At 56.7% G+C, this 57,049-nt stretch carries 55 protein-coding genes and 4 pseudogenes (2 of these 59 only partly in view); 33 read left to right on the forward strand and 26 right to left on the reverse strand.

Features of this window, described 5'->3' with window-relative positions:
* From aspS to ruvB, 6 genes are all read left to right on the forward strand, one after another.
* Positions 1-812: the final stretch of an aspartate--tRNA ligase gene (aspS, locus tag HA48_RS00900; RefSeq protein ID WP_128599359.1), read on the forward strand. Its footprint begins 970 nt before the window's first position; only the last 812 of its 1,782 coding nucleotides appear in the window; its start codon lies off the left edge, out of view; it ends in the stop codon at positions 810-812.
* Entirely contained in the window at positions 812-1,243 is a 432-nt protein-coding gene (gene nudB, locus HA48_RS00905; RefSeq protein WP_128599360.1) for a dihydroneopterin triphosphate diphosphatase, read from the forward strand. The genes aspS and nudB overlap by 1 nt, the downstream gene beginning before the upstream one ends.
* A 241-nt stretch (positions 1,244-1,484) precedes the next feature.
* Positions 1,485-2,228, forward strand: coding sequence for a YebC/PmpR family DNA-binding transcriptional regulator (locus HA48_RS00910; protein WP_128599361.1), 744 nt, complete (start codon positions 1,485-1,487; stop codon positions 2,226-2,228).
* 37 nt (positions 2,229-2,265) lie between these two features.
* Positions 2,266-2,793 carry a crossover junction endodeoxyribonuclease RuvC gene (gene ruvC, locus HA48_RS00915; RefSeq protein WP_128599362.1) on the forward strand — a complete coding sequence of 176 codons (528 nt, stop codon included), beginning with the start codon at positions 2,266-2,268 and terminating at the stop codon, positions 2,791-2,793.
* 92 nt (positions 2,794-2,885) lie between these two features.
* Positions 2,886-3,500: a Holliday junction branch migration protein RuvA gene (gene ruvA, locus HA48_RS00920; RefSeq protein ID WP_128599363.1), complete on the forward strand. Its 615-nt coding sequence runs from the start codon at positions 2,886-2,888 to the stop codon at positions 3,498-3,500.
* Positions 3,501-3,508: 8 nt separating this feature from the next.
* Positions 3,509-4,513 (forward strand): Holliday junction branch migration DNA helicase RuvB, encoded by a 1,005-nt coding sequence (ruvB, locus tag HA48_RS00925; protein WP_128599364.1) that lies wholly within the window; start codon positions 3,509-3,511, stop codon positions 4,511-4,513.
* A gap of 6 nt (positions 4,514-4,519) precedes the next feature.
* On the opposite strand, the pseudogene znuB reads toward ruvB, so the two are convergent.
* Positions 4,520-5,304 (reverse strand): annotated as a pseudogene (gene znuB / locus HA48_RS00930) (zinc ABC transporter permease subunit ZnuB).
* A pseudogene (gene znuC, locus HA48_RS00935) lies at positions 5,301-6,055 on the reverse strand (zinc ABC transporter ATP-binding protein ZnuC). The pseudogenes znuB and znuC overlap by 4 nt, the downstream one beginning before the upstream one ends.
* A gap of 76 nt (positions 6,056-6,131) precedes the next feature.
* On the opposite strand from znuC, the gene znuA reads away from it, so the two are divergent.
* The 3 genes from znuA (at position 6,132) to lpxM (ending at position 9,547) form a co-directional block, all read left to right on the forward strand.
* Positions 6,132-7,103 carry a zinc ABC transporter substrate-binding protein ZnuA gene (gene znuA / locus HA48_RS00940; protein WP_128599365.1) on the forward strand — a complete coding sequence of 324 codons (972 nt, stop codon included), beginning with the start codon at positions 6,132-6,134 and terminating at the stop codon, positions 7,101-7,103.
* 14 nt (positions 7,104-7,117) lie between these two features.
* Positions 7,118-8,446: a murein DD-endopeptidase MepM gene (gene mepM, locus HA48_RS00945; RefSeq protein ID WP_128599366.1), complete on the forward strand. Its 1,329-nt coding sequence runs from the start codon at positions 7,118-7,120 to the stop codon at positions 8,444-8,446.
* 126 nt (positions 8,447-8,572) lie between these two features.
* On the forward strand, positions 8,573-9,547 hold the full coding sequence (lpxM, locus tag HA48_RS00950) for a lauroyl-Kdo(2)-lipid IV(A) myristoyltransferase (protein WP_128599367.1): 975 nt from the start codon (positions 8,573-8,575) through the stop codon (positions 9,545-9,547).
* A gap of 75 nt (positions 9,548-9,622) precedes the next feature.
* On the opposite strand, the gene HA48_RS00955 is transcribed toward lpxM, so the two are convergent.
* The 3 genes from HA48_RS00955 to HA48_RS00965 all read right to left on the reverse strand — a co-directional run bounded on the left by HA48_RS00955 (position 9,623) and on the right by HA48_RS00965 (position 13,368).
* A complete protein-coding gene (locus HA48_RS00955; protein WP_128599368.1) occupies positions 9,623-10,858 on the reverse strand; it encodes an MFS transporter in 1,236 nt (411 codons plus the stop codon).
* Between the two features lie 90 nt (positions 10,859-10,948).
* Entirely contained in the window at positions 10,949-12,391 is a 1,443-nt protein-coding gene (gene pyk / locus HA48_RS00960; protein WP_128599369.1) for a pyruvate kinase, read from the reverse strand.
* A gap of 107 nt (positions 12,392-12,498) precedes the next feature.
* Positions 12,499-13,368 (reverse strand): MurR/RpiR family transcriptional regulator, encoded by an 870-nt coding sequence (locus tag HA48_RS00965; protein ID WP_128599441.1) that lies wholly within the window; start codon positions 13,366-13,368, stop codon positions 12,499-12,501.
* 374 nt (positions 13,369-13,742) lie between these two features.
* Here HA48_RS00965 and zwf point away from each other — a divergent pair, with 374 nt between their 5' ends.
* From zwf to HA48_RS00980, 3 genes are all read left to right on the forward strand, one after another.
* A complete protein-coding gene (zwf, locus tag HA48_RS00970; RefSeq protein ID WP_128599370.1) occupies positions 13,743-15,218 on the forward strand; it encodes a glucose-6-phosphate dehydrogenase in 1,476 nt (491 codons plus the stop codon).
* A 115-nt stretch (positions 15,219-15,333) separates the two neighbouring features.
* Positions 15,334-15,822, forward strand: a complete 489-nt coding sequence (locus HA48_RS00975; protein ID WP_244182779.1) for a hypothetical protein — start codon at positions 15,334-15,336, stop codon at positions 15,820-15,822.
* 213 nt (positions 15,823-16,035) lie between these two features.
* Positions 16,036-16,680: a bifunctional 4-hydroxy-2-oxoglutarate aldolase/2-dehydro-3-deoxy-phosphogluconate aldolase gene (locus HA48_RS00980; RefSeq protein WP_128599371.1), complete on the forward strand. Its 645-nt coding sequence runs from the start codon at positions 16,036-16,038 to the stop codon at positions 16,678-16,680.
* A gap of 41 nt (positions 16,681-16,721) precedes the next feature.
* Here the strand turns inward: HA48_RS00980 and purT are convergent, their stop codons facing one another.
* Entirely contained in the window at positions 16,722-17,900 is a 1,179-nt protein-coding gene (gene purT, locus HA48_RS00985) for a formate-dependent phosphoribosylglycinamide formyltransferase (RefSeq protein ID WP_128599372.1), read from the reverse strand.
* A gap of 161 nt (positions 17,901-18,061) precedes the next feature.
* Here purT and HA48_RS00990 point away from each other — a divergent pair, with 161 nt between their 5' ends.
* Together HA48_RS00990 and HA48_RS00995 are read left to right on the forward strand one after the other, a co-directional pair.
* Positions 18,062-18,703, forward strand: a complete 642-nt coding sequence (locus HA48_RS00990) for a tellurite resistance TerB family protein (protein ID WP_128599373.1) — start codon at positions 18,062-18,064, stop codon at positions 18,701-18,703.
* Positions 18,704-18,822: 119 nt separating this feature from the next.
* Complete coding sequence (locus HA48_RS00995; protein ID WP_128599374.1) at positions 18,823-20,886, forward strand: prolyl oligopeptidase family serine peptidase; 2,064 nt, start codon at positions 18,823-18,825, stop codon at positions 20,884-20,886.
* On the opposite strand, the gene exoX is transcribed toward HA48_RS00995, so the two are convergent.
* Positions 20,880-21,548, reverse strand: a complete 669-nt coding sequence (gene exoX, locus HA48_RS01000; RefSeq protein ID WP_128599375.1) for an exodeoxyribonuclease X — start codon at positions 21,546-21,548, stop codon at positions 20,880-20,882. The genes HA48_RS00995 and exoX overlap by 7 nt on opposite strands.
* 3 nt (positions 21,549-21,551) lie before the next feature.
* Entirely contained in the window at positions 21,552-21,782 is a 231-nt protein-coding gene (locus HA48_RS01005) for a DNA polymerase III subunit theta (protein ID WP_128599376.1), read from the reverse strand.
* 152 nt (positions 21,783-21,934) lie between these two features.
* Between HA48_RS01005 and copC the strand changes: the two genes are divergently transcribed.
* Genes copC through HA48_RS01020 form a run of 3 tightly spaced genes read left to right on the forward strand, consistent with a single transcriptional unit; the run spans position 21,935 to position 23,568 of the window.
* Positions 21,935-22,312, forward strand: coding sequence for a copper homeostasis periplasmic binding protein CopC (gene copC, locus HA48_RS01010; protein ID WP_128599377.1), 378 nt, complete (start codon positions 21,935-21,937; stop codon positions 22,310-22,312).
* Complete coding sequence (gene copD, locus HA48_RS01015; RefSeq protein WP_128599443.1) at positions 22,312-23,193, forward strand: copper homeostasis membrane protein CopD; 882 nt, start codon at positions 22,312-22,314, stop codon at positions 23,191-23,193. Before copC ends, copD begins: the two co-directional genes overlap by 1 nt.
* Positions 23,194-23,220: 27 nt before the next feature.
* A complete protein-coding gene (locus HA48_RS01020; RefSeq protein ID WP_128599378.1) occupies positions 23,221-23,568 on the forward strand; it encodes a YebY family protein in 348 nt (115 codons plus the stop codon).
* 454 nt (positions 23,569-24,022) lie between these two features.
* Here the strand turns inward: HA48_RS01020 and HA48_RS01025 are convergent, their stop codons facing one another.
* Both HA48_RS01025 and HA48_RS01030 read right to left on the reverse strand, forming a co-directional pair.
* The gene (locus tag HA48_RS01025; RefSeq protein ID WP_128599379.1) at positions 24,023-24,415 is read right to left on the reverse strand and encodes a YgiW/YdeI family stress tolerance OB fold protein; all 393 of its coding nucleotides are present in this window, start codon (positions 24,413-24,415) and stop codon (positions 24,023-24,025) included.
* 80 nt (positions 24,416-24,495) lie between these two features.
* Complete coding sequence (locus tag HA48_RS01030; protein WP_128599380.1) at positions 24,496-24,720, reverse strand: hypothetical protein; 225 nt, start codon at positions 24,718-24,720, stop codon at positions 24,496-24,498.
* 388 nt (positions 24,721-25,108) lie between these two features.
* Here HA48_RS01030 and HA48_RS01035 point away from each other — a divergent pair, with 388 nt between their 5' ends.
* Positions 25,109-25,453, forward strand: coding sequence for a hypothetical protein (locus tag HA48_RS01035; RefSeq protein ID WP_128599381.1), 345 nt, complete (start codon positions 25,109-25,111; stop codon positions 25,451-25,453).
* 70 nt (positions 25,454-25,523) lie between these two features.
* Entirely contained in the window at positions 25,524-25,694 is a 171-nt protein-coding gene (locus HA48_RS22150; protein ID WP_167377131.1) for a hypothetical protein, read from the forward strand.
* A 43-nt stretch (positions 25,695-25,737) separates the two neighbouring features.
* Here HA48_RS22150 and HA48_RS01040 read toward each other — a convergent pair whose 3' ends face one another.
* Together HA48_RS01040 and HA48_RS01045 are read right to left on the reverse strand one after the other, a co-directional pair.
* Positions 25,738-26,016: a hypothetical protein gene (locus HA48_RS01040; RefSeq protein ID WP_128599382.1), complete on the reverse strand. Its 279-nt coding sequence runs from the start codon at positions 26,014-26,016 to the stop codon at positions 25,738-25,740.
* Positions 26,017-26,169: 153 nt separating this feature from the next.
* Complete coding sequence (locus HA48_RS01045) at positions 26,170-26,898, reverse strand: class I SAM-dependent methyltransferase (protein WP_128599383.1); 729 nt, start codon at positions 26,896-26,898, stop codon at positions 26,170-26,172.
* 252 nt (positions 26,899-27,150) lie between these two features.
* On the opposite strand from HA48_RS01045, the gene HA48_RS01050 reads away from it, so the two are divergent.
* Positions 27,151-27,798, forward strand: coding sequence for a metallophosphoesterase (locus HA48_RS01050; protein ID WP_128599384.1), 648 nt, complete (start codon positions 27,151-27,153; stop codon positions 27,796-27,798).
* 6 nt (positions 27,799-27,804) lie between these two features.
* Here the strand turns inward: HA48_RS01050 and rsmF are convergent, their stop codons facing one another.
* The 3 genes from rsmF to yebS all read right to left on the reverse strand — a co-directional run bounded on the left by rsmF (position 27,805) and on the right by yebS (position 33,151).
* A complete protein-coding gene (rsmF, locus tag HA48_RS01055; protein ID WP_128599385.1) occupies positions 27,805-29,229 on the reverse strand; it encodes a 16S rRNA (cytosine(1407)-C(5))-methyltransferase RsmF in 1,425 nt (474 codons plus the stop codon).
* 75 nt (positions 29,230-29,304) lie between these two features.
* On the reverse strand, positions 29,305-31,938 hold the full coding sequence (locus HA48_RS01060; protein ID WP_128599386.1) for a PqiB family protein: 2,634 nt from the start codon (positions 31,936-31,938) through the stop codon (positions 29,305-29,307).
* The gene (gene yebS, locus HA48_RS01065) at positions 31,907-33,151 is read right to left on the reverse strand and encodes a membrane integrity lipid transport subunit YebS (protein ID WP_128599387.1); all 1,245 of its coding nucleotides are present in this window, start codon (positions 33,149-33,151) and stop codon (positions 31,907-31,909) included. The genes HA48_RS01060 and yebS overlap by 32 nt, the downstream gene beginning before the upstream one ends.
* Positions 33,152-33,369: 218 nt before the next feature.
* On the opposite strand from yebS, the gene HA48_RS01070 reads away from it, so the two are divergent.
* From HA48_RS01070 to htpX, 4 genes and pseudogenes are all read left to right on the forward strand, one after another.
* Positions 33,370-33,870 carry a GAF domain-containing protein gene (locus HA48_RS01070; RefSeq protein ID WP_128599388.1) on the forward strand — a complete coding sequence of 167 codons (501 nt, stop codon included), beginning with the start codon at positions 33,370-33,372 and terminating at the stop codon, positions 33,868-33,870.
* Between the two features lie 96 nt (positions 33,871-33,966).
* Positions 33,967-34,648 (forward strand): annotated as a pseudogene (proQ, locus tag HA48_RS01075) (RNA chaperone ProQ).
* Positions 34,649-34,668: 20 nt separating this feature from the next.
* Complete coding sequence (gene prc / locus HA48_RS01080) at positions 34,669-36,708, forward strand: carboxy terminal-processing peptidase (protein WP_128599389.1); 2,040 nt, start codon at positions 34,669-34,671, stop codon at positions 36,706-36,708.
* Between the two features lie 220 nt (positions 36,709-36,928).
* The gene (htpX, locus tag HA48_RS01085; RefSeq protein WP_128599390.1) at positions 36,929-37,810 is read left to right on the forward strand and encodes a protease HtpX; all 882 of its coding nucleotides are present in this window, start codon (positions 36,929-36,931) and stop codon (positions 37,808-37,810) included.
* A 58-nt stretch (positions 37,811-37,868) separates the two neighbouring features.
* Here the strand turns inward: htpX and HA48_RS01090 are convergent, their stop codons facing one another.
* Complete coding sequence (locus tag HA48_RS01090; RefSeq protein WP_128599444.1) at positions 37,869-39,242, reverse strand: MFS transporter; 1,374 nt, start codon at positions 39,240-39,242, stop codon at positions 37,869-37,871.
* Positions 39,243-39,434: 192 nt separating this feature from the next.
* On the opposite strand from HA48_RS01090, the gene kdgR reads away from it, so the two are divergent.
* Positions 39,435-40,229, forward strand: coding sequence for a DNA-binding transcriptional regulator KdgR (gene kdgR / locus HA48_RS01095; RefSeq protein ID WP_128599391.1), 795 nt, complete (start codon positions 39,435-39,437; stop codon positions 40,227-40,229).
* A gap of 39 nt (positions 40,230-40,268) precedes the next feature.
* Here kdgR and HA48_RS01100 read toward each other — a convergent pair whose 3' ends face one another.
* On the reverse strand, positions 40,269-40,505 hold the full coding sequence (locus tag HA48_RS01100) for a YobH family protein (RefSeq protein WP_128599392.1): 237 nt from the start codon (positions 40,503-40,505) through the stop codon (positions 40,269-40,271).
* A 217-nt stretch (positions 40,506-40,722) separates the two neighbouring features.
* Here HA48_RS01100 and HA48_RS01105 point away from each other — a divergent pair, with 217 nt between their 5' ends.
* The 5 genes from HA48_RS01105 (at position 40,723) to rlmA (ending at position 43,867) form a co-directional block, all read left to right on the forward strand.
* Entirely contained in the window at positions 40,723-40,998 is a 276-nt protein-coding gene (locus HA48_RS01105; protein WP_128599393.1) for a YebO family protein, read from the forward strand.
* A 17-nt stretch (positions 40,999-41,015) separates the two neighbouring features.
* Entirely contained in the window at positions 41,016-42,014 is a 999-nt protein-coding gene (locus HA48_RS01110) for an MBL fold metallo-hydrolase (RefSeq protein ID WP_128599394.1), read from the forward strand.
* 540 nt (positions 42,015-42,554) lie between these two features.
* Complete coding sequence (locus HA48_RS22900; protein ID WP_110866451.1) at positions 42,555-42,629, forward strand: DUF2627 domain-containing protein; 75 nt, start codon at positions 42,555-42,557, stop codon at positions 42,627-42,629.
* 82 nt (positions 42,630-42,711) lie between these two features.
* On the forward strand, positions 42,712-42,921 hold the full coding sequence (gene cspE / locus HA48_RS01120; RefSeq protein ID WP_021510024.1) for a transcription antiterminator/RNA stability regulator CspE: 210 nt from the start codon (positions 42,712-42,714) through the stop codon (positions 42,919-42,921).
* A gap of 139 nt (positions 42,922-43,060) precedes the next feature.
* Complete coding sequence (gene rlmA / locus HA48_RS01125) at positions 43,061-43,867, forward strand: 23S rRNA (guanine(745)-N(1))-methyltransferase (RefSeq protein ID WP_128599395.1); 807 nt, start codon at positions 43,061-43,063, stop codon at positions 43,865-43,867.
* On the opposite strand, the gene HA48_RS01130 is transcribed toward rlmA, so the two are convergent.
* The 4 genes from HA48_RS01130 to manX all read right to left on the reverse strand — a co-directional run bounded on the left by HA48_RS01130 (position 43,864) and on the right by manX (position 47,094).
* Positions 43,864-44,322, reverse strand: coding sequence for a DUF986 family protein (locus tag HA48_RS01130; RefSeq protein ID WP_128599396.1), 459 nt, complete (start codon positions 44,320-44,322; stop codon positions 43,864-43,866). The genes rlmA and HA48_RS01130 overlap by 4 nt on opposite strands.
* Positions 44,323-44,413: 91 nt before the next feature.
* Positions 44,414-45,259 carry a PTS mannose transporter subunit IID gene (locus HA48_RS01135; protein WP_128599397.1) on the reverse strand — a complete coding sequence of 282 codons (846 nt, stop codon included), beginning with the start codon at positions 45,257-45,259 and terminating at the stop codon, positions 44,414-44,416.
* A 14-nt stretch (positions 45,260-45,273) separates the two neighbouring features.
* A complete protein-coding gene (locus tag HA48_RS01140) occupies positions 45,274-46,074 on the reverse strand; it encodes a PTS mannose/fructose/sorbose transporter subunit IIC (protein ID WP_128599398.1) in 801 nt (266 codons plus the stop codon).
* A 57-nt stretch (positions 46,075-46,131) separates the two neighbouring features.
* Entirely contained in the window at positions 46,132-47,094 is a 963-nt protein-coding gene (manX, locus tag HA48_RS01145; RefSeq protein WP_128599399.1) for a PTS mannose transporter subunit IIAB, read from the reverse strand.
* A 509-nt stretch (positions 47,095-47,603) separates the two neighbouring features.
* Between manX and HA48_RS01150 the strand changes: the two genes are divergently transcribed.
* Entirely contained in the window at positions 47,604-49,175 is a 1,572-nt protein-coding gene (locus tag HA48_RS01150; protein ID WP_128599400.1) for a TerC family protein, read from the forward strand.
* 57 nt (positions 49,176-49,232) lie between these two features.
* Here the strand turns inward: HA48_RS01150 and HA48_RS01155 are convergent.
* The 4 genes and pseudogenes from HA48_RS01155 to pabB all read right to left on the reverse strand — a co-directional run bounded on the left by HA48_RS01155 (position 49,233) and on the right by pabB (position 54,500).
* A pseudogene (locus tag HA48_RS01155) lies at positions 49,233-50,793 on the reverse strand (EAL domain-containing protein).
* 223 nt (positions 50,794-51,016) lie between these two features.
* On the reverse strand, positions 51,017-52,381 hold the full coding sequence (locus HA48_RS01160) for an L-serine ammonia-lyase (protein ID WP_128599401.1): 1,365 nt from the start codon (positions 52,379-52,381) through the stop codon (positions 51,017-51,019).
* A gap of 189 nt (positions 52,382-52,570) precedes the next feature.
* Positions 52,571-53,140 carry a CoA pyrophosphatase gene (locus HA48_RS01165; RefSeq protein ID WP_128599402.1) on the reverse strand — a complete coding sequence of 190 codons (570 nt, stop codon included), beginning with the start codon at positions 53,138-53,140 and terminating at the stop codon, positions 52,571-52,573.
* A gap of 1 nt (position 53,141) precedes the next feature.
* Complete coding sequence (gene pabB, locus HA48_RS01170) at positions 53,142-54,500, reverse strand: aminodeoxychorismate synthase component 1 (RefSeq protein ID WP_128599403.1); 1,359 nt, start codon at positions 54,498-54,500, stop codon at positions 53,142-53,144.
* 111 nt (positions 54,501-54,611) lie between these two features.
* On the opposite strand from pabB, the gene HA48_RS01175 reads away from it, so the two are divergent.
* Positions 54,612-54,800 (forward strand): YoaH family protein, encoded by a 189-nt coding sequence (locus HA48_RS01175; RefSeq protein ID WP_128599404.1) that lies wholly within the window; start codon positions 54,612-54,614, stop codon positions 54,798-54,800.
* A 13-nt stretch (positions 54,801-54,813) separates the two neighbouring features.
* Here HA48_RS01175 and HA48_RS01180 read toward each other — a convergent pair whose 3' ends face one another.
* Complete coding sequence (locus HA48_RS01180) at positions 54,814-55,158, reverse strand: RidA family protein (protein ID WP_128599405.1); 345 nt, start codon at positions 55,156-55,158, stop codon at positions 54,814-54,816.
* Between the two features lie 125 nt (positions 55,159-55,283).
* Between HA48_RS01180 and yoaA the strand changes: the two genes are divergently transcribed.
* A protein-coding gene (yoaA, locus tag HA48_RS01185; protein ID WP_128599406.1) for a DNA repair helicase YoaA crosses the window boundary here: on the forward strand, positions 55,284-57,049 show its 5' portion. The gene runs 145 nt beyond the window's last position; 1,766 of the gene's 1,911 nt are visible here — the first part of the coding sequence; its start codon is at positions 55,284-55,286; the stop codon falls past the right edge of the window.

Here is a 57,049-nt window from a genome sequence, read left to right on the forward strand (position 1 = left end):
CGGGCGGCGCGGCGCTGACGCGTAAGCAGATTGATGAGTACGCGAAGTTTGTGGAAATTTATGGCGCCAAAGGCCTGGCGTGGATGAAGATCAACGACCGCGCCAGCGGTTTCGAGGGCGTGCAGAGCCCGGTAGCGAAGTTCCTGACGCCAGAGATCGTGGATGCGATCCTGACCCGCACCGCTGCGCAGGATGGCGACCTGATCTTCTTCGGTGCCGATCGCGCTAAAGTCGTGGCCGATGCACTGGGTGCGCTGCGCCTGAAGGTGGGCCGCGATCTGAAAATCACCGACGAGCACGCCTGGGCGCCGCTGTGGGTGATCGACTTCCCGATGTTCGAAGAGGACGAAGAGGGCGGTCTTGCTGCGATGCACCATCCGTTCACCTCGCCGAAAGCGCTGAGCGCAGAGCAGCTGGCGGCCGATCCAACGCAGGCGGTAGCCAACGCTTATGACATGGTGATCAACGGTTACGAAGTGGGCGGTGGATCAGTACGTATTCACAACGGCGCTATGCAGCAGACGGTGTTCAGCATTCTCGGCATCACCGAAGAGGAGCAGCAGGAGAAGTTTGGCTTCCTGCTCGACGCGCTGAAATTTGGTACGCCGCCGCACGCGGGCCTGGCGTTTGGTCTGGATCGCCTGACCATGCTGCTGACCGGTACGGATAATATCCGTGATGTCATTGCGTTCCCGAAAACCACGGCAGCCGCCTGTCTGATGACGGAGGCGCCCAGCTTTGCCAATCCGGCAGCGCTGGCCGATCTGGGCATTCAGATTGCTCCAAAAAAAGATAAGTCAGAGAATAACTAATGGGCTATAAACACCCGGTTTCGGTGCTGGTGGTGATTTTTGCGCGAGATACCGGACGGGTGTTGATGCTGCAACGACGTGACGATGCGAGCTTCTGGCAATCGGTCACGGGCAGCCTGGAGCCGGGCGAAACCCCGGCACAGGCCGCGCAGCGGGAAGTGGCTGAAGAGCTGGCGATCGACATCTCTGGCGAACAGCTGGTGCTGGAAGATTGTCACAGGCAGATCGAGTTTGAAATCTTCGCGCACTATCGCCATCGCTACGCGCCGGGCACCACGCATAACTGCGAACACTGGTTCCGCCTCGCGCTGCCCGCCGAGCGCGAACCGCTGCTCAGCGAGCATCTCGCCGCGCAGTGGCTCGATCCCACTGCCGCTGCGGCGCTGACGAAATCCTGGAGTAACCGCCAGGCCATTGAAGAATTTATCTGAACACCTGCCGCCGCGCATTTTCCGGCGGTTTTATTGTTAAATTACTGACATTCGGTGTGAGTCGGCAGGTTTGCACCGCTAAAATTGAACAGTCAGGCGTTATCGGCGCAGCAAGGTTGTTTACCGCCAGCGCACAGCATCCGGAGCGTACTTTTGTACGTGAGGATTGCGAGCACTGCCGGAGAATAAGATTGCAAGTGAGATAGCCTGCACCCTGTTAAAGATCGGAGAGACAGTTAAGATGGCTGGACACAGTAAATGGGCAAACACCAAACACCGCAAGGCCGCTCAGGATGCGAAACGCGGTAAAATTTTCACCAAAATCATCCGTGAGCTGGTCACAGCGGCGAAACTGGGCGGTGGCGATGCGGGCTCCAACCCGCGCCTGCGCGCAGCGATGGATAAAGCGCTCTCTAACAACATGACGCGCGACACCATGAACCGTGCGATCGCGCGCGGCGTGGGCGGTGAAGATGATTCCAACATGGAAACCATCATCTATGAAGGCTACGGTCCGGGCGGCTCTGCCGTGATGGTCGAGTGCCTGAGTGATAACCGCAACCGCACCGTGGGCGAAGTGCGTCATGCCTTCACCAAAACCGGCGGTAACCTCGGCACCGATGGCTCGGTCTCTTACCTGTTCAGCAAAAAAGGTGTGATCTCTTTTGCGCCGGGCCAGGATGAAGATGCCGTGATGGAAGCCGCGCTGGAAGCGGGCGCAGAAGACGTGGTCAGCTACGATGATGGCGCGATTGATGTGTTCACCGCGTGGGAAGAGCTGGGTAACGTACGCGATGCGCTGGAAGCGGGCGGCCTGAAGGCGGATAGCGCGGAAGTCTCGATGATTCCGTCAACCAAAGCCGAGCTGGACGCTGAAACCGCACCGAAGCTGCTGCGTCTGATCGACATGCTGGAAGATTGTGACGATGTGCAGGAGGTTTACCACAACGGTGAAATTTCTGATGAGGTAGCGGAAACGCTGTAATGGCGTTCCTGACCCACGTTCACACCGGAGGCGCGCTGTGGCAATAATTCTCGGGATCGATCCCGGCTCGCGCGTCACCGGCTACGGCGTTATCCGCCAGGTTGGCCGCCAGCTCAGCTATCTTGGCAGCGGCTGTATCCGTACCAATGTCACCGATCTTCCCTCCCGCCTGAAGTTAATCTACGCCGGCGTCAGCGAAATCATCACGCAGTTTTCGCCAGACTACTTTGCGATTGAGCAGGTCTTTATGGCGAAGAATGCGGACTCCGCTCTTAAGCTGGGCCAGGCGCGCGGTGCGGCAATTGTGGCCGCGGTTAACCTGGATCTGCCAGTGTTTGAATACGCTGCGCGTCAGGTGAAGCAAACGGTGACCGGCACCGGAGGCGCCGAGAAGAGTCAGGTGCAACACATGGTGCGTACCCTGCTCAAACTGCCGGCTAATCCGCAGGCGGATGCCGCCGATGCACTGGCCATTGCTATCACGCATTGCCATCTCAGCCAGAATGCGGCACGCATCAGCGACAGCAAATTGGTCATGACGCGTGGCCGTATGCGATCGGGTTAGCGGAAAACGCTGCGCGTTAACAGGCTGGATATTCATCCAGCCTTTTTTATGTTATATAAACGGGCTAACTAACAGATTAAGGAACTGCTCAGGTGATTGGTCGTTTACGAGGCAACATTCTTGAAAAACAGCCGCCGCTGGTGTTGATTGAAGCGCACGGTGTCGGTTATGAAGTGCACATGCCAATGACCTGCTTTTACGAGCTGCCGGAGATCAACCAGGAAGCGATTATCTTCACCCAGTTTGTGGTGCGTGAAGATGCACAGCTGCTGTTCGGTTTTAACAATAAGCAGGAGCGCGCGCTGTTTCGCGAGCTGATTAAAGTCAACGGCGTGGGACCAAAACTGGCGCTGGCGATCCTGTCCGGCATGTCGGCACAGCAGTTTGTCACGGCGGTGGAGCGAGAAGAGATCGCTTCGCTGATCAAGTTGCCGGGCGTCGGTAAGAAGACCGCTGAGCGCTTAGTGGTCGAGATGAAAGACCGCTTTAAAGGGATGCACGGCGACCTGTTTGGCGGCGACTCTGCCTTTACCCTCACCGCACCATCCTCGGCCCCGAATACCAATGACGCCGAGGCAGAAGCGGTTGCGGCGCTGGTGGCGCTGGGGTATAAACCGCAGGAAGCCAGCCGTATGGTCAGCAAGGTTGGTAAACCTGATGCGGATTGTGAAACCCTGATCCGCGAAGCCCTGCGCGCAGCTATTTGAGGTCATCCATGATTGAAGCCGATCGCCTGGTGTCGGGCAGTTCTGTCAATGAAGAAGAGAGCCTGGACCGCGCCATCCGTCCTAAACTGTTGACGGAGTATGTGGGTCAGCCGCAGGTGCGCGAACAGATGGAGATCTTCATCCAGGCCGCCAAACTGCGCGGCGATGCGCTTGACCATCTGCTGATTTTTGGTCCGCCGGGGCTGGGCAAAACCACGCTGGCTAACATTGTCGCCAACGAAATGGGCGTGAACCTGCGCACCACTTCCGGGCCGGTGCTGGAAAAAGCCGGTGACCTGGCGGCGATGCTGACCAACCTTGAACCGCACGACGTGTTGTTTATCGACGAAATTCACCGCCTCTCCCCGGTGGTTGAAGAGGTGCTCTATCCGGCGATGGAGGACTACCAGCTGGATATCATGATTGGCGAAGGCCCGGCTGCGCGCTCAATCAAGCTTGACCTGCCGCCTTTTACCCTGATTGGTGCCACCACGCGGGCCGGCTCCCTGACGTCGCCGTTACGTGATCGCTTCGGCATTGTGCAGCGTCTGGAGTTCTATAACGTACCGGATCTGCAGCATATTGTGAGCCGCAGCGCGGCCTGCTTAGGCCTGACGCTGAGTCATGAAGGGGCGCTTGAAGTGGCGCGCCGTGCACGCGGTACGCCGCGTATTGCTAACCGCTTACTGCGCCGCGTGCGCGACTTCGCCGAGGTGCGCGCCAATGGCGATATGAGCGGTGAAGTGGCGGCCAGCGCGCTGGATATGCTTAACGTTGATAATCAGGGCTTCGACTATATGGACCGGAAACTGCTGCTGGCTATTATCGATAAGTTCATGGGCGGCCCGGTCGGCCTTGATAACCTCGCAGCAGCCATTGGTGAAGAGCGGGAAACCATTGAAGATGTGATTGAACCCTTCCTGATTCAGCAGGGATTCATTCAGCGCACGCCGCGCGGCCGTATGGCCACGCAGCACGCTTATAAACACTTCGACATCGTGCGCGAAGAGTAACCGGCGTTACGCCGCCGGTTTTTTTGCCATGCTGATGATAAACAGTACGGCAGCGCACAGCACCACCGAAGGGCCGGCGGGTGTATCGTAGCTGGCGGAAAATGTCAGGCCGCCGGTGACGGCGATAATACCGATCAGTACGGCGAAGCCGGCCATTTGCTCCGGCGAACGCGAAAAGCGACGGGCGGTAGCGGCGGGAATGATCAGCAGCGATGTGATGATCAGTGCACCCACAAACTTCATGGCGACACCGATAGTCAGCGCAGTGACCAGCATCAGCATCAGCCGGGTGCGCTGAATATTTACGCCATCCACCTGCGCCAGCTCAGGCTGATGGTCATCGACAGCAGCGAGCGCCACTGCCACGCCATCACGGCCAGAACAATCACTACACCTGCGCCCATCAGCCACAAATCGTCCGGCGTAATAGCCAGCAGATCGCCAAACAGATAAGCCATCAGATCCACACGTACGCCCTGCATCAGGCTGACAACCACCAAACCCAGCGACAGCGCACTGTGCGCCATAATGCCAAGCAGCGTATCGATTGCCAGATGCGGACGCCGCTCCAGCCATACCAGACCCAGTGCCAGCAACACGGTAACCAGAATCACGGCGTACCAGGGGTTCACATTCAACAACAGTCCAAAGGCCACACCCAGCAGGGAAGCGTGGGCGAGGGTGTCACCAAAGTAGGACATGCGGCGCCAGACCACGAACGAGCCCAGCGGACCGGCTGCCAGCGCCAGCAACACGCCGCCCAGCCAGCCGGGTAATAACAGTTCAATCATGACGGGCCGTTTCCTTTGCGCAGAACAATGCGTCCCTGTAAATCGTGACGATGATTATGATGATGACGGTAGATCGCCAGCTGTTGGGCCTCACGCGGGCCGAACATCGCGATAAATTCCGGGTGCTGCGAAACCGCTTCCGGCGTGCCGGAGCAGCAGATGTGATGATTCAGGCAGAGCACTTCGTCGGTTTTGGCCATGACCAGATGCAGGTCATGAGAGACCATCAGCACCCCACAGTTCAGCTCACGGCGCAGCTGATCGATTAAATCGTAAAGCGCTACCTGGCCATTCACGTCTACGCCCTGCGTGGGCTCATCCAGCACCAGCAGCTGCGGTCGGTTGAGCAGGGCGCGCGCCAGCAGTACGCGCTGGGTTTCCCCCCTGAGAGCTTTTGCAGCGGCGCCTGCAGCAGATGGCCGGCCTGCACGCGCTTCAGCGCCGGCAGGATATCGTCGCGCTGACTGCCGCGTGACAGGCGCATAAAGCGCTCCACGGTGATCGGCAGAGTAGGGTCGATATGCAGCTTTTGCGGCACATAGCCGATGCGCAACCCCGTCGCGCGCCGGACGGTACCGCTGGTTGGTGCCAGTAGCCCAAGCACGGTACGCACCAGCGTCGATTTGCCGGCACCATTGGGGCCAAGCAGCGTAAGAATTTTGCCGGGCTCAAGCGACAAACTTACGCCTGACAGCACGGGACGCTGTGAAAACTTCACAGAAATGTTTTCGAGTGTGACAAGTGACGTCATGATATTTACGGTTGCATTGAATTTCGAATGTTATAATATCACATTCCATCACCTGGTCACGATGGAATGACGCATTATGTTACACAATAAAAAGCGCCTTACTTTTACCCTTTCTGCGGTCGCTCTGGCCGCCATGAGCGCGTCACCCGCGCACTCCGCCGTTGTTGCTTCAATTAAGCCTCTCGGATTTATCGCAGCCGCCATCGCCGATGGCATTACGCCAGTTGAAGTATTGCTGCCGGACGGCGCCTCCGAACACGATTATGCCCTACGTCCGTCTGATGTAAAACGTATTAAAAACGCAGACTTAGTCGTCTGGACCGGCCCTGAGATGGAAGCCTTCCTGACGAAGTCGGCGGCGGAGTTGCCCGCCAGTAAGAACCTTGAGATCGCCGGGTTGCCAGAGGTGAAACCGCTGCTGATTCGCGGGGGTGAAGAGGAGGATGAACATGAGCACGATCACGATCATCACGCGGGATCAGAAAAATCTGAGGAACAAGACACGTCTCATACGCACCACCATCACGGCGAGTTTAATATGCACCTGTGGATGTCACCGGAGATTGCGAAACAATCTGCGGTTGCAATCCACGGAAAATTATTGGAACTTATGCCGCAAAGCAAAGCCAAACTTGACGCCAATCTGCAGCAGTTTGAGGCAGAATTAGCGGACGCAGATAAACACATTGGCGCGCAACTTGCGCCGGTGCGAAATAAGGGTTATTTCGTTTTTCACGACGCTTACAGCTACTTTGAAAAACATTACGGTTTGTCACCATTGGGGCATTTTACCGTCAACCCTGAAATCCAGCCGGGCGCCCAACGTTTACATCAAATACGAACACAGTTGGTTGAGCAGAAAGCCGTATGCGTTTTCGCTGAACCACAATTCAGGCCGGCCGTCATCGATGCCGTGTCCCGCGGAACCAGCGTGCGTAAAGGCACCCTTGATCCGCTTGGCATGGGAATCAGCTTAACCAAAGACAGCTACGTGAAATTCCTCTCACAGTTGTCGAGCCAGTATGCGAGCTGCCTGAATGGAGCATAGAGGAATAGGTAAAAGTGCAGCAGATAGCCCGCTCTGTCGCCCTCGCATTTAATAATTTGCCGCGCCCCCACCGCGTTATGCTGGGATCATTAACCGTTATTACGTTGGCCGTCGCTGTCTGGCGGCCATACGTTTATCATCCGCGTGACGTTGCGCCCATCGTGAAAGACATCACGCTGGACAAAAACGAACTGCGCACCCTGCTGCCGGAAGCCAGTGAGCCGATCGATCAGACCACGGCGGAACCGGAAGACGATATCCCGGCAGACGACATCGATAACGATGTGCCGGATACCCCGAACAAGCACGATTACACCGTCTCTTCAGGCGATACTCTGAGTAGCGCGCTGAACCAGTACGGTATCGATCTGAGCGATATCAATGCGCTGGTCAGCAGCGATAAAGATCTGCGCAATCTGCGCGTCGGTCAGCAGCTGAACTGGACGCTGGACGCAGATGGCGGCCTGCAGGATTTCACCTGGGAGATTGATCGTCGTGAAACCCGCACCTATGCGCGTCAGCCCACCGGCAATTTCAGGATGCAGCAGGAGATGCAGAAGGGTGAGTGGCAGAACAGCGTACTGAAAGGCGAAGTGCGCGGCAGTTTTGCCGCCAGCGCGCAGCGTGCCGGATTAACCAGCAGCGAAACCAATAGCGTTATCAAAGCGATGCAGTGGCAGATGGATTTCCGTAAGCTGCGCGCCGGTGACGAGTTCAGCGTACTGATGTCTCGCGAGATGCTGGATGGCAAAAGCGCGCAAAGTCAGCTGCTGGGCGTGCGTTTACATACTGGCGGCAAAGATTACTATGCGTTCCGCGCGGAGGATGGCAAATTCTACGATCGTAACGGCTCCGGCCTGGCGCGCGGCTTTATGCGCTTCCCGACGGTCAAACAGTATCGCGTATCCTCAAACTTCAATCCGCGCCGTCTTAACCCGGTGACCGGACGCATCGCGCCACATAAAGGGGTGGATTTCGCGCTGCCGATTGGCACGCCGGTGCTGGCGGTAGGCGATGGCGAAGTGGTAATGGCGAAAAATGGCGGCGCGGCCGGCAACTATGTGGCGATTCGTCACGGCCGTCAGTACATGACGCGCTACATGCACCTGAGCAAAGCGCTGGTGAAGCCCGGGCAGAAAGTGAAGCGTGGCGACCGTATTGCGCTCTCCGGTAACACCGGGCGCTCCACCGGTCCGCACCTGCATTATGAAGTGTGGATCAACAATCAGGCGGTCAACCCGCTGACGGCGAAGCTGCCACGCATGGAAGGGCTGACCGGTAAAGACCGCAGTACTTACCTGGCGCAGGTGAAGGCTTATCTGCCACAGCTGTCGCTGAAGTAAGCCTTTTTCAGCGACAATAGCGAGAAACCGACGGATTCTTCGTCGGTTTTTTGCTATCTGACGCATGAAGATTGCAAAATTACCTGCCGTCACTATTATTGAGCCGTCATTGTCAGAGGCGAGTGCATGGAAACCCGAAAGAAAAATAACACTGAATTTATTCCCGTTTTTCAACGTTCATTTTTAAAGCCGAAATACTGGGGTAGCTGGCTGGCGGTGGGTGCGCTGGCCGGTATGGCACTGCTGCCTGCCAAAGTGCGCGATCCTGTTCTGGGTGGATTGGGCAAATTTGCCGGCAAGCTGGCGAAAAGTGCGCGCCGTCGTGCGTTGATCAATCTCTACTATTGCCTGCCGGAGCTGAGTGAAGCGCAGCGCGAAGAGATTGCTGACCGTATGTTTGCCACAGCTCCGCAGGCCATGGTCATGATGGCCGAACTGGGCATGCGTAACCCCGAGCGGGTACGTCAGCGCGTAGAGTGGCACGGCCGGGAGATCATCACCGACCTGCAAAACAATAAAGAGAACGTGATCTTCCTTGTGCCGCATGGCTGGGGCGTTGATATTCCCGCCATGCTGCTGGCGTCAGAAGGGCAGATGATGGCGGCGATGTTCCATAACCAGAGCGATCCGCTCATGGATTATCTGTGGAATACCGTGCGTCGTCGCTTTGGTGGCCGCATGCACGCGCGTAACGATGGCATCAAACCCTTCATCGCCTCCGTGCGTCAGGGCTATTATGGCTACTATCTGCCGGATCAGGATCACGGTGCTGAACACAGCGAATTTGTTGATTTCTTTGCTACCTACAAAGCCACCTTGCCGGCTGTGGGTCGCTTAATGAAGGTGTGCCGGGCGCGCGTTGTACCGCTGTTCCCGGTCTATAACAGTAAGACGCACCGGCTGGAGATCTACGTGCGTCCGCCAATGGATGATCTGCTGGACGCTGATGACAAAACGCTGGCGCGCCGCATGAATGAAGAGGTTGAGGTGTTTGTGCGTCCACATCCGGAACAGTACACCTGGATTCTTAAGCTGCTGAAAACGCGTAAAGAGGGAGATATTGAACCTTACGCGCGTGACGATCTCTATCCCCGCAAATAACGCGCCGGGCATTTCAGCCAAAGCCTGCCCGCGGTAGCGGCGCTGAGCACTGCGCCGCTACCGTTTTTCAACGTGTTACTCCACCGTCTGGATATGGGCGCGACGCTTGCGCTCACGCAGGAAGAGCGTTACCAGTCCAAACCACAGCACGCCCGCAACAAAGTTGATGCCGCTAAACCAGGGTGTACCGCCGCTGAAATAGCCGCTCTTTGCCAGTTCGATGCCCGCGGCCAGCGTCAGAATGCTGATCATGCCCAGCATCGCCGCGATACTGCCTTTGCCCTCGCTGCTGGAGTAGAGCGTCAGGCGGTATAACCCGGCATTCACCATCCCGGCACCAAACGCGTACAGGCTGAGGCCAGCGGTCAGCAGCAGATAGGTGTGGCTATCGAGCAGATTAGCCACCAGGGCAGTGCTCAGACCAAGCAGAATCGGCCAGGCAGCGAATTTTACCGGCTGTTCAATCGGTACGCGCCCCGCCAGTTTTCCCAGCGTAACGTTGCCCGCAATCATCGCGAGAAATACCGGCAGCTGCAGCAGGGCGTACTGCATGCGCGAAAGCCCCTCATCGTGCATCAGAATTACCGGCGAGAGCGCAACCCAGGTGAGGATCGGGATAAAGACCAGGCCAATGGCGAATGAACCGTACATCACCTGCTTATCACGCGCCAGTCGCCCGTAGCCGCGCGCCAGGTTAGGCAGAGCGATGGAGTGACTGCGATCGCCGGCGGTTTCCGGCATGATGCGGTACAGCACTACAAACGCCACCAGGCTGCAAATGGCGAACAGCCAGAACATGCTGCGCCACTCCGCCACGGTAAGCCAGGCTGCGCCCGCCAGCGGGCCGGCCAGCGGTGCAAGCAGCGCAACGTTAGCCATCAGCGCCATCATGCGCACGGCCAGCGCTTCATCAAACGCCTCCTGCACCGCGGCATAGCTGACGGCGCCGATAAAGCACAGGCTGATGCCCTGAATAAAGCGCAGGGTAATGAACTGCTCGATGTTGCTGACCCAGGTGGTCAATATACAGGCGGCGGCAAAGAAGAGTATGCCGAAGAGCAGCACCGGGCGGCGGCCATATTTGTCCGAGAGCGGCCCCAGCAGCCACTGCAGCACCACGCCGCCCATCAGATACGCGGTCAGGGACGTTGAGACCCACTCCGGCCCGACGCTGAACTCTTCGGTCACCAGCAGCATGCCGGGTTGAATCATGTCGTGAGCGATGTAGGTGGCAAATTCAAACAGCACCAGCGCGAGCGGAAACAGCAAAACGCGGCCGGTGAGGTGAGTAATCGGTTGATAGCGGGCCATCTGGCCTCCTTGTCAGAGCAAAATAAAACGCGACTGCCAGGCAGTCGCGTTTGTCCATGTTGTTACAGCCGCTAAGGTCGTGCGTGACGTTTAATCTACGCGCAGGACGCGGCTGGTATTGGTGGTGCCGGTCGTGGCCATCACGTCGCCCTGGGTGACAATCACCAGGTCGCCGGAGACGAGGAAGCCTTTGTCGCGCAGCAGGTTAACGGCATCGTGCGCTGCGGCAACACCATCGTTGTTACTGTCAAAATAGACCGGCGTTACACCACGGTAGAGCGCGGTCAGGTTCAGCGTACGCTCGTGACGTGACATCGCGAAGATCGGTAACCCGGAGGTAATGCGCGAAGTCATCAGCGCAGTACGGCCTGACTCCGTCATGGTGATGATGGCGGAAACACCCTGCAGGTGGTTAGCCGCATACATCGCTGACATCGCAATTGCCTCTTCGATGTTATCGAACTGCACATCCAGACGGTGTTTGGAGACGTTAACGCTCGGGATTTTTTCCGCGCCAAGGCACACTTTCGCCATAGCGGAGACGGTTTCAGCCGGATACTGGCCCGCCGCAGTCTCGGCGGAGAGCATAACCGCATCGGTGCCATCCAGTACGGCGTTCGCCACATCCATCACTTCCGCGCGGGTTGGCATCGGATTGGTGATCATCGACTCCATCATCTGCGTTGCCGTGATGATGGTGCGGTTCAGCTGACGCGCACGACGGATCAACGCTTTCTGAATACCTACCAGCTCCGGATCGCCAATCTCAACGCCGAGATCGCCACGCGCCACCATCACCACATCGGAGGCGAGGATGATATCATCCATCGCTTCCTGCGTCGCAACGGCTTCAGCACGCTCAACTTTGGCGACCAGTTTGGCATCACAGCCGGCATCGCGCGCCAGACGACGTGCATAGTTCATGTCTTCGCCATTGCGCGGGAAGGAGACGGCCAGGTAATCAACGCCAATTTTCGCAGCGGTGATGATATCGAGCTTATCTTTTTCCGTCAGTGCTTCAGCAGAGAGTCCGCCGCCCAGCTTGTTGATGCCTTTATTATTAGAGAGCGGGCCGCCGACGGTCACTTCGGTAAACACTTTTACACCCTGAACTTCCAGCACTTTCAGCTGTACGCGACCATCATCGAGCAGCAGGATATCGCCAGGCACCACATCTTCCGGCAGGCCTTTGTAGTCGATGCCCACTTTCTCTTTGTCGCCTTCGCCTTTGCTCAGGTCGGCATCAAGCAGGAAGCGATCGCCAACGTTCAGGAAAACTTTACCCTCTTTGAAGGTAGAAACACGAATCTTGGGTCCCTGCAGATCGCCCAGAATCGCTACGTGACGACCTAATTTTGCGGCAATCTGGCGCACTTTATCGGCACGCATCTGGTGATCTTCCGGCGTGCCGTGAGAGAAGTTGAGTCGCACAACGTTAGCACCTGCCGCGATGATTTTTTCGAGGTTATTGTCGCGATCGGTAGCGGGACCGAGGGTGGTAACGATCTTGGTTCTTCTGAGACGTCTTGACATGAAGGACTCCGTTGACAAAGTATCGTGTCGATCACAAAGGACACGGTGTGGTCACTTATTCTATATGATCGAAGGGTTGTGATTCGACTCACATTGTAAATGTGATGTTAATTATTTTGCCGGGCATCGTTTCCCCGTACCGGCTTCTCCAGGCGCGAATCTTTAAGCGCTTCTTTAACCCGTTTTAGATTTTCACGGAAAGCCGTGCCCCGCTCAAGTGTAAAGCCGGTTGCCAGGACATCCACTACAGTAAGCTGCGCAAGGCGGGAAACCATCGGCAGATAGATGTCGGTGTCTTCCGGCACATCCAGCGTGAGCGCCAGCGTGGCTTCAGCGGCCAGCGGCGAATCCGGAGAGGTGATAGCAATCACGGTGGAAGCGTTTACACGCGCCAGGCGAGCCAGTTCTACCATATTTTTGGTGCGGCCAGTATGTGATATGAGGACAAAGACGTCATTTGGTCCACTATTTATGCAACTCATGCGCTGGATCACAATATCCTCTGACCAGATGACCGGCAGATTAAAACGCAGGAATTTATTGGTGGCATCGTGCGCCACAACCGCCGAAGCGCCCAGGCCGAAGAAGGCGATCTTCTGCGCCTGTGAGAGCGCCTGAACCGCGCGGTTTATCACCTGCATATCCAGCTGCTGACGCACGCGGTTCAGGCCAGCCAGCGCGGAGTCAAAAATCTTCAGGCTGTAGCTCTCAACGCTGTCATTTTCTTCCACGTCGCGGCTCACCCAGCTGGGGCCTTTTGCCAGACTCTGTGCCAGCTGCAGTTTGAAATCCGGAAAGCCGCGCGTGCCCATGCGGTGACAGAAACGATTAACCGTGGGTTCGCTCACGTCTGCGGCGCGTGCCAGCGTAGCAATACTGGAGTGCATGGCCTGCTGTGGCGCGGCGAGGATCTGTTCCGCCACTTTGCGTTCTGATTTGCTAAGCGTTCCGAGTTGCGCCTGAATCTGTTCCAGCATGTCGTTAACCTGATGACCTTCAATCACTTTTTGCAGCCTTACCGCAAGGTAAAACCGCTGCCAATGCCGGACAATATACCGTGTAATGGCTGTTCGTACGCAGCAGCGGGTAAATGTAAGCGCGATTTTTTTGTCATACTTTGATCGCTGCCGGGTTTTACCCCGACAAACATCGAAACAGAAAAATAAGCCGTAGCGCACTTCACAACACGCTAAACGCAGCCGGGCGGTGCAGAGTGGAGAGCGATATCCCGCCGCTGCCGGGTTGTCGTGGCGCGGTGAAAAAAGTACATTGTGCCGTAAGAAAATTACAATAAGGACCCGGGATGATGAGGACGCTCAAACCGGGTATATCCTGCAACGAGGAGAGGAAAATGGCGGTAACACAAACAGCCCAGGCATGTGATCTGGTGATTTTCGGTGCTAAAGGCGATTTGGCACGCCGGAAACTGTTGCCTTCACTGTATCAGCTGGAGAAAGCCGGTCAGATTCACGACACAACCCGTATTATCGGCGTGGGTCGCGCGGAGTGGGACAAAGAGGCGTACACCAAAGTGGTGCGTGAAGCGCTGGAAACCTTCATGAAAGAGAAGATCGATGAAGCGCTGTGGGACAAACTCAGCAGCCGCCTCGACTTCTGCAACCTCGATGTCACGGACACGTCGCACTTCTCTAAACTGGGCAAGATGCTTGACCAGAAAAACCGCGTCACCATTAATTACTTTGCGATGCCACCCAGCACCTTTGGCGCGATCTGCGAAGGCCTCGGCGCCGCGAAACTGAATGCAAAGCCGGCGCGCGTTGTAATGGAAAAACCGCTGGGCACCTCGCTGGAGACCTCGCAGGAGATCAATGACAGCGTGGGCAAGTTCTTTGACGAGAGCCAGGTGTTCCGTATCGACCACTACCTCGGCAAAGAGACGGTACTTAACCTGCTGGCACTGCGTTTTGCCAACTCTATCTTCGTGAACAACTGGGACAACCGCACCATCGACCACGTGCAGATTACCGTGGCAGAAGAGGTGGGTATTGAAGGCCGCTGGGGTTACTTCGATAAAGCCGGCCAGATGCGTGACATGATCCAGAACCACCTGTTGCAGATTCTCACCATGATTGCCATGTCGCCGCCGTCCGATCTCAGCGCCGATGCGATTCGTGATGAGAAGGTGAAAGTGCTGCGTTCACTGCGCCGTATCGATCAAACCAACGTGCGCGAAAAAACCGTGCGTGGCCAGTACACCGCCGGCTTCGTGCAGGGTAAAAAAGTGCCGGGCTATCTGGAAGAAGAGGGCGCTAATAAGCAGAGCGCGACGGAAACCTTCGTGGCGATCCGTGTTGATATCGATAACTGGCGCTGGGCGGGCGTACCTTTCTACCTGCGCACCGGTAAGCGTTTACCGACCAAATGCTCTGAAGTAGTGGTGTACTTCAAAAACCCGGAGATGAACCTGTTCAAAGACTCCTACGCTGAGCTGCCGCAGAACAAACTGACCATCCGTTTGCAGCCGGACGAAGGTGTGGATATCGAAATCCTGAACAAGGTGCCGGGTCTGGATCACAAGCACAAGCTGCAGACGACTAAGCTGGACCTGAGCTATTCAGAAACCTTCAACCAGTCGCATCTGGCTGATGCCTATGAGCGTCTGCTGCTGGAGACCATGCGCGGCATTCAGGCACTGTTTGTGCGCCGTGATGAGGTGGAAGCAGCCTGGACATGGGTGGATTCCATCATTGAGGCCTGGAACGCCGATGGCGATGCGTCCAAGCCTTATCAGGCGGGCACCTGGGGCCCGGTAGCATCCGTTGCGATGATTACCCGCGATGGTCGTTCGTGGAATGAGTTTGAATAACACCTTTCGATCACGCATTAACCTTTACTTAGGTTATTAAGTCGCCGCAAAATCACGCCCCTGGTTTAGATAATCAGGGGCGTTTTTGCATGGGCTGGATAGCTATAACCGTCGCATGCTGAGCACCCTGACTGAAAATCTACGATTGAGGGAAAGTATGGATACGCTGTTACATAACAAATGGAGCGCCAGCGGCATGCTGTTTGGTGCCATATCATTACTCATCGTCACCTTCCACTTCACGTTTGGGCCGTTTAATCCTCCGCCTAAGCTGGATCATATCGTGGCGGAACAGGTCTCAGCGCTCAAACGCGGCGTTATTGCTGGATTAAGAGGGCAGGAGCCAAAATCGGTTCTACCTGAAAAGAGGCACTTCAATCTGGACGGCCTGTTAACCGGCGGCAGCATCGGGATGGCAATCCTGGCCCTGTTCACCGCATTTATTGGCGGCCTGCGTAAAGAGAATGCGTGGTGCAGAAATGGCGCGCTGTTGTTTGGTGGCGCGACACTCGCCTTACACGCGTTGTTACTCGGCATAACTCTGGTGACATGTTTGATCGTACTGTTATCGATTCTCACTGTAGTCGCGTTTTTTCTGGGGTAGATATATATCCTGCGCTCTGTCTGATGCTTCTGTTTCTGACTGAGCCTCGCCACTGCTACCTTATGATTAAAATTTGTTGGCACGCATTTAAAATGAACCGCGGTTTCAAAAAAAACGCGTATCCGATAGACGCCTGTCAGCCCAATCTTGTATGGTAGATCGCAATTTCTGATAGCCTGGCCGCGCGCCGGACTGCAAAACCAAGGAAACGTGATGAAGAACTGGAAAACGAGTGCGGAACAGATCCTGACCACCGGCCCGGTTGTGCCGGTAATCGTGGTGAACAAACTTGAAGATGCGGTGCCGATGGCAAAGGCGCTGGTGGCAGGTGGCGTGCGCGTGCTGGAAGTGACGCTGCGTACACCGGTAGCGATGGATGCGCTGCGGGCGATGATCAAAGAGGTACCGGAGGCCATTGTGGGTGCCGGCACCGTCATCAACACGCAACAGTTAAAAGAGGTTACCGATGCTGGTGCGCAGTTTGTTATCAGCCCCGGGCTGACCGAGTCGCTGCTTAAAGCGGCTGTAGAGGGACCGGTGCCGTTGATTCCGGGGATCAGTACCGTCTCCGAACTGATGACCGGCATGGATTATGGCCTGCGCGAATTCAAATTCTTCCCGGCGGAAGCCAACGGCGGGGTTAAAGCGCTCTCTGCGATTGGCGGCCCGTTCCCGCAGGTACGTTTCTGCCCGACCGGCGGCATCTCGCCCGCTAACTACCGTGATTACCTGGCGCTGAAAAGCGTGCTGTGTATTGGCGGGTCGTGGCTGGTGCCAAACGATGCGCTGGAGAGCGGTGACTGGGATCGTATTACGCGGCTGGCGCGTGAAGCGGTGGAAGGTGCGCAGCAAGCCTGATGCGCAAACGGGCGGACCGGATGGCCCGCCCGCTTTCTGGTTTAACCCTGTACCTGCACTGCTGCCGCACTGGCGACCGCGCGCGCCACGGCATCATCGGTATTGCTACCGGTCGCCAGCGCCACGCCCAGACGGCGTTGCCCGGCAATCTCCGGTTTGCCGAACAGGCGCAGCTGCAAGCCGGCACCCAGCGCTGCCTCAATATTCATAAACTGCACATTCTGGCTCTCCAGCTGCGGCAGAATGACCGCCGAAGCGGCGGGGCCGTACTGCCGAATGCCGCCAATCGGTAAGCCGAGGAAAGCGCGCACGTGCAGCGCGAACTCTGACAAATCCTGCGAAATCAGCGTCACCATGCCGGTATCGTGCGGGCGCGGTGACACTTCGCTGAATACCACCTCATCACCGCATACGAACAGCTCAACGCCAAACAGGCCGTAGCCGCCCAGGGCTTTTACCACGTTGGCGGCAATCTCCTGCGCGCGCTGCAGCGCCAGCTCGCTCATCTGCTGCGGCTGCCAGGATTCACGGTAGTCGCCATCCTCCTGACGATGACCGATAGGGGCGCAGAAGTGGATGCCATCCACTGCGCTGATGGTCAGCAGGGTGATCTCAAAATCAAACTGCACTACGCCTTCAATAATCACGCGGCCCGCACCGGCACGGCCGCCTTGCTGAGCGTAATCCCAGGCGAGTGCCAGCTGGCTGGCGTCGCGAATAAAGCTCTGACCTTTACCGGAAGAGCTCATCACCGGTTTCACGATGCAGGGGAAGCCGATGTGATGCGCGGCAGCAACAAAACTCTCCTGGCTGTCGGCAAACTGATAGGAAGAAGTGGGCAGCGCCAGCTCCTCTGCAGCCAGGCGACGAATGCCTTCACGGTTCATGGTCAGGCGCGCGGCGCGGGCAGTAGGGACCACTTTTTGCCCCTGCGCTTCCAGCTCCAGCAGCTTCTCTGTGGCAATAGCTTCGATTTCCGGCACCACAAAGTGCGGCTGCTCCTGAGCAATCAGTGCCGCCAGCGCATCGCCATCCAGCATATTGATAACATGGCTGCGGTGGGCAACGTGCATGGCTGGCGCATCAGCGTAGCGATCCACCGCGATCACCTCCACACCAAGACGCTGGCACTCCAGTGCCACTTCTTTACCCAGTTCGCCTGAACCTAACAGCATGACACGCGTTGCAGCGGGGCGCAGCGCGGTTCCGAGAGTCGTCATAATTTCACCTTAGCAGTCAAAATGCGCGCGCAGTATAAACGAAAACGTTTGCGTACTCACGTTTTCCGCACCGTCAGCTTTGCCATACTTTGCCCGCTCTGACGTTAACTGACACTCGCTTCGGCAGCATGGAGCGTGGAAAATTAAACAGGAGTTAAACGATGAATAATTGGCTGCAGCAGATTCAATCGGTACTGGCGAAAAAGAGCGGTGACGGTAAATCCGGTGGCCTGAGCGATATGCTTGCCCCCGGCGCGCTCGGTGGTCTGGCAGGATTACTGGTTGCCAGCAAATCCTCGCGCAAGCTGCTGACCAAATATGGCGGTAGTGCGCTGCTGGTAGGCGGCGGAGCCGCTGCCGGTGCAGTACTGTGGAATAAGTACAAACAGCGCGTGCGTGAAAGTCATCAGGATGAGCCGGCATTTGGCCAGCTGCAAACGCCGGTGGACCAGCGTGCGGAACGCCTGGTCACCGCGCTGGTGTTTGCCGCAAAGAGTGACGGCCACATTGACGATCGCGAGCGCGCGGCAATTGAGCAGAACATCCATGAAGCGGGCTACGGTGCGCAGGCGGAAGCGCTGATTCAGCAGGCGATGAACCGACCGCTTGATCCGCACTGGCTGGCGGCGGACGTCAAGAACGAAGAGGAGGCGCTGGAGCTCTACTTCCTGAGCTGTGCCGCCATTGATGTTGACCACTTCATGGAGCGCAGCTACCTCTCTGCTCTGGGTGATGCGCTGAAGATCCCGCAGGATGTACGCGACGGCATTCAGCGCGATATCGCCGCAGAAAAAGCGGCCTGATCCTCCCCACAGGGCCGCTGGGCGGCCCTCAGTTACACTTCCCGTGCGCTTCCGGCTTGGCTTCCTGTGTCATAAGTGCCACGCTTGCAGGATGTTATCTTTCAGGGAGATACTCCACTATGAATCAGCCGCAGGCAAAAAAAATTCCCCATAGCATGACGTTGCACGGTGAAACCCGCACCGACAACTACTACTGGCTGCGCGATGACGATCGTCAGGACCCCGACGTGCTGGACTATCTCCAGGCGGAAAATCGTTACGGCAGGGCGATGATGGCCTCACAGGATCCACTGCAGGACCGCATCCTCAGGGAAATTGTGGATCGGTTACCGGCGCAGGATCACTCCGTTCCGTACGTTAAGAATGGCTATCGTTACCAAAGCCGCTACGAGGCAGGCAATGAATATGCTGCCTATTTCCGCCAGGCGGTTGACGCACCGGCGGAAGAGCCCTGGCAGCTGCTGCTGGATGGTAATCAGCGCGCCGCGCATAGTGACTTCTACACCATGGGCGCGCTGGACATCAGCCCCGACAATCAGGTGATGGCGCTGGCAGAGGATTTCCTTTCGCGCCGGCAGTATGGCATCCGTTTTCGCAATTTACACAGCGGCAGCTGGTACCCGGAAGTGCTGACCAACGCATCGTCCAGCTTCGCCTGGGCCAACGATTCGCGCACGCTATACTATGTGCGTAAGCACCCGAAAACGCTGCTGGCGTATCAGGTGTGGCGCCACGAGCTGGGGCATCCGCAATCAGAAGATCAGCTGGTTTATGAAGAGCAGGACGAAAGCTTTAGCGTCAGCGTGCATAAAACCACCTCAGAACACTTCATCCTCATCGCGCTGTTCAGCACCACCACCAGTGAAATTCAGCTGATTGATGCCGAATATCCGGACGCGCAGCCGCAGGTGTTCTGCCCACGCCGGCGCGATCATGAATACAGCCTCGACCACTACAACCATCAGTTCTATATTCGCTCCAATCGCGACGGCAAAAACTTCGGCCTGTATCGCAGCGCCTGGCTGGCGGAAGCGCGCTGGGAAACCCTGATACCGGCGCGTGAACATGTGGTGATGGAGGATTTCCAGCTGTTCCGCCACTGGCTGGTGGTGGAAGAGCGGCAGCGTGGCGTAAACACCTTAAGGCAAATTAACCGGGAGACCGGCGAAAGTTACGGTATTGCGTTTGACGACCCTGCTTACGTTACCTGGCTGGCGTTTAATCCCTCGCCGGAGAGTGACAAGCTGCGGTATGGCTACTCCTCCATGACCACGCCAACCACGCTGTTTGAGCTGGATATGGAGACCGGCGAGCGGCGCATTTTGAAACAGACACCGGTGCCCGGCTTTGATTCTGATGATTATAAAAGCGAACACTTATGGATCACGGTACGCGACGGCTGTGAAGTGCCGGTGTCGCTGGTGTATCACCGTAAACACTTCCGGCGCGGCCAGAATCCGCTGCTGGTCTATGGTTACGGCGCATACGGCAGCAGTATGGATGCCAGCTTCGGCACCAGTCGCCTCAGTCTGCTGGAGCGCGGTTTTGTCTACGCGATTATTCATGTGCGCGGCGGCGGCGAGTTGGGGCAGAGCTGGTATGACGACGGCCGCCTCAAACAGAAGATGAACAGCTTTACCGACTTCATTGATGTGACGGAAGCGCTGGTTGAGAAGGGGTACGGTAATCCGCAGCAGCTCTACGCCATGGGCGGCAGCGCCGGCGGGTTGCTGATGGGCGCCGTGGTCAATATGGCGCCGACGCTGTTCCACGGCGTCGTGGCACAGGTGCCGTTCGTGGATGTGGTCACAACCATGCTCGACCCTTCGATTCCGCTCACCACCGGCGAATATGACGAATGGGGAAATCCCGAGCAGGAGGATTATTACCGCTATATTCGTCAGTACAGCCCTTACGATAACGTGGAGGCCAAAGCCTATCCGCATTTGTTGATCACCACCGGGCTGCACGACTCCCAGGTGCAATATTGGGAGCCGGCGAAGTGGGTGGCGAAACTGCGTGAGCTGAAAACTAACGATGCGCTACTGCTGCTGTGTACCGATATGGATTCCGGTCACGGCGGCAAATCCGGGCGCTTCAAATCGTACGAAGGCGTCGCGCAGGAGTTTACCTTCCTGGTCGCGCTGGCACAGGGCAGCCTGCCGGACCGTGCCGACTACTGATCGTCTTTGACATACTTCCGCAGCGCCTGCCGCAACGGCGGGCGCAAATCACGCACGTTCTCCAGCACCCAGCGCAGATAGCCCGGATCTTTGCGCGCGATACTGCCAATGCTCTGACCACGGTACTTGCCAAACGGAAACACATCGCCGCTGACGGGCGCTGGCTGACAGCGGCTTACCATGTCGCTGACGCTCCAGCCGGAGGTCTCCATGATGCGGATCAGCAGGGCGGCCGTCACATAGCAATCATAGAGCGCGCGGTGCGCGTGCAGATCCTGCGGCGGCGAAACCTCCAGCTTCAGGCTGTGGCGCAGCGCCTGGTTGCCATATTTAATGCCCGGCCACAGCTGGCGTGCCAGGGTCATGGTGCAGATCCACTCGCCGGGCATTGCCGGCAGCATGCGACGGTCAAAGCTGGCGTTGTGCGCCACATAGTGCGGGCTGCCGTGATAGCGGCCGATCGCCTCTTCGATGGGGGGCTTATCGGCCACCATCGCTTCGGTAATGCGATGCACGGCCATCGCCTGGCGGCTGATGGGCCGATCGGGGCAGATCAGATCGCTCATGGGGTTGACGATCTGACCATCAATGACATCCACCGAGGCTACTTCGACCACGCCGCCCTGTAATCCGCAGGTTTCGGTATCGATAACGCGTAACATAAATTACTTCTGCTTAGGTTCGTAGGGCAGGCGGGACAGGCTGAGCGACGCCTGACGATAGGTCATTAAGCGCTGGCGAAACCACTCACGCAGCGCTTCGGGCTGCTCACGCTCCACCATTTCAGCGATCACCGGCATGTTATAGCGCTCTTTAAACGCCACGCCAGCAGCGGCGAGATCGACATTGACTTTGTCTTTCTCTTCCTGCGACAGCAGGGCAAGGTTTTGGCTCATGCTTTTCTCCTGATAAACAGGGGCAAAATAATGGTTTCGCCCTGCTGAATCAAGGGAATTGGATCGCACCGCATGTCTCGACACCTGCAGATCGGCGGCGTATCCTGCTGCGTCATTGGCGGCGCGTTGCCGCAGTGAAAAGGGAAGACGTGATGAAGAAAACTGCACTCAACCGCGTGGCGGCGCTGCTGCTCTCTGCTGCCGCGCTGGGTTTTAGCCAGCAGGTGCTGGCACACGCGCATCTGCAAACGCCGGTTCCCGGTGAAAATGCCACTGTCGACCACTCTCCACAACAGCTAACCCTGACCTTTACTGAGGACGTTGAACCGGCGTTCAGCGGCATTGAGCTGCTCAACGAGCAAAATCAGCCGGTTGCGGTGGAGAAGATGCAGCGTAACGATAAGCAGCACGATCAGCTGATTGTGCCGATTGGCGAGCCGTTACCGGCCGGCCGTTATCAGGTGAAGTGGCACGTGCTGTCAGTGGATGGGCATAAAACCAAAGGCAGCTACAGCTTCAGCGTGAAGTGATGGATCTTAATGCGCTGTGGATAGGCCTGCGCGCGCTACATTTTATCGCCGCATTCTTACTGGTGGGCAGTGCGTTTTACCTCAGCTGGCTGGCACCGCCGCGCTACCGTCTGCGGCTGGCGCAGCATCTGCAGGCGTTAGTGGCAGGCAGCGCCCTGCTAAGTTTATTAAGCGCGCTGCTGATGCTGGCTACGCAAACCGGACTGATGAGCGGTGACTGGCGAAATGTCGCTAACGCTGAGGTCTGGCTGGCGGTGCTGGGCACGCGTTTCGGGGCAGTCTGGCGCTGGGTGATCGGTTTCGCACTGCTCAGCACGCTGGCGTTACTGTTACGTGGCACGCTACGCCAGCGGACGCTGTTGCTGAGTGGGGTACTGCAGCTGGTAGCGCTGGCTGGCGTTGGGCATGCCGCCATGCATGACGGCTGGCTGGGCGTGGTGCAGCAGGGAAACCACGCGCTGCATCTGATCGCCAGCGCGTTCTGGAGCGGTGGGCTGTTTCCACTGCTGCTGCTGATGCGTGAAGCGCGTAATATTGACTGCCGCACCGATGCGATCCGCTGCATGATGCGCTTCTCCCGCTATGGCCACCTGGCGGTAGCGGCGGCAATCGCCACCGGCCTGTTCAACAGCCTGCTGATTGCCGGTTCGCCGTTCCACTGGCATGTCACCTTGTGGAATCAACTGCTGGTGATCAAAATAGCGCTGGTGGGAGTAATGGTCGCGATCGCGTTACTGAATCGCTATCTGCTGGTTCCGCGTTTTCGCGTTGCGGCCAGCTGCGCGCCGCAGATATTTATTCGCCTGACACAGCTTGAGCTGTTGCTGGCGCTGATTGTTATCGGGCTGGTAAGCGTGTTCGCCACGCTATCACCCGCCTGACTTGTAATGAGATGAAATGAGGTCAACATTTTGCTGAAGAAACTGATTCCAGCTTGTGTACTGATGGCACTGTGCAGCCAGGCGATGGCCGCGCAGATTATTACCGTCAGCCGTTTTGAGATAGGTAAAGAGAAGTGGCCGTTTACCCGCGAAGAGGTGATGCTGACCTGTGAGAAGGATGGCGCACTGTTCGCTATCAACCCGAGTACGCTGTTGCAGTATCCGTTGAATGACAAAGCGCTGGCGCGCGCCAATGCCGGGCAGGGCACGCTGCAGTCAATCGATATCATTCTCGCGGAGGATAAGGCGCATCCGGGACAGAAGATGAGCCTCCAGCCGATCGTGGATCGCGCGCAACAGCTCTGCTCGAAGTAATTCCCGCCATTTTCGGGCGCAGCGCACATTTCTGCCGCTGCGCCTGTTTCACCGTAGTGCCAGCGCGATCACAGAGTTTGCATTCAGCACCGTTGCAGGCTGGAGTTGGCTGGAAATTGACCAACCTTAGTCTACCTTTAAAAGGCAAGGCGAAATCGCCTGCAAAAATGCCAACTTTTAGCGCACGGCTCTCAACGAGCCATTTCCCTGGACCCGATACAGGAATCGTATTGGGTCTTTTTTTCGCTAAATAAAAGGGCTTTAGCTCTGCAATAGTTACCGAAAAGGTGGGATTAATTAAAAAGCAGACTAAAGAATTACACCGTTTATGACGGCCGCACGCAATACAGCTTATTCAGTCGAAAAAGATAAGGGCGCTTAAAAGAAATAGAGGGAGAATGTGCACTGCCGCTGCATAAACCTCTACAGCGACAGGCGTTCGGACAAGGCAGGATTAAGGCAGGTCGATACGCATCACTTCAATGTGAGTGCTGTCACCGCGACCATATACTTTGCCGCTGACTCGTATCTGATCTTTAGCATCAAAGGTTTTACCTTTGAACGTCTCTTCTTTCGCTTTAATGGTCACCGTACCGGTGCTGTCCCGGAACTGATAGCTGTCGCCTTTCAGCTTTTTAACAATGTACCCTTCAAGCGTGACATAACCGCCCTGGCGGAAATCACGAATCTGTTTGATATGGGTCTGCCCGGTATCTTCAGAGCCTTTGTAACCCGCATCCTGTTTCTGCTGTGGCGGTGGCGTTTTGCCGCCCTCAAAACCGCCTTCCTCGGCAGAAACACCCAGGCTAAACGCCATCATCAGTGAAGCCAGTACAACCTTTTTCATCTTTATTCCCTCATGAATGCAACATTCCAGTACTGATTAAGCCTGGCACAAGATTGGCCGGGTAGGTGGCGCTGCCGTTTTCAATCTGCCGTCACCACGCTGGCCGGCACGTCCACTCGCTCGCCCAGCGACCAGCCCTTTTTGCCCAGCACACGCTGTGGCGTAGTGTCCGGCACGTTAAAGTAATATTGTGAATCGCCACTGCTTTTATCTTCGTCAGTAAACAGATCGGCTTGCTCAAGGCCCATTTCCCGCAGGTCATCTTCGGTTAGCTCAAGGTAAGTAGCTAATGTGGTCAGGCTCATCGCGTTCTCCTCTCGTGTTCTTTCTTACAGTTAAGCACTCTCTGGCGTTTCTGCCATCGGCTGCGCTTATCGAAACTGATCATATTTGACGAATAGCGATCGCTGTTCTTGACTGTAAATATTAAGGAATCCCGGAGAGCGTTATTATGACTGAGCTATTACACATCATCACCGTGGGCACTCTTGTTGCGGGTATATATTTACTGGAATAATATCGTTTAACTAAGAAATTATATTGTCGGGATATTATTTATTTTTTGATACGTTGATGCGTAGTGACGGAGAAAATGCGTTGCGTCAAATTAGCTACTTATCAGGCGTTTAATCAGTACATTGCATTTTCAGGCATGGTTTATCATGAGCCAATGATAAACATGAGGCAGTAGTAATGAGAAAGATGGTCTGGCTGAGTGTTGTCCTGCTCAGCGGTTGTGTGCTTAAGCAATATCCTCAGATGCCTGAAGTCAGCGATGCAGAAGTCCATGCTTATGACTGCCCCATGCTGCGCGCGCAAATTGTACAGGCACACAATGTACAGCGGCAGATAGCCGCAACCGGAAAATTTGATACCCTGACGGTGCTGGGCTTTTTTGGTGATTTGGGTACCGGCAACGGTATCGCAAAGGCCAACGCCACGCGCCGTGTTAACACCCGCTTACAGCAGCTTGAAGCGCTGCAAACCGTGCGCTGTGCACCGGATATCGCGCTTGCCAGCAGAAGCTCAGGTTATTAAACAGCAGCCAGCCGCGTTGAAAAATGTTATAAGAGTGCGCATCATTTTTTGCCGCTAATAAGGATTCTGCATGGCTGCAAGTACGCACTATCTTCTCTGGGTAATGATTGGCACGCTGACAATTCTCAGCATCTTTATCGGTGCGATTGTCGGGCAGGCCAAAACGCGCCGCACCGGTTTTCTCACCTTTGCAGGACTATTTGTTGGCTTCATGCTGGCGATATTTCTGATCACCCGGTAGCACGGCTGGACATTGCCACACGCCGGGTGTGGCAATTATGCATTTATGAGGCTGGATGAAGTGCCGCGCGGTGCGCAGCGATCAGCTGGTCTGCGAGGTAGCGATCCTCTTCATGCTGAGCGACATAATATTCATAAGGGTCACGCACATTGAGGCTCTGAATATAGTCGAGATGCGCCTGCTTTACTTCGCGGTTAATATATTGCTCTGTCTCTACGCCCAGTTCGTCGGCATAGGCCGGAGCCTTACTCTTAATTTCATTGATCAGTGCTGCATTATTCTGCATAAATGCTTCGAGATCGATACGGTAATAATCTTTCATCGGCTCACTCCTTATAAAATAACCGTTTAGTAAGCTTGGCAAAAAAACAGAGGTTTTGTCGCACTGAATGCCCACCTTATGCGAGAAAAGCGCACAGGACTGCACACATCTTCAGCCGTATTTCCTGTGTCCGCAAAGTCTGCAAGAAGAGTGCTACGGCTTACGCGCCGCCAGTAAAAACAGCATGGGGCGCTCGCACTCCTCTGCCAGTGCCGGATTCTCGCTTATCTGCTGCGCCTCAGGTCCCCACTCATCCAGATGTTCCATCACGAAACCTGCTGCGATGAGCGCGTTGATCCAGGTAGACAACTTGCGGTGCTGTTTCTTCACACCTTCAGCAAACCAATTACTGGTGCGCTCACCCTCCATCTGATACTGATTGACCGGCCAGCTGCGCTGTTGCCGGGCATCGAAGATCCACTGCTGTTGACGCGGTGCGGAGTAGATTGGATGTTCGCAGGAAAACACCAGTTTGCCGCCCGGCCGCATAGCGTTGAAGAGAGTGGTAAAAAGCGCATCAATGTTAATGATGTAGTGCAGTGCCAGGGAGCTATAAACAATATCGAATGTGCTACTGAGCTGCAGCGTTTCCAGATCGGCGCGCTGATAGGTAATGCCGGGTTGCGTACTCATGGCAACAGCCTGCGCCAGCATCTTTTCGGATACGTCCAGCCCCACGACTTCGCGCGCACCCTGCTGCTGCGCATAACGGCAAAACCAGCCGTAGCCACAGCCTAAATCCAGTACACGCTGATCCTGCAGAGAGGGCAACAGATTGCGCAGGGCAGGCCACTCCGGTGCCCCGTCCAGACCTTTAACTGAACGCGGTAGCGTGGCGTAACCGGCAAAGAAGTCCGGGTCGTCGTAAATATTTTGGCTCATACGGGTTCCTTTGATTGAGACGCAAAGGAGTGTACACATTTAGCGCAGCGTGAAAAACCGCTTAACCCACAAAAAGCAGATGGACAAGCCGGGCCAGCGACTCCAGAAGCAGTAAACTGCCGATAAAGATCAGCACCAACACGCCAATGAATTGCTTACGACTGCTCATGCTGCTCCCTCCGTTGGTTAAACGCTGCCGGACTATACTTTATGCCGGATTCATTAAACTTCCAGTCAACCGGGAATAATTACATGTATTACCAAACGGTGAGTGCGGAAAAGTGGCGCCATATATGGGTGGTGGGCGATCTGCACGGCTGCCGGGCGCAGCTTGATGCCCAACTGCTGCAGCATCACTTTGATGTCCAACAGGATCTGCTGCTGTCGGTGGGGGACTTAATCGATCGCGGCCCTGACAGCCCCGGTTGTCTGCAGTTGCTTAGTGAGCCCTGGTTTCGTGGCGTGCGCGGTAATCATGAGCAGATGGCGCTGGCGGCGCTGGCTGGCGATGACCCCATGCTATGGATGATGAATGGCGGGGCGTGGTTCTGGCAACTTAAAGGCGCTGAGCTCATCAGCGTACGTCATGCGCTGAAACGCTGTGCCGAACTACCGTTGATCCTGCATCTTGCGCTTGCTGACCGCGTCGTGGTGATTGCCCATGCCGACTATCCCGCCAGCCAGTATCAGCTGGGTCAGGAGGTCGACTGGCATCAGGTGGTCTGGAGTCGTGACCGGCTGGGTCGCCATCAGCGGGGCAGGTCAGCGGCCATTGACGGCGCCAGCGACTTTTACTTTGGCCACACGCCGCTGGAGCAGCCGCTAAATGTAGCGAACCAGCACTATATTGATACCGGTGCGGTGTTCGGTAATCGCCTGACGCTGGTTCGCCTGCAGTAATAAGGGTTAGCGGAACAGACGGCCGTCGCGCACCAGCTCGCGCGGATAGCTGTTCTTGATGCGGTTACCCACCTTCTTCGCCAGGCCAAGCGGCTGCTGCTGATAGGTGACAATCACTTCATCACGTGCGGGCAGCGTCTCCGGATGGATATCCTGGCCACGATACCAGCTTTCAGCTTCGGCCTCGGTTAACGCAAACGCCAGGGCGTTATCGGGCTGCGCTAAAGCGACGACGGCTTCATGCTGCCAGCGATAGCCTTTCGGGAAGGTTTCTGCCAGCTTCATGCCGATGCGCGAGAAGCGCACTCTGCCCAGCCAGCTCTCCAGCGCGGCGGGAAACAGCCACAGCTCTTTATCGCGCTGCCACAGGTTCAAACTCTCATCCCAGTGCAGGCCAACGCGCTCTGCCGCCTGTTTAACTTCGGCGATCAGTTTGCGGCTGGCGGGCGAGAAAGGCAGCTTGCCCACTTTATAGGTGGGCGCTGGCAGAGGCGGGATGCTGGCGGTCTTGCGCAGCCGCGCCACAAAAAAACCTTCGCTGTCAAAAATCTGCGGGAATACGTGCAGGAACCCCTCAGGCGTAAGCGCCTGTTCCGCGCCCGCAAACAGGCCCGCGAGCGGCACGATCTCTACCGCATCCGGATACCGCTGTTGCAACCAGCCAACCACCTGCTGGTTTTCGATCTGATTGAGCGTGCAGGTGGAGTAGATCAGCGTCCCGCCCGGCTGGAGCGCGTGAAAGGCGCTGTCGAGCAGATCGCGCTGCGTGGCGGCAATCTCTTCGGTGCTGGCCAGCGTCCAGTTAAGCAGCGCGTCAGCATCTTTACGTACTACGCCTTCACCCGAGCAGGGCGCATCCAGCAGGATGGCATCAAACTGCTCCGGCAGCGCAGCGCCAAATACGCGGCCATCAAAGTGGGTCAGCGCCACGTTGTGCACGCCGCAGCGGCTGATATTGGCATGCAGCACCTTAACGCGACTGGCGGAGTACTCATTGGCGAGGATGGCACCCTGATTCTGCATCAGCGCCGCCATCTGCGTGGTTTTTGAGCCCGGCGCCGCAGCAACATCCATCACCTGACGCGCCGCTGGCGCAGCGTCAAACAGCGCGCTGACCGGCAGCATGGAGCTGGCCTCCTGAATATAGAACAGGCCGCTAAGGTGCTCGGCCACGCTGCCGAGTGGCAATGATTCATCGTCACGCTCGATCCAGAAACCTTCGGCGCACCACGGGATGGGCGTCAGACGCCAGCCGTAATGAGCAGTGCGCGCGAGAAAATCAGCCACGCTGATTTTTAACGTATTCACGCGCAGGCTGCGCCGCAGCGGCTGCTGGCTGATAGCGAGAAAGCGCTGCAGTTCCGCCTCGTCATTGAGGCTGGCGCGCATCAGCGCAAGGAAGTCTTCAGGAAAACGATCTGACACGGGCATCTACCGGGGTAACGAAATGAGCGCGAAGTGTATCATGCAGAAACAAAACGGGCAGCCCGCAGGCTGCCCGTTTGCTTAATTGGGCGACGGAATCGCCGTGCCCCAGTTGCGCCACTCCTTCGGCGCCTCATCCTGCAGCAGGAAGTGCTTGTTCATGCCCGCCTGCGGCGCCAGCGGCACCGTTGGCGGTGTGGCGAACTGAATACCACCGCGAATGAACTGCTGGAAGGTACCGGTCTTCACCACGCCGCCTATCAGGCCGAAATCGAGGTTATAGCCGGAAGCCAGCCAGAACACCGAGTTGTTGCGCACCAGGTGCTGGTATTTCTTACTGATACGCAGCGCGATCTGCACGCGGTCTGCCATGTTGCCCAACGAGGTGCCGGTAACCGTGCCCACCTCGACGCCGCGGAACAGCACTGGCGTACCAATGGAGAGCGATCCCGCTTCAGTAGCATCCACGTAGATGTTCAGGCCGTTGAGATAGCGCGAGTCGGTAATGGTGCTCTCCTGCAGCTCGAAGCTGCGCGCCAGCGCACCTTTCCCGGGGTCGACGTTGACATACGGCTGCAGCAGGGTCTCCAGATGGTTTACCCCGGCCGGTGAAATCTCCGGCGAGACCACTGAGAACCGGCTGCCGATACGCGCAAAGTCCTGCACATATTCCGGGTAGAGCACCGCTTTTGCCACTACCTGATTATTGTCCTGGCTCAGCGCCAGCGACTCGACCTGGCCAACGTTGATGCCCAGGTAGCGAATCGGCATGCCGGCGGCCAGTTTGCTGGCATCAAAGGTATGCAGCGTGATCTGGCTACCGACCGCACGCGCCGCGGTTTCAGAGGGATAAAGCACGCGCTTTACGCCTTTTGCCGCCTGCGCGCCGGTCAGGTTATCAAAGCTGATGGCCCCTTTCAGCGCGCGGTTGAGCGGGGAGGCCTGTACGGTCAGGCCGCTGCCGTTCAGCTGCACTTTGGCGCCGCCTTCGGCCCAGAACACGCTCTCGCTGGTGAGCAGTTTGCGATACTGCGGCTGAATATGGACGGCGATCTCAAACGCGTCGGCGCGGGGCACCACATCAACCACTTCACCCACCTGGAATTTACGGTAGAGCACAACCGATCCCGCCTGGACATCCGGCAAGCTGTTCGCGGTCAGCTTCAGCGTGGTGGGCGGCTGGTCGCCGGTGATACCCTCTTCGGCACGTTCTGCATCGGCATAGAGCGGATAGCGACTGGAGGGTTTGCCTTTGGCGCCCGGGATCAGGCGGATACCGCCATCAACCCATTCGCGCGCGCTGGCGCCCAGTACCTGCATTCCGTCAAGGCCAAACTTCACGTCAAGACGGCTGTTCACTACAAATTTACTGTCGGCATGCACCAGCTGACGGTGTTCGGGATTGATCGCCACCACAAAATTGATGCTGTTCTCTTTGAGTTCGCGCGAGATGATCTGACCAATCTTCACGCCATACAGCATCACCGGCTGGCCCGCATCAATGCCGTAGGTCTCCGGCGCGCTGAGCTGCACGGTCAGCACGTCCGGTTTCTGCAGCAGGGTTTCGTTGGGTGGCAGTACGCTAAAGTGATCCTGCGGCTGACCCTCGCCCGGCACCAGCTCCAGCGTATTGCCGGTGAGCAGGCTGCTCAGGCTGGTATCGGTCAGGCTGAGCTTTGGCGCACGCATCTCAATGCGCGTGCCGCTGCGCATCAGGCTGGTGACTGAAGGATCAATAGTCAGCTCGCCGGTCACTTTGCCGCCCGGCAGCAGAGTCAGTTTGGTTAAGGTGCCTACTTCCAGCCCCTGATACATCAGCGGCGTACTGTCGGCTTTCAGATTGTGGCCATCCGGCAGATCAAGGCTGATCTGCACCCCGCGCTGGCTGCGCGCGAGGTCCGGATAGAGCTGGTAGTTTTCGTCACTGTTAGCCTGCTGGCCGCTCTCCGGTGAGTCAAATGCAATCGCGCCGTTCACCAGCGCGGCCAGGCTCTCCAGCTTCACTTTAGCGCCGTTCAGACTGACATCGGCATCCACGCCGGAGACATTCCAGAAGCGGCTCTGCTTTTTCACCAGATTGGTGAAGCGGCGTTCGATCAGTACATCCACAGTAACGCCATCGGTACTGCCGTTGATGCTGTAGTCATACACGCGGCCCACCGGAATTTTACGGTAGTAGACCAGTGAACCGGTGTTGAGCGAGCCCAGATCCGGCGCGTGCAGATGTATCAGCAGTTCACCGGTGTTAACGCGGTATTTAGGCTGCGTATCAAGCGCGGTGAAGTGATCGCTCTCTTTGCCGTCGCCCGGCATCATGCCGATGTAGTTACCGCCGACCAGCGCATCCAGTCCGGAGACCCCGGCCAGCGAGGCTTTCGGCGTCACCAGCCAGAACTGGGTGTTCTCGCGCAGCGCATCGCGCATATCGCTCTTAATGCTGGCTTTGATCTTAATGCTGCGATAATCATCGCTCAGCACAATGCCCTGCACCGTGCCCACTTCCACGCCCTGATAGCGGATAGGGGTACGCCCCGGCACGATGCCGTCCGCTGTCTGGAAGTTGATGGTGATCGTCGTACCGCGCTCCTGATAGTTGGTCCACAGCAGCCAGCCGGCAATCAGCAGGGCAATAATGGGCAATAACCAGAAGGGCGAAATCTTGCGTTTATTACGCAGATTCGCGCTAGTCGGTGTAGTCGGCGTTTCCTGTTGCATGTGCATCCCAGATCAGGCGGCTATCAAGCCACTCCACAGCCATAATGGTCAGGATAACCGCAGCGCCAAAGTAGAACGCGGCGGGTCCCATGGTAAAAGCCAGCAGCTGATCACGATTGACCAGCGACATGGTTAACGCAATGACGAACAGGTCGAGCATCGACCAGCGGCCCACCCAGGTAACGGCGCGCAGCAGGCGGATGCGGGTTTTTATGCCCTGTTCGCACTTAAAATGGACGCTCAGCAGCAAAGTCAGCATTACCAGCACTTTGGTAAACGGCACCAGGATACTGGCGATAAATACCACGGCGGCAACCGGAATATTGCCGGAGGCGAGGCCCAGAATACCGGAAAAGATGGTGTCTTCGCGGCGTGAACCGTTGACGTAGACCACCGAGATCGGCAGCAGGTTGGCCGGAATCAGCAGCACAATGGAGGCGATCAGCGCCGCCCAGGATTTTTGCAAACTGTGGCGACGACGGAAATCAAGCGGCGTATGGCAGCGCGGGCAGCGGCCGCGATCGTCCGGCATGCCGGTATGATGACAGTTCAGACAGACCTGCCATTTTTCCGGCGCTTCGTGCGGCACGGCCTGAGGGTAGTAATGCTCCCACAGCTGCTCAATATTCAGGTGGATGAGGGTCAGCACGCTCATTACCGTCAGCGCAATATAGGCGGCCAGACCGTAACCGACCTCCAGCGAGGCGTAATCCTGTACCTTGATCGAGGCCACCGCCACACCGACCAGGTAGATATCCAGCATCACCCACTCTTTGAGCTTCTCCAGCATTAGCAGCACCGGACGCAGATTCATACCGAGCGCATGCCCCAGCCATAAATAGCAGATGCCGGCCACCAGCGTGACGGGCGCACCAATGGTGCAAAACGCTACCATGGCGGCGGTCAGCACATTGCCCTGCTGCGCCATCTGCAGCACGCCCTCAAACAGGCTGGCATTGATGCGCATGCCCAGCAGGCGGATATCCACCAGCGGCAGGCTAAAGGCAAACGGCATCAGCACAATCATGGCGACAGCCATCGCGGTGAGGCGCGTCATTGACCAGTCGTGTCCGCTCTGAATTTGTGCGTGGCAGCGGGGGCAGTAGGCCGACTGATGCGATTTAACATCCGGTAAGGAAAAAAGGGTATCGCATTGGGGACAACGCTGATAACGTGCGTGGGGCAACGTCTGGCTGATAGCGTGAATTTTCATAGGTGACGCAAGTGGCCCATCGTTCGTTACGGATACCGGCATGTTATGCGGGATAAATCTGCCTGCAATATTCTGTGGTCCAAGAATTGTCTCAAACACAGAGTGCTAAGGGTATAGTAACAAACGCGATGATTCACCTTGTGAGGCTGGATTATTAGTGCTTATTTTAACAACTGAGTGACAACAGGGTCACGCCAGTGACGAGTTATGGTTAAACAATGAACAAAAAAGCCTTTTACGAGGATTTAAATCGCGATGTCCGCGCACTGTTAGCGGGTGAAACCGCGTTCCTCGCTGCGCTGGGGAATTGCAGTGCGCTGTTATTTGAACGCCTGGAGGGCGTGAACTGGGCAGGATTCTATTTGCTGACCGAACCAAACACGCTGGTGTTGGGCCCGTTCCAGGGCAAAATCGCCTGCGTGCGTATTCCGGTGGGCAAAGGCGTATGCGGTACGGCGATAGCGGAGGAGAGAGTGCAGCGGGTAGAAGACGTGCACGCTTTCCCGGGGCATATCGCCTGTGACGCAGCCAGCAATGCAGAAATCGTGATTCCTCTGAAAGTGAATGGCACGGTTGTGGGTGTTCTCGACATCGACAGCACGGTCTATTCTCGCTTCGACAGTGAGGATGAAGCGGGGCTGGTGGCCCTTACCGACGGGCTTTGTGAAGTACTGGCGCACAGTGACATCGAAAAATTTATTCAGCTGTCGCGTAGCTAATCGACTGGATCACATAGCATTTGGCGATGTTGTCATTATAATGTCGCCTGTTCATGCCTGCTCTGGTCGGCAAACCCGTTGTAATCAGGAAATTTCATGGAAAATCAACCTAAGTTGAATAGCAGTAAAGAAGTGATCGCCTTTCTGGCGGAGCGTTTTCCGCACTGCTTTAGCGCCGAAGGTGAAGCGCGTCCGCTTAAAATCGGAATCTTTCAGGATCTGGTGGAGCGCGTTCAGGGCGAAAACAGCCTGAGCAAGACGCAACTGCGTTCGGCCTTACGTCTTTATACCTCGAGCTGGCGTTACCTTTACGGCATCAAAGCCGGTGCAACGCGCGTTGATCTCGACGGCAACGCCTGTGGCGTGCTGGATGAGCAACACGTTGAACACGCGCGCAAACAGCTGGAAGAAGCGAAAGCGCGCGTTCAGGCGCAGCGCGAGCAGCAAAAAGCGAAAAAGCGTGAAGCCGGTGAAGAGGGCGCTGAGCGTCGCCCGCGTAAACCTGCGCCACGTAAAGCTGCCGAAGGCGAAGCGCCGCGTAAGCCACGTCCACAGGCCCCCGCGTGCGGCGTCTGCTGAGCGTAACGCAGCACCGCGTCCGCCGCGTGCGAAGCCCGTCACCGATACCTCAACTTTGCTGCCTGGTCAGAATATCAAAGTTAAAGCAGGTAAAAGTGCCATGGACGCAACCATCCTGGAAATTACCAAGGATGGCGTTCGGGTTCAGCTCGCTTCCGGCATGGCTATGATTGTGCGCGCAGAACACTTGCAGTTCTGAAACGGAGGCCCGACCCTGGCATGAACAGCATTTTTAAGATCGGCATGATCGCGGGCCTGCTACTGGCAGGCCCCACCTTTGGCGCGGATAACATTACCCGCGCCGACCAGATTCCCCAGCTACACGAAGAAGCACAGCATCCTACCGTCAGTGAGCGCGTGACCTCGCGCTTTACCCGCTCCCACTATCGCCAGTTCGATCTGAATCAGGACTTTTCAGCGAAAATCTTTGATCGCTACCTGAACCTGCTCGACTACAGCCACAACGTGCTGCTGGCCTCCGACGTGGCGCAATACGCAGATAAAAAAACCACGCTGGGTGATGAGCTGCGTAGCGGTAAGCTGGACCTCTTTTACGATCTCTATAATCTCGCGCAGAAGCGTCGCTTTGAGCGCTATCAATATGCGCTCAGCGTGCTCAACCGGCCGATGAATTTTACGGGCAACGATACGATTGATATCGATCGTGCCAAATCACCCTGGCCAAAAAGCAGCGATGAACTTAACGCGCTGTGGGATGCCAAGGTGAAGTATGACGAACTGAGCCTGAAGCTGGCGGGCAAAGATGACAAAGAGATCCGTGAAACGCTGACTAAGCGTTACAACTTTGCCATCCGCCGTCTGGCGCAGAGCAACAGCGAAGATGTGTTCCAGCTGGCGATGACCGCGTTCGCGCATGAGATCGATCCGCACACCAACTATCTTTCGCCGCGCAATACAGAGCAGTTCAACACCGAAATGAGCCTCTCGCTGGAGGGCATTGGCGCCGTCCTGCAGATGGACGATGACTACACGGTAATCAACTCCATGGTAGCCGGCGGGCCGGCAGCCAAGAGCAAAGCGATCACCGTGGGCGACCGCATCGTGGGCGTCGGCCAACCGGGCAAGCCAGTGGAAGATGTGATTGGCTGGCGTCTGGATGATGTGGTGTCCAAAATCAAAGGGCCGAAGGGCAGCAAAGTGCGCCTGGAGATCCTGCCAGCCGGTAAGGGCACCAAAACCCGCACGGTAACGCTGACGCGCGAGAAGATCCGTCTGGAAGATCGCGCGGTGAAAGGCACCGTTCACACTGTCGGCAAAGAGAAAGTCGGCGTGCTGGATATTCCAGGCTTCTACGTTGGCCTGACCGATGACGTGAAAGTGCAGCTGCAGAAACTGCAGAAGCAGAATGTAGACAGCATCGTTATCGATCTGCGGACCAACGGCGGCGGTGCGCTTACCGAAGCGGTATCGCTTTCCGGCCTGTTCATTCCGAGCGGTCCGGTGGTGCAGGTGCGTGACAACAATGGCCGCGTGCGTGAAGACAGCGATAACGACGGCATCGTTTACTACAAAGGTCCGCTGGTGGTGCTGGTCGATCGATTCAGTGCATCCGCTTCGGAAATCTTTGCGGCCGCCATGCAGGATTATGGCCGTGCGCTGATTGTCGGTGAACCGACCTTTGGTAAAGGCACCGTGCAGCAGTACCGTTCGCTCAATCGTATTTACGATCAGATGCTGCGTCCGGAGTGGCCGGCGCTGGGTTCGGTACAGTACACCATTCAGAAGTTCTACCGCATCAACGGCGGCAGCACCCAGCGTAAAGGCGTCACGCCAGATTTGCTGATGCCGACCGGCGTGGAAGCAGCGGAGACCGGCGAAAAGTTCGAGGACAATGCGCTGCCGTGGGATAGCATCAACGCGGCGACCTACACCAAAACCGGCGATATCACGCCGCTGGTGCCGCAGCTGACCAAAGAGCATGCCGATCGCATCGCTAAAGATCGTGAGTTCCAGTACATCATGAAAGACATTGCGCGCTTCAATGCGATGAAGGATAAGCGCAATATCGTGTCACTCAATCTGGCGCAGCGCGAGAAAGAGAACCACGAAGAGGATGCACTGCGACTGGAGCGCATCAACGCCCGCTATCAGGCAGAAGGTAAAGCGCCGCTGAAGAGTCTGGACGATTTACCGAAGGATTATAAAGAGCCCGATCCTTACCTGGATGAAACGGTGAAAGTTGCCAACGATTTGGCCCAGCTGGAAAAATCCCAGCCGGCAGCTGAAGCGGCAAAATAACCGCTGACTGTGAAGATCAGCACCGCTGCGGCGGTGCTTTTTTTTGCGTTAAAATAACTGTTGCGTATGGCTAATCACTGCTAACGTGCTGCCCGTTACCAAATGTAAAGTTATGTCTTTTTAGGCACTTAAAGATTAAGGTCGCTTGAAATGCTGCGTGATGGACATAGGATGTATATCCGCGCATGAGCGCGAGCACAACTGAGGAAGATGAACGTTTATGATGCGTATTGCGCTTTTCCTGGTCACCAACCTGGCGGTGATGTTGGTATTCGGACTGATTCTGAGTCTGACAGGAATCCAGTCAAGCAGTGTTCAGGGTCTGATGATTATGGCAGGTCTGTTTGGCTTTGGCGGTGCGTTTGTTTCACTGCTGATGTCTAAATGGATGGCGTTGCGTTCCGTTGGCGGTGAAGTGATTGAACAACCCCGCAACGAAACGGAGCGCTGGCTGATGGAAACCGTCAGCCGCCAGGCTCAGCAGGCCGGCGTTGCCATGCCGCAGGTGGCGATTTATCACGCGCCCGATATCAACGCGTTTGCAACCGGTGCGCGCCGCGATGCCTCGCTGGTCGCCGTCTCCACCGGCTTACTGCAAAACATGAGCCGTGACGAAGCGGAAGCGGTGCTGGCGCACGAGATGGCGCACATCGCGAATGGCGATATGGTCACCATGACGCTGATTCAGGGTATCGTGAACACCTTCGTGATCTTTATTTCGCGTATTATCGCGCAGGTGGCTTCAGGTTTCCTGTCCGGTAACCGTGACGGTGAAGAGAGCAGCAACGGTAACCCGCTGGTCTATTTCGCCGTTGCTACCGTGCTGGAGCTGGTATTCGGTATCCTCGCCAGCATCATCACCATGTGGTTCTCACGTCACCGTGAGTTCCACGCTGATGCCGGTTCGGCCAAACTGGTGGGCCGCGAGAAGATGATTGCGGCTCTGCAACGTCTGAAAACCAGTTATGAGCCGCAGGAACCGGGCAGCATGATGGCGTTCTGTATCAACGGTAAAAATAAATCGCTGAGTGAGCTGTTTATGTCGCACCCGCCGCTCGATAAACGCATCGAAGCGCTGCGCAGCGGTGAATACCTGAAATAGTCATCAGGCGTATGTGTGAAACCGCCGTCTCAGACGGCGGTTTTTTTATGCGTATCACTCAGGCCTGACGCGCCTGTGTCAGGCGCGCCATACTCACCAGCGTTGCGACAGTCGCAAAACTACCAGCCAGCACCAGTGAGGCGTGCGTTCCGCTGTCGCTGAACAGGTTGAACATCAAGGCCACCAGGGCAGCCCCGCTGCTCTGACCCACCAGGCGCGCGGTACCCAGCATGCCGCTGGCACCGCCGCTGCGGTTGCGCGGTGCGGAGGAGATAATGGTGTGATTATTGGGTGACTGGAACAGCCCGAAGCCGGCACCGCACAGCATCATGCGCCAGATAATATCCGCATCGGTCGGCTGCGAGGGCAGCAGCGCCAGCAGGAACAGACCTGCGGCGAACATCGCCAGTCCCAGACCACCCAGTAACCCGGCATGAAAGCGCTCAATCAGCCGGCCGGCAATCGGCGCCATCACCATGGTGGCCAGCGGCCAGGGCGTTAACAGTAATCCGGTGGCTACCTCATCGCGTCCCAGCACGTTCTGCAGGAAAAAGGGCAGGGAGACCATCGCCAGCATCTGGGCGCAAAACGAGCACACCGATGTGACAATCGACAGGGAGAAGATCGGGATGCGCAGCAGGTCAACCGGCAACAGCGGTACCGGCATCGCCAGCTGGCGGCGCACAAACACGATCCCGACCAGCAGCAGCGCCACCGCTTCACCCGCGATCAGCCAGGCATTCTGCCCCTGAGAGAAGCCGGTCAGCGCGGAGATCATCAGGCCAAAGAACAGCGCATTCATGATGGCACTCGGGATATCAAACTTCTGCTGTTTGGCTTTTTGCGTGTTATCCGGCAGGAAACGCAGCGCCAGCCACAGCGCAACGACCCCGAGCGGTATGTTGATCAGGAATAGCCACTTCCAGCTGGCAATCGAGAGAATTGCGGCGGCCACCGTCGGTCCCGCCGCGCTGGATACCGCGACAATCAGCGAGTTGATCGCCATGCCGCGCCCCAGATAGCGTTGCGGATAGATAATACGAATCAGCGCCGTGTTCACGCTCATCAGCGCAGCGCCGCCAAACCCCTGCAGCACGCGCGCCAGCGTCAGCGTGTTGAGCGAGGTGGAGAGCGCGCAGAACAGCGACGTAATAATAAACAGCACCAGGCCGGCCTGATAAATGCGGCGATAGCCAAGCATGTCGCCGAGAAAAGAGAGCGACAGCAGGGAGATCACGATAGCGATCTGGTAGGCGTTAACGATCCAGATCGACTCGGCCGGGCTGGCATTAAGCTCACGGGCGATGGTGGGAAGCGCGACATTTGCAATCGCGCCATCCAGCACGGCCATCATAATGCCCAGTGCGATAGTGATAATAGCGCCGTAGCGCTGCGGAACGGGTAAACCATCCTGTGGAACAGTCGGGGACATAGGCGTGTAAGTGAAGTGGGTGAATATCATCATGCTAATCAATTCTGCCGGTGAAAGCACCGCATGCGTTGACAAAAAATTACGAGAGAATATGTCGCCCGCCGTCGGTGATTGCCGCCGTTGCCAGGAAACCTCTATACTGGCGCTTCTGTTCCGATTTTTTTGAAACACCAGCAAAAAAGGAAATTCCAGATGGCGAGCAGTGATAACGATAAACAGCAGCCCGATTCCGTTTCATCCGTCATGAAGGTGTTTGGCATTCTTCAGGCGTTAGGCGAAGAGCGTGACCACGGGATTACGGAGCTCTCTCAGCGCGTCATGATGTCCAAAAGCACCGTTTATCGCTTTCTGCAGACCATGAAATCGCTGGGTTATGTGGCGCAGGAGGGGGAGAGTGAAAAATACTCGCTGACACTCAAGCTGTTTGAACTGGGTGCCCGGGCGCTGCAGAACGTCGATCTGATTCGCAGCGCGGATGTAGAGATGCGTGAGCTGTCGCGCCTGACCAAAGAGACCATCCATCTCGGGGCGCTGGAAGAGGACAGCATTGTCTATATCCATAAAATCGACTCGCTGTATAACCTGCGTATGTACTCGCGTATTGGCCGACGCAACCCGCTGCATACCACGGCGATTGGTAAAGTCCTGCTGGCATGGCGCGATCGCAGTGAAGTACAGGATATCCTGCGTGAAGTGGAGTTCCGCCGCAGCACTGCCAATACCATTGTGACAGCCGATGCACTGCTTACGGTGCTGGATCAGGTGAAAGTACAGGGTTTTGGTGAGGATAACGAGGAGCAGGAAGAGGGTTTGCGGTGTATCGCGGTGCCGGTATTTGATCGCTTCGGTGTAGTCATCGCCGGACTGAGTATCTCTTTTCCCACCATCCGTTTTTCTGAGGATGCGAAGAACGAATATGTGGCGATGCTGCACCGTGCCGCGCGCAATCTGTCGGAACAGATGGGCTACCACGCGTACCCGTTCTGAGCACGGCTGACGGGCTGTTGCCAGCCCGTCAGAGAGCATTTAGTTATCGACCACTTCCCCGCTTTTTTTCAGCAGTGGACAATCCGTCACGCCGATGATGCCGCTATCGGTGTGCAGATACTGGGCATTAATCATGCCGCGCGCTGTCAGGTAGCTGCACTGCAGCCCCAGACCCGCTGCGTTTTTATTGCTGCCGGTCAACACACCATAGCCGGTAAACAGCATCGCCAGCCAGAGCAGCGCCATCACCATTACCGCACGAATCAGTAGTTTCATTTTTATCTCCTTGTGTTACATAACGCAGCGGTCCTGAATGTGCTGCGAACGCTATGGTAGCAGCATGCCTCGCTTTTTCCGGTAAATCGATCAGAGATAACTGAAAGCCGCACCGGGGCGGGATAATCTGCTTTCTGCCGGTAACCATATCTTTTCCGCGCGCAACGCGTAAAATCAGCGGCGGTGTACCAGTTGATGTTTGATAATAGAGGCAGTTATGAACGAGTTAGCCGCAAATACCAGTCCGCTGTTTAACTATGGCGTGCTGGCCATCATCCTTGTTGTGGCCTTTATCGCCTGGTTCTTCGTCAACCGGGCCAGCGTGCGTGCCAGTGAGCAGATTCAGCTGCTGGAAGCGCTGCTGGAAGAGCAGAAAAAGCAGAATGCGCTGTTGCGTCGTCTGATTGACGCGCAGCCGGAGAGCAAAGCGATGCAGGATGAGGAAGACGCTGCGGATTCGCGCGATTTCATTCGTCTGATTCCGGAACGTTAAGCGGTTAAGGAGCATTGATGGCCTGGCAGAATCCCTGGTACGACGCCACGCAGGCGCATCACACGCCTGAAGGCTTCCGCAACCCCGAAGAGGAGCTGCGCCAGCCCGGGGATCTGCAGCGCTGGCGGCGGGAGCGCAAACAGCAAAACCTGCCGCAGCCGCCCCGGGCCGGCTATCCTGCTTTCATTGAGAGCTGGTGTCAGGCGGTGGATCTCAGCGGCACGGATGATCGCATCTGGTGGCTGGGACACGCAGCGCTGCTGCTGCGGCTTAACCAGCGCTACCTGCTGATCGATCCGGCGCTCTCTGCGCGCGCGTCGCCGTTGCCGTTTGCCGGTCCGCAGCGTAAAACGCCGGCTCCGCTTAGCCTCGCCGGGTTACCCCATCTGGATTACGTGCTGATTTCGCATAACCATTACGATCACCTCGACCGCCCCACCGTAAAGCGCATTGCACGTCAGTTCCCGGCTGCGCATTTTCTGGTGCCGCTGGGGATGGCGCAGTGGTGCCGTAAGCGTGGCGTGCGTACGGTGACCGAACTCGACTGGTGGCACTCTGTGGCGCTGAATGGCATTCAGTTTACCGCCGTGCCGGCCCGTCACTGGAGCATGCGCACCTTCTGGGATCGCAACCGCACGTTGTGGTGTGGCTGGGTGGTGCGCAATCCCCAGCTAAACTTCTGGTTTTCCGGCGACAGCGGCTACAGTGAAAATCTGCATGCCATTGCGCAACAGCTTGGCCCGTTTAATCTTGCGGCGTTGCCCATCGGTGCCTATGCACCGAAATGGTTCATGCGCGGCCAGCATATGGATCCGGATCAGGCGGTGCATTTGTGGCAGCATATTGGCCGGCCGCTCACCATTCCAATACACTGGGGCGTGTTTGAACTGGCCGATGAATCGCTGGATGAACCACCACGAGCACTGGCGCAGGCGCTGCAGATAGCAGGTGAGGAGAATAGTGGCTTTGCGCCATGGCGAATAGGCGAAAGCCGTAGTCTGGTAAATTTAGATTAAGATTTATCTTAGGTGAGATCTGTTAAATTTACGCTGCTGGTGCGTTTTTTTAACATTTATTTGTCAGCTGCTCAGATAAAATTGAGATAACTGCCAGATAAACGCCTGCCTGTATTTAGGGCATCAGCTTTATTACTCTCCTGATTTTGGTGCAGAATATTTTAGAAGCTGTACTGAATAAAATAAACTGTACAATATTTGCACAGTGCACGGTTGTTGCATGCAACATAACATTTTCGCTGGAATAGGTTATCTCTGCCATATTAATGCAATATATTTTGCGTAACTTTACCCGATTTAATTGGGCACCAAGCCATTTCCGCGCTTCGCTTGACGCAGGGTGCATTTAGCGCTAACTATACTGAACACGCAGTGTTTTTTGTGCATCTTGCGGGTGCGTTGTCAATATCCTGACAGGGACTGAGCGCGTTAATAATACTAATTATGTGCGGCGTGTCGATCACCGTTTAAAAATGGCTTGCCATTAATTTCCGAATATGTGATAACGACTCGTGGGTCAAACGAGGTACAGCTCTGTTTATGTATGGCATCTTCAGTAAAGAAGTTACGAGTAAAGACGTTGACGTTGAATACCGCTTCCTTGCCGAACCTTAAATTAGTGCCTCATTCAGTAATGTCTCTGGTTTATCTGTACGACTGCCTTCGGGCAATATAAACACTCTAAGGAATTTGCAAAATGGCAAAGATTAAAGGTCAGGTTAAGTGGTTCAACGAGTCTAAAGGTTTTGGTTTTATTACTCCTGCTGACGGCAGCAAAGATGTGTTCGTACACTTCTCTGCTATCCAGGGCAACGGTTTTAAAACGCTGGCCGAAGGTCAACAAGTTGAGTTTGAAATTCAGGACGGCCAGAAAGGCCCGGCAGCAGTTAACGTAACTGCTATCTGATTTCGCTCTCAGGCTCGGTGTCATACACCGCCGAAACGAATCGTAAAGCCCCGCTCACTGAGCGGGGCTTTTCTTTATCCTTTCTGTTGCCAGACGATCAGGGTAAACTGCGCCGCGAATCGCTAACCCGGAGTTGTCTATGTCGTTGATTTGTCCCCTTTGTCACCAGCCGTTGCTCCCGCACGCGCAGGGCTTGCGCTGTGATGCCGGTCATCAGTTTGATCAGGCGAAAGAGGGATACGTCAATCTGCTGCCGGTGCAGCACAAAGGATCGCGTGAACCTGGTGACAGTGCAGAGATGCTGCGGGCGCGCCGTGCCTTCCTGGATGCCGGCCACTATCAGCCGCTGCGCGATCGCGTCGCAGAGATTCTCGCACAGCGGCTGGCCGGGCAATCGTCACAGGTGCTGGATATTGGCTGTGGCGAAGGTTACTACACGGCGGCGATGGCCGCTGCGCTACCAGCAGGGCAGTTGTATGGACTGGATGTGGCAAAAGCGGCTGTGCGTATGGCAGCAAAACGCTACCGCACTGCAATGTTCTGCGTGGCCTCCAGCCAGCGTCTGCCGTTTGCTGAGGGTGCGCTGGATGGTGTGGTGCGCATTTACGCGCCCTGTAACGAAGCAGAGCTCAGCCGGGTAATAAAAACGCACGGTTATCTGCTGACCGTGACGCCTGGCCCGTACCATCTGCAGCAATTTAAGGCGCTGATCTATCGCGATGTGCAGCTGCACGCTGCTGAAGAGAAGGTCTATGAGGGCTTTACGCAGGTCGATCAGCAAAATCTTAACTACGCGATGACGCTGAGCGGCGCAGAAGCGGTGAGTTTGCTGCAGATGACGCCCTTTGCCTGGCGCGCACGTGAAGCGGTGTGGCAGGCGCTTGCGGCGTCAACCAGCTTTAGCTGCGATGCCGACTTCACGCTCACGCTGTGGCAGCGTACTTAGCGCGCCTCCACCAGCGTATGGTAAATCTTCTCCAGGTCGTCGAGCTGTTGCACCGCAATCAGCAGGCGACGCTGCTCCAGCTGCATCACCAGAATACCGTCTTCAGACAGGTTCATCCCCTGGATTCGGCGGTAATCGATCCACACGCTGGCAAAAAACAGCCCCTCACTTTTCATCAGTAGCTTCGGACTGCGTATCCAGAATAGCCAGATCGCCATAAAGATCAGCACCATCAGCAGCGTGGTGGTGAGCTGCGGGCCTTGATTACTGATGTTGTTCCACAACAGGATCAGCAGCAATACAATAAAAATAGCGCTGTCGATTTTATGCCGGCGACGCAGCGCCACGCGCAGCCGCGTCGGGCCTTTGCGGCGCGGCAGAATAGCATCATCGTAAATGGCGTACAGAACGAGACCGGTGATAAGCAGGGCGATCAGGGCGTCAGTCAGTGACATGAAAAGCGGTTCCTTAAACAAATTTACCTCAGCGTGGTCGCTCAGGTAACGCTGTTCAATATGCCGGGAGCCTGCGCTCCCGGCAGTGAGATTACAGACCGAGCAGGCCGATCCAGTAGCCGAAGATACCGATAGCGAAGAAGCCGACGATAATCCACAGTGCGTTGACCTTGCGACGCAGCAGCCACATACAGCCAAACGTCAGCAGCAGCGGGATCAGGCCAGGCATCAGCTGGTCAAGGATTGATTGCACCGTGGTGACGGTGGTTTTACCGGTCTGATCCGTAATGCGCGACACTACCAGCGGCACGTTAACGTGTGTCCACTTGTTCACCAGCGCACCCATGACAAACAGGCCAAGAATTGACGCGCCCTCCGTCAGCTTCTGCAGGAAGCCGCCGCCCATATCGCTGACGATATCTACCCCTTTGCGATAACCGTAAGCCACGCCGTAGTAGCGGGTGAGCATACGCGCAATGTTGAACAGGAAGAAGAACAGCAGCGGACCCAGCAGGCTACCGCTCATTGCGATCCCGGCGCCGAGCGCCGCAAACACCGGACGCACCGTGCCCCAGAATATCGGGTCGCCCACGCCTGCCAGCGGGCCCATCAGGCCAACTTTGATGCCGTTAATGGCGCCATCGTCAATCGCAGCCCCGTTAGCGCGCTGCTCCTCCATCGCCATGGTTACGCCCAGCACCGGCGCCGCAACATAGGGATGGGTATTGAAGAACTCCAGGTGACGTTTAATCGCCTGTTTGCGCTCGTCGTTGTTCTCCGGATAGAGACGACGGATAACCGGCACCATTGAGAAGCAGAAGCCCAGCGCCTGCATACGTTCGAAGTTCCACGAACCCTGGAACAGGTTAGAGCGCAGGAACACGCCGCGCACGTCACCCGGGGTGAGTTTTTTTGGAGCGTTAGTTGTATCTGCCATGATTGCACCTGTTCCTAGTCGAGTTCGTTATCGAGGTCGTTGTTAGCCGGGCCAGCGGAAGCGGCACCTGCGACACGGTTATATTTCGGCGCCAGCTGGATGTAGAGCACGGCCATCACCACGCCAATCACGCCCAGCGCAACCAGGTTAAAGTCGGTAAACGCTGCGGTGACGAAGCCGAGATAGAAGAACGGCATCAGGTAGCCCGCGCGCATCATATTGATGACCATCGCGTAGCCGACCACCACAATCATTCCGCCCGCAATATTCAGGCCATTGGTCACCACTTCCGGAATAGAGCTCAGCAGCGTGTGTACCGCGTCCGTTCCGACTGAAATCGCCACGATCAACGCAGGAATCGCAATACGCATCGCCTGCAGCAGCAGGGCAGAGACGTGAATCCACGAGATCGCGCTCAGGTTGCCTTTTTCGGCGGCTTTATCAGCGGCGTGCTGGAAAGCCACGGTGATGGTACGCACGATGATAGTCAGCACCTGACCAGCCGCCGCCAGTGGGATTGCCAGGGCAATACCGGCCCCGACGCTTTGCCCGCCGGCAATGACCAGAATGGTAGAGATGATGGAGGCCAGCGCCGCATCAGGCGCCACTGCCGCACCGATGTTCATCCAGCCCAGGGCGATCATCTCCAGCGTACCGCCGATGATGATGCCGGTTTTCATATCACCCAGTACTGCGCCAATCAGCGTACAGGCCACCAGCGGACGGTGGAACTGGAACTCATCAAGGATGGACCCCATCCCGGCAATACAGGCCACAATAAATATCAGTACAATTTGTAGCGAGGTTATTTCCATTGCATTTCTCCTCAGCAAGGTCAGAACAATTCGCCCGCACGCGCAGGCACAGGCGAACTACTGATTGACCTTCGCAATCAGGTCCATCATTTTTAGTTTCGGATCGTTAGAGACTTTGCGCACCTCCAGCTCAATGCCGCGTTCATTCAGTTTACGGAAGGCAGCAATGTCCTTCTCATCCACCGAGACCGCGTTATTGACCTGGGTTTTGCCTTGTCGGAACGCCATGCCGCCGATATTAACGGACTTGATGTCGACACCCTGTTCCACCACGCGCTCCACATCGGTGGGGTTGGTGAAGAGCAGCATCACGCGATCGCGCCCATATTTCGGGTTGTTCCAGACGCGTATCATCTTGGCGACATCCACCACGTGCGCGGTAACGCCGGGCGGTGCCACCTGCGTCAGCAGCGTCTTACGCACGTGATCGTTGGCGACTTCGTCACTGACCACGATAATGCGCGTGACGTCCGTCTCTTTGGTCCAGCGGGTCGCAACCTGGCCGTGAATCAGGCGATCGTCGATGCGGGCAAGGCCAATCTTCATGTGTTCCCCAGGCGCCAGCGGTTTCGATGGCGGAGGCGGCGCTTTAGCGGCCGGTGCAGCCGTCGCCGGCGCAGCGGATTCGGTTTTCAGCGCTTTGACGCCTTCACGTCCCGCTTCAACCGCGATATGAATCAGCGCTTCAAGCGTCGGATCGTCATCGCGGCCCATCAGGGTTTCGACCAGCATCGGGATGTTGACGCCGGCAATCACATCGTAATCGGGCTTATCCACCACAATGCGGCTGGCGGCATTGAAGGGGCTGCCTCCCCAGGTATCCACCAGGAACAGTACGCCTTTAGACGTATCCAGCTCTGCCAGTCGTGCCTGATATTTTTCAATCAGCGTTTCTGCATTTTCGCCGGGCACGAAATCAATCCATCCGACATTTTCCTGCTCACCCAACAGCATTTCTGCTGTTTTCAGCAGCTGTTCTGCCGCCCAGCCATGTGTACCAATTACAAGAGCAATGGTCACTTGCTACCTCCGTTCGCATGAGAGATTCACTGGCATTGCCGGGAATCATTGAGAATTACCGTTGTTGATTCAGGTGGATCGTGTTGGTCTGTAATGAAGAGAAGCCTCAATAAAATTCCGCCACTTTCCGCTCCCCAGCGGTAAGGTCGCGATTTATTTTAGTGATCGAAAAAATAATTTATGTGATGGTTGTCCGCTATTTTGAGCGCAACGGCGTTGATGTGGTTTTTTGTGTCTGTTTCATGCGCCAGCGCAGTTATTTGTAAATGTAAGAAAATTTTTTGATTCTGTTGAGGTAACTGATACATTAACGGTCTGTTTATTACTCAGGAGTAACGAGCTTCAGCTCACCTTATGGACCGTCACCGACGTCGCTTTACCTGCTCTCTGCGCCACGCCGCGCCACGCTCAACGCGCCTCAGCGTTACCCCATCTGCTCATGATCTGTCGTCTCGCCATCCGGTGCAGACTCAATCCTGTTCGCCTTTCTTTCGTGTAGGGAGTCACTAATGGAACTGTTTTTAGACCCTTCACTCTGGGCGGGCTTACTGACGCTGATCGTGCTGGAGATCGTACTGGGTATTGATAACCTGGTGTTCATTGCCATCCTGGCCGACAAACTACCGCCGAAGCAGCGTGACAAAGCCCGACTGATTGGCCTGTCGCTGGCGCTGGTGATGCGCCTGGGCCTGCTTTCGGTTATCTCCTGGATGGTGACGCTTACGCGGCCCCTATTCAGCGTAGGCGATTTCAGCTTTTCCGGACGAGATTTAATTCTGCTGTTTGGTGGTCTGTTCCTGCTCTTTAAGGGCACCATGGAGCTGCATGAGAGGCTGGAGAACCGTGGACATGAAGGGCAGGGCAATAAAGGCTATGCCAGCTTCTGGGCGGTGGTGTTACAGATTGTGGTGCTGGATGCCGTGTTCTCGCTGGATGCCGTGATTACGGCGGTGGGAATGGTGAACCATCTGCCGGTGATGATGGCTGCGGTGGTGATTGCGATGGGCGTGATGCTGCTGGCATCGAAACCGCTTACCAACTTCGTTAACGCGCACCCTACGGTAGTGGTGCTCTGTCTGAGCTTCCTGCTGATGATCGGTTTGTCGCTGGTGGCAGAGGGCTTTGGCTTCCACATTCCGAAAGGTTACCTGTACGCGGCGATTGGCTTCTCAATCATCATCGAGCTGTTTAACCAGATTGCGCGTCGTAACTTTATTCGTCACCAGTCGCACCGCCCGATGCGTGAGCGTACCGCCGAAGCGATTCTGCGCCTGATGGGTGGCCGCCAGCGTAACGCGGGCCAGCCAGCGAACAGTGAAGAAGCGGCGCTGAATGAAGCGATGCCGCAGGAAGCGTTTAAGGATGAAGAGCGTTACATGATCAACGGCGTGCTGACGCTGTCGCAGCGCTCGATCCGCAGCATCATGACGCCGCGCGGTGATATCTCCTGGGTTGATGTGGCGCGTCCGCTGGATGAGATTCGCATTCAGCTGCTGGATACGCCGCACAGCCTGTTCCCGGTATGCCGGGGCGAGCTGGATGAGATCATTGGTGTGGTGCGCGCCAAAGAGCTGCTGGTGGCGCTGGAGCACGGTATGGATGTCGCGACCTTCGCTGCCAATTCGCCGGCAATTGTGGTGCCGGAGACGCTGGACCCGATTAATCTGCTGGGCGTGCTGCGCCGGGCGAAAGGCAGCTTCGTAATTGTCACCAATGAGTTTGGTGTGGTGCAGGGGCTGATTACGCCGCTGGACGTGCTGGAGGCGATCGCCGGTGAGTTCCCGGATGAGGATGAGACGCCGGATGTGATTGCGGATGGCGACGGCTGGTTAGTAAAAGGCGGTACCGATCTGCACTCCCTGCAGCAGCTGCTGGATCACCATGAGCTGGTGAAGCAGGAGGACGATCACGCCTCACTGGCCGGCTTACTGATTGCGCAAAAAGGGCAGCTGCCGCAGCCGGGTGAGGTCATTGATATGCCGCCGCTGCATTTCCAGATCATCGAAGCCACCGATTACCGTATCGACCTGGTGCGTGTGACGAAAGACAAGCCGCACGATGATGAGGAAGAGAACGCGTAATTTCCGCGTGATATGAAGCAAGGGCCGTCAGATGACGGCCCTTTCTCTTTTAGCGCTTCAGGCGTTCAGCTGGGGTTGATGCTGCGCCAGCCAGAGCGGGAAATCCTCAATCGGCATCGGGCGCGCATAGAAATAGCCCTGCAGATGATCCACACCGCGTTCACGCAGATAATAGGCCTGCTCTGCGGTCTCAACGCCCTCGGCAACCAGCGCAATGTTCAGGCGCTGCGCCAGGGAGATCACCATATCGGTCACCGTAGCGTTGATTGCATCGGTACCGATTGCCGCCGTGAAAATCTTATCAATCTTGAGTACGTCCGGTTTAAGGTCTTTCAGATAGGCCAGCGAGCTGTGGCCGGTACCAAAATCATCAATCGCCAGCCGCACGCCAATCTCATGCAGCTGCGCGACGACTGTCTGATCGATCACCGGCAACGCATCGCGTTCGGTCAGCTCTACCACCAGCTTCGGCAGCGGATTGGCCGGCCACCAGATGCGCTGCAGATCCTCGACAATCGCCCGCTCACGGAAGTGGCTGGCCGCCACGTTAATGGCGATGTGGAAAGAGGGGCACTGCGGCAGATTTGGCAGCTCATCAACTGCTTTGGCAATGACAAAGCGCGTCAGCGGCGCAATTAAATTTTGTCGTTCCGCCAGCGGGATAAATACATCCGGGGCGATCCAGCTGACGGGGATTGTGCCAGCGCAGCAGCAGTTCAATGCCGTCGCACTCACCGCTCTTTGCATTAATCAACGGCTGGCAGTAGACCATGAACTCATTGGCGGTAATGCCATAGCTAATCTGCCAGCTCAGGCTCATACGGTTGGCCGTGGCCAGCCAGACGATATACCCCATCAGCAAACTGAGCAGCACCGCCAGCGGCAGCTGGGAAGGCAGTGTATTCAGCGCCAGGCGCGCCGGAGAAGGGCCATACAGCGTAATACTGAATGGATAACGTAACGATGCCTGATCGTAAGCGACCTCATCCTCAGAGGGCACCGTGTGCTCAATCAGCGGATTACCGTACTCCAGGCTCTGGCCGCCGACGTTAAAGATCGCCCGCTCAACCCACGGCAACTGCGGCTCCAGCAGATAATTGGTCATCAGCTCAATGTTGATGATCTGCAGCAGGCCATCGTGATTATCCAGCGATTTGGGCGTCCACAGCAGCAGCACCGGCGATCCTTTCAGCAGATAGTCGTCGGTAGAGAGCAGCATGCGCTGATTGTTGAGCGCCAGTTCAGGATAGGTCTGACTGAACGAGAGATTACGTGGGCCGTAAATGCTGGAGCAGTAAATAGTGTCATTCTGCACCAGCAGCACGGTACGCACCGTCTGCAGAGCGGCAATCTTCTCAATCAGCGGATAACGCACCTGCGAGCAGGAAACACCCACCAGGCCCAGCGTGTTATTGGCGGAGACATCCAGCGGTGAAAACATGCGGTCAAAGCGTTCAATGGCGCGGGTGGCAAAGTTAAGTGACTGTTGCTCAATGCGTGACTTCTCTTCGATATAGCGAAAAGTCAGGGTCAGAACCAGAACCAGCGCCGCGATCACCAGCGCAATAAGCAGTCGCTTACGGCGGAATTGACCCACAAATTGCTGGGGAATGAGCATCAGTAACCACCTTGCAAATACAAAGATTGAAGCCAAATTAACGTGAAGGTTATCGGCATAGCGGCGGCCAGGTTTAGCGCGGCCGAATAAAAAAGGCGGCACTAAAAAATCGCGCGGCCACTAAGGGCCGCGCGCAAAATTAATGTAACTGGTTTACTCACTGCGAGGTAGAGCTAACAGCAGAAATAAACGGCGATCGCTGCATTTATCCGCAGCGAAGCGTTTAATCACACTGCACTTTAATGGCGAGGCCGCCGCGTGACGTTTCGCGGTATTTGGCGTTCATGTCTTTGCCGGTTTCGTACATGGTCTCGATCACTTTATCCAGCGACACGCGGGGTTCACTGGTGCGGCGCAGCGCCATACGGGCAGCGTTAATCGCTTTCACCGAGGCAATGGCGTTGCGCTCAATGCACGGCACCTGTACCTGACCGGCCACCGGATCGCAGGTCAGCCCCAGGTTATGCTCCATGCCGATCTCTGCCGCCACGCACACCTGCTCCGGGCTGGCGCCCAGCAGCTCGGCAAGCCCGGCTGCGGCCATCGAACAGGCGACACCCACTTCGCCCTGACATCCCACTTCGGCACCGGAGATCGACGCATTCATTTTATACAGCACGCCAATGGCGCCGGAGGCCAGGAAGTAGCGGATGAAAATATCCGGCGTCACGTTTTCAATAAAGTGATCGTAATAGGCCAGCACCGCCGGCACGATGCCGCAGGCGCCGTTGGTGGGCGCAGTGACAACACGACCACCGGCTGCATTCTCTTCATTAACCGCCAGGGCAAACATGTTCACCCAATCGATGACATTCATCGGATCGTTAGAGTGCTTGGTCGAGGAGACCAGCAAGCGGCGCAGCGAAGCCGCACGGCGTGGCACGCGCAGTGGTCCCGGCAACACACCCTCGGTATTCAGGCCGCGGTCGATACAGGCCTGCATGGTCTGCCACACATTGGTGAAGTAGTCATAGATCTCTTCACGGCTATGCAGCGCCAGTTCATTCTTCATCACTACGCCAGAGAGCGACATGCCGGTCTCGCGGCAGTGGCCAAGCAGCTCTTTGGCCGAGTTGAACGCATACGGCACCAACACTTCATCCAGCACCGACTGGCCGAAATGCGCCTCATCCACGATAAAGCCGCCGCCAATCGAGTAGTAAGTTTTACTCTCGATCAGCAGATCGCCCGCGAAGGCGTAAAGCGTCATGCCATTCTCATGCAGCGACAGGTTTTCACTGCGGAACACCATGCCGCCTTCGCGCGGGAAGTCCACTTCGCGGGCACCGTTTGCCAGCAGCAGACGTTCACGGGTTTCAACATCTTTGATAAAGGCCGGGATGCTATCAATGTCCACGGTTGCGGGCTCAAATCCCGCCAGGCCCATGATGATAGCAATGTCTGTATGGTGACCCTTACCGGTGAGAGACAGCGATCCATAGACATCAACCGCTATGCGCGTCACATCCTGCAGTTTGCCCTGGTCGATCAGCAGGTCAACAAACTGTTTGCCCGCTTTCATCGGACCAACGGTATGCGAACTGGATGGGCCAATGCCCACTTTGAACATGTCAAAAACACTAATCACCGGCGACACTCCTCACAAATCTTATTTTCTACGGCGCAAGCCGTTAATGCGGCTAATAGTAATCGTCCGCGCGCGGTCGCGAGTAGCTTTTCGCATGAAATAAACTAATTATAAACCACAGAAATAGTTATCCATTTCCACAGTTGTGAACGGGATCTGATTTTCGGGGAACCACGAACGAGACGGGAATCAGGGCAGGGCGATCTGCTGGCCGAGGGCGCGAATGATGCCAGCCGTCATGCCCCAGATAAAATAATCTTCGTACCACGAGAGCCACACCTGATGCTGGCGGTGACCACGCCGCAGCGTCAGCCCGCTGTAGCGGCTGAGTCGCAACGCTTCATCGAGCGGCATGGTAAAGGCGCTCTCCACTTCATCCGGATTGAGGTGAAGCGCCAGATCGCGGGGAATAATGCCAACCACGGGCGTGACGGCAAAACCGGTGCTGCTGGTGACCGGAGGCAGCACGCCAATCACCTGTACCTGCTGCGGATCGATACCGACCTCCTCATGCGCTTCACGTAGCGCGGTATGGATGAGCGAGGTATCCGTGGCATCCTGCATGCCGCCGGGAAACGCGACCTGACCGGCGTGTTTACGCAGCTGCGCCGAGCGGCGCGTCAGTAACAGGCCAGGCTGCGCGCTATCGATCACCGGCACCAGCACGGCCGCGCGCCGGCCGCTCATCACGCGGGTGGTAACGCCAACCGGCGGTTGCAGCATAAAGCGGCTGAGGAACTGCTCCAGCGTCAGCGCCATCTCAGTGCGTCTCCTGCAGGCTGGGAAGAATCCGGTTCACCTTATGAAAAGTCTCCTGATACTCCGCATCCAGTTCGCTATCAGCCACAATGCCGCCGCCTGCGGCGCAGTACAGCGTTTGGTTCTCGGCAATCAGGGTGCGGATGGTGATGCTGGTGTCCATGCGACCGCACAGGCTGAGATAGCCAATGCTGCCACACCAGGCGTTACGGCGCTGGGGTTCCAGCTCTTCAATGATCGCCATCGCGCGAATTTTTGGCGCGCCGGTAATCGAGCCGCCGGGGAAACAGGCGCGCAGCAGATCGCTGGCGTGCAGATGTTCAGGCAGGCGTGCACGCACGGTGCTGACCAGATGGTGTACCGCCGGGAACGGCTCTACCACGAACAGCTCCGGCACGCTCACGCTGCCCGGCACAGCCACCCGGCCGATATCATTACGCAGCAGATCGACAATCATCAGATTTTCGGCGCGATCTTTCTCTGCATGGGCGAGTTTTTCCGCCTGCAGACGATCGGCCTCCGCATCACTCAGGCGCGGCAGCGTCCCTTTAATCGGGCGGGTCTCAATGTCGTGCTGCTGCAGCGAGAGAAAACGTTCGGGTGAGAGGCTCAGCAGGGCGCTGTGAGGCAGACGAATAAAGGCGCTGAACGGGGCGCGGTTAGCGCGGTTTAGGCGCAGGAAAGCCTGCCACTCATCGCCATGGTAGGTGGCCTGAAAGCGCTGTGCCAGGTTGACCTGATAGCAGTCACCGGCCTGAATATAGTCCTGAACCGCCTGGAAGCGCGCGGCGTACTGCGCAAAGCTCAGGCTGGATTGCCACTCACTCGTGAGCATAAACGGCCGCGGCTGCGGCACGGCCTGGCGCTGTAACCACTGCCAGCGCCGTTCAGCGTCCCCGAGCGAAACCAGCGTCAGCGTCTGTTTATGGTGATCGGCGATCAGCGCCCAGTCGTAGATCCCCACGGCCATGTCTGGCGTGGTGAGGTCCTGCTGTGCGATTTGCGGTAGCGTCTCGAAACGCCGCCCGAGATCATACCCAAACAGACCAAGCGCGCCGCCCTGAAACGGCAGGTCAGCATTGAACGCAGGCGTAATGTTCAGCGCATCCAGCTGCTGCTGCACCAGAGACAGCGGATCATCCTCTGAATCATATTCGCCCGCGTGGCTGACAATGCAAGTGCGGTTGCCCTGCGTGGTCAGCGTAGTGAGCGGATCGGCAGTGAGAATATCAAACCGGTTATCCGCATGTTCGGCCTGACCGGAGGTCAGCAGCATCGCCCACGGACGATGGGCCAGGGTAGAGAAGCGGTGCAGTAGCGTATCCGGCGTATACTTGAGCGAGAGGGTTTTCACAATCATCGGGCAAATCAGTTCAGCAGGCAGGCGCGTAGCCTGGCATATTTTTTTGTCGCTGGCACCTGTTTGTTCGGCGTGGAATAATGCGCGCCCGATGTTAACCAGGAGTGAACCATGTTTTCAGGTCTTCCGGCTTTATCCCATGAACAGCAGCAGCAGGCGGTCGAACGTATTCAGGAGCTGATGGCCGGCGGCATGTCCAGCGGGCAGGCGATTACTCAGGTAGCACAGGAGATCCGTCAGAACCATAAGGGTGAGGCGATCCGGGCGCGTTTCGAAGACGACGAGGATGACGACGAATAGCGCCCGAACCCGGTTACAGCGCAGCGATAATTTTGATTTCGACTTTATACTTCGGATTCATCAGGCCCGCCTGCACCGTACAGCGTACCGGCGCATTACCCGGTGAAACCCACGCATCCCAGGCGCGGTTCATGGCCGGGAAATCCTCTTTCTCCACCAGAAAAATAGTGGCGTCAAGGATCTTGCTCTTGTCCGAGCCGACGCGCGCCAGAATACGGTCAATCACCGCCAGCGCATTGGCGGTTTGCGCTTCGGCATCCGCATCCAGATTCTCCGGCACGCTGGTGTAATAGACGGTCTGGTCGTGAACAACGGCTTCTGACATGCGGTGCTCGGGATCGATACGCGTAATAGTCATGCTTTTCTCCTTTATTTTCGCTGCGCTAGCCTGCCATATCCGGCAGGCGGCTGTCATCTGTTGTGGTCGCCTTCCTGGAATCCTGACATAATTACAGTGGTTTTTTGTGTAATCGGTGAGGGTGTGTGGCAGACGATTTTGCAGCAGATGGCGCATTAGCGCAGGGGATTCCGGGCTTTAAACCGCGTGCAGCCCAGCGGGAGATGGCGCAGGCGGTGAGTGAAGCTGTCAAACGTGGCGGGGAGCTGGTGGTGGAAGCTGGCACCGGTACCGGAAAAACGTACGCGTATCTGGCGCCAGCGCTGCGGGCGAAAAAGAAGGTCATCGTCTCCACCGGTTCTAAAGCGCTGCAGGATCAGCTCTACAATCGCGATCTCCCTACCGTTGCCCGCGCGCTGAAGTTCAGCGGTAAAAGCGCATTGCTGAAAGGGCGTTCGAACTATCTCTGTCTTGAGCGACTTGAACAGCAGAATCAGGCCGGGGGCGATCTCACCGTGCAGGCGCTGGGTGATTTGATCAATGTGCGCAGCTGGTCATCGGAAACCGTTGACGGCGATGTCAGCAACTGCGCTGGGGTGGCAGAGGACAGCCCCATCTGGCCTTATGTTACCAGCACCAATGACAACTGCCTCGGTAGCGATTGTCCGCTGTACAAAGAGTGCTTTGTGGTTAAAGCGCGTAAAAAAGCCATGGATGCCGACGTGGTGGTGGTAAACCACCATCTGTTCCTCGCCGACCTGGTGGTAAAAGAGGGCGGTTTTGGCGAACTGATCCCGGAAGCGGATGTGATGATCTTCGATGAAGCGCATCAGCTGCCGGATATCGCCAGTCAATATTTTGGTCAGCAGCTCTCCAGCCGCCAGCTGCAGGATCTGGCCAAAGATATCATTCTCGCTTATCGCACCGAAGTGCGTGATGTGCAGCAGCTGCAAAAGTCCGCCGATCGTCTGGCCCAGTGCGCCCAGGATTTTCGCCTGACATTAGGTGAACCTGGCTTCCGCGGCAACCTGCGTGAGCTGCTAAACGACAACAACATCATGCGCATGTTTACGCTGCTGGATGATGCGCTGGAGCTCTGCTACGACGTGATTAAGCTCTCGCTCGGACGCTCCGCCTTACTGGATGCTGCTTTTGAACGCGCCGCGCTCTATCGTACCCGCCTGAAACGCCTGCGCGCAATCAATGAGCCGGGCTTTAGCTACTGGTATGAGTGCACCAGCCGCCACTTTACCCTGGCGCTGACGCCGCTTTCGGTTGCTGAACGTTTCCGTGAGGTGATGGATAACCGCAAAGCGGCGTGGGTGTTTACCTCCGCAACGCTGGCGGTGAATGAGCAGATGAGCCACTTTGCCAGCCGGCTGGGCGTGGAGCGCGCACAAACCCTCATCCTGGATAGCCCCTTTGACTACGCGCAGCAGGCGCTGCTCTGCGTGCCGCGCAACATGCCGGAACCTAACCATCCGGGCGGAGCGCGCCAGCTGGCGCGCATGATGAAGCCGCTGATTGATGCGAATAAAGGGCGCTGCTTCTTTCTCTGTACCTCGCACAAGATGATGCGTGAACTGGCCGCCGAGTTTCGCGCCTCTATGACGCTGCCGGTGCTGCTGCAGGGTGAGACCAGTAAAGGCCAGTTGCTCAAACAGTTTCTTGACGCCGGCAATGCACTGCTGGTGGCGACCAGCAGCTTCTGGGAAGGGGTTGATGTGCGGGGCGATGCGTTGTCGCTGGTGATCATCGATAAGCTGCCGTTCACCTCGCCGGAAGATCCGCTGCTGAAAGCCCGCATGGAGGATTGCCGTCTGCGCGGGGGCGATCCGTTCAATGATGTGCAGCTGCCTGACGCGGTGATTACCCTGAAACAGGGCGTTGGCCGTCTGATCCGCGATACTGA

Origin of the sequence: Pantoea wallisii (genome assembly GCF_002095485.1) — a bacterium.
Classification (GTDB): Bacteria; Pseudomonadota; Gammaproteobacteria; order Enterobacterales; family Enterobacteriaceae; genus Pantoea; species Pantoea wallisii.

Coding starts and splice junctions, on each gene's coding strand:
- HA48_RS01035 (WP_128599381.1), top strand. CDS start 25,109: ATGAGAAAGATGGTCTGGCTGAGTGTTGTCCTGCTCAGCGGTTGTGTG.
- HA48_RS00965 (WP_128599441.1), bottom strand. CDS start 13,368: ATGCTGGAACAGATTCAGGCGCAACTCGGAACGCTTAGCAAATCAGAA.
- HA48_RS01100 (WP_128599392.1), bottom strand. CDS start 40,505: ATGAAACTACTGATTCGTGCGGTAATGGTGATGGCGCTGCTCTGGCTG.
- HA48_RS01135 (WP_128599397.1), bottom strand. CDS start 45,259: ATGGCAGATACAACTAACGCTCCAAAAAAACTCACCCCGGGTGACGTG.
- purT (WP_128599372.1), bottom strand. CDS start 17,900: ATGACGACTCTCGGAACCGCGCTGCGCCCCGCTGCAACGCGTGTCATG.
- zwf (WP_128599370.1), top strand. CDS start 13,743: ATGGCGGTAACACAAACAGCCCAGGCATGTGATCTGGTGATTTTCGGT.
- HA48_RS01150 (WP_128599400.1), top strand. CDS start 47,604: ATGGAACTGTTTTTAGACCCTTCACTCTGGGCGGGCTTACTGACGCTG.
- exoX (WP_128599375.1), bottom strand. CDS start 21,548: ATGTTACGCGTTATCGATACCGAAACCTGCGGATTACAGGGCGGCGTG.
- HA48_RS01025 (WP_128599379.1), bottom strand. CDS start 24,415: ATGAAAAAGGTTGTACTGGCTTCACTGATGATGGCGTTTAGCCTGGGT.
- HA48_RS00990 (WP_128599373.1), top strand. CDS start 18,062: ATGAATAATTGGCTGCAGCAGATTCAATCGGTACTGGCGAAAAAGAGC.
- HA48_RS01070 (WP_128599388.1), top strand. CDS start 33,370: ATGAACAAAAAAGCCTTTTACGAGGATTTAAATCGCGATGTCCGCGCA.
- HA48_RS00910 (WP_128599361.1), top strand. CDS start 1,485: ATGGCTGGACACAGTAAATGGGCAAACACCAAACACCGCAAGGCCGCT.
- yebS (WP_128599387.1), bottom strand. CDS start 33,151: ATGAAAATTCACGCTATCAGCCAGACGTTGCCCCACGCACGTTATCAG.
- pyk (WP_128599369.1), bottom strand. CDS start 12,391: ATGTCAAGACGTCTCAGAAGAACCAAGATCGTTACCACCCTCGGTCCC.
- HA48_RS01040 (WP_128599382.1), bottom strand. CDS start 26,016: ATGAAAGATTATTACCGTATCGATCTCGAAGCATTTATGCAGAATAAT.
- HA48_RS01030 (WP_128599380.1), bottom strand. CDS start 24,720: ATGAGCCTGACCACATTAGCTACTTACCTTGAGCTAACCGAAGATGAC.
- HA48_RS00955 (WP_128599368.1), bottom strand. CDS start 10,858: ATGGCCCGCTATCAACCGATTACTCACCTCACCGGCCGCGTTTTGCTG.
- HA48_RS01050 (WP_128599384.1), top strand. CDS start 27,151: ATGTATTACCAAACGGTGAGTGCGGAAAAGTGGCGCCATATATGGGTG.
- copD (WP_128599443.1), top strand. CDS start 22,312: ATGGATCTTAATGCGCTGTGGATAGGCCTGCGCGCGCTACATTTTATC.
- nudB (WP_128599360.1), top strand. CDS start 812: ATGGGCTATAAACACCCGGTTTCGGTGCTGGTGGTGATTTTTGCGCGA.
- HA48_RS01130 (WP_128599396.1), bottom strand. CDS start 44,322: ATGTCACTGACTGACGCCCTGATCGCCCTGCTTATCACCGGTCTCGTT.
- HA48_RS01060 (WP_128599386.1), bottom strand. CDS start 31,938: ATGCAACAGGAAACGCCGACTACACCGACTAGCGCGAATCTGCGTAAT.
- rsmF (WP_128599385.1), bottom strand. CDS start 29,229: ATGCCCGTGTCAGATCGTTTTCCTGAAGACTTCCTTGCGCTGATGCGC.
- HA48_RS01105 (WP_128599393.1), top strand. CDS start 40,723: ATGAACGAGTTAGCCGCAAATACCAGTCCGCTGTTTAACTATGGCGTG.
- znuA (WP_128599365.1), top strand. CDS start 6,132: ATGTTACACAATAAAAAGCGCCTTACTTTTACCCTTTCTGCGGTCGCT.
- HA48_RS01110 (WP_128599394.1), top strand. CDS start 41,016: ATGGCCTGGCAGAATCCCTGGTACGACGCCACGCAGGCGCATCACACG.
- ruvB (WP_128599364.1), top strand. CDS start 3,509: ATGATTGAAGCCGATCGCCTGGTGTCGGGCAGTTCTGTCAATGAAGAA.
- HA48_RS01045 (WP_128599383.1), bottom strand. CDS start 26,898: ATGAGCCAAAATATTTACGACGACCCGGACTTCTTTGCCGGTTACGCC.
- pabB (WP_128599403.1), bottom strand. CDS start 54,500: ATGATTGTGAAAACCCTCTCGCTCAAGTATACGCCGGATACGCTACTG.
- prc (WP_128599389.1), top strand. CDS start 34,669: ATGAACAGCATTTTTAAGATCGGCATGATCGCGGGCCTGCTACTGGCA.
- HA48_RS01005 (WP_128599376.1), bottom strand. CDS start 21,782: ATGAGCCAAAACCTTGCCCTGCTGTCGCAGGAAGAGAAAGACAAAGTC.
- htpX (WP_128599390.1), top strand. CDS start 36,929: ATGATGCGTATTGCGCTTTTCCTGGTCACCAACCTGGCGGTGATGTTG.
- HA48_RS22150 (WP_167377131.1), top strand. CDS start 25,524: ATGGCTGCAAGTACGCACTATCTTCTCTGGGTAATGATTGGCACGCTG.
- HA48_RS01165 (WP_128599402.1), bottom strand. CDS start 53,140: ATGGCGCTGACGCTGGAGCAGTTCCTCAGCCGCTTTATGCTGCAACCG.
- HA48_RS00980 (WP_128599371.1), top strand. CDS start 16,036: ATGAAGAACTGGAAAACGAGTGCGGAACAGATCCTGACCACCGGCCCG.
- cspE (WP_021510024.1), top strand. CDS start 42,712: ATGGCAAAGATTAAAGGTCAGGTTAAGTGGTTCAACGAGTCTAAAGGT.
- HA48_RS00995 (WP_128599374.1), top strand. CDS start 18,823: ATGAATCAGCCGCAGGCAAAAAAAATTCCCCATAGCATGACGTTGCAC.
- HA48_RS01090 (WP_128599444.1), bottom strand. CDS start 39,242: ATGTCCCCGACTGTTCCACAGGATGGTTTACCCGTTCCGCAGCGCTAC.
- lpxM (WP_128599367.1), top strand. CDS start 8,573: ATGGAAACCCGAAAGAAAAATAACACTGAATTTATTCCCGTTTTTCAA.
- kdgR (WP_128599391.1), top strand. CDS start 39,435: ATGGCGAGCAGTGATAACGATAAACAGCAGCCCGATTCCGTTTCATCC.
- HA48_RS01175 (WP_128599404.1), top strand. CDS start 54,612: ATGTTTTCAGGTCTTCCGGCTTTATCCCATGAACAGCAGCAGCAGGCG.
- HA48_RS00975 (WP_244182779.1), top strand. CDS start 15,334: ATGCTGAGCACCCTGACTGAAAATCTACGATTGAGGGAAAGTATGGAT.
- copC (WP_128599377.1), top strand. CDS start 21,935: ATGAAGAAAACTGCACTCAACCGCGTGGCGGCGCTGCTGCTCTCTGCT.
- HA48_RS01180 (WP_128599405.1), bottom strand. CDS start 55,158: ATGACTATTACGCGTATCGATCCCGAGCACCGCATGTCAGAAGCCGTT.
- rlmA (WP_128599395.1), top strand. CDS start 43,061: ATGTCGTTGATTTGTCCCCTTTGTCACCAGCCGTTGCTCCCGCACGCG.
- HA48_RS01140 (WP_128599398.1), bottom strand. CDS start 46,074: ATGGAAATAACCTCGCTACAAATTGTACTGATATTTATTGTGGCCTGT.